At 67.0% G+C, this 55,988-nt stretch carries 54 protein-coding genes (2 of these 54 only partly in view); 20 read left to right on the forward strand and 34 right to left on the reverse strand.

The genetic code is table 11. The annotated features are described in order from the left end of the window. The 5 genes in view from thiD to SPDO_RS08995 are tightly spaced (at most 44 nt apart) and all read right to left on the reverse strand, a layout consistent with a single transcriptional unit that may run on beyond the window. Positions 1 to 523, reverse strand: the 5' portion of a protein-coding gene (gene thiD / locus SPDO_RS08975) for a bifunctional hydroxymethylpyrimidine kinase/phosphomethylpyrimidine kinase (RefSeq protein WP_245829337.1). 716 nt of this gene lie to the left of the window's left edge; only the first 523 of its 1,239 coding nucleotides appear in the window; its start codon is at positions 521 to 523; its stop codon lies off the left edge, out of view. A 44-nt stretch (positions 524 to 567) separates the two neighbouring features. Next, entirely contained in the window at positions 568 to 792 is a 225-nt protein-coding gene (locus tag SPDO_RS08980; protein WP_088367159.1) for a DUF1272 domain-containing protein, read from the reverse strand. A gap of 10 nt (positions 793 to 802) precedes the next feature. After that, a complete protein-coding gene (locus SPDO_RS08985; RefSeq protein ID WP_245829339.1) occupies positions 803 to 1,249 on the reverse strand; it encodes an acyl-CoA thioesterase in 447 nt (148 codons plus the stop codon). 30 nt (positions 1,250 to 1,279) lie between these two features. After that, a complete protein-coding gene (locus tag SPDO_RS08990) occupies positions 1,280 to 2,056 on the reverse strand; it encodes a sulfite exporter TauE/SafE family protein (RefSeq protein ID WP_211280055.1) in 777 nt (258 codons plus the stop codon). A gap of 36 nt (positions 2,057 to 2,092) precedes the next feature. Next, entirely contained in the window at positions 2,093 to 3,301 is a 1,209-nt protein-coding gene (locus SPDO_RS08995; protein WP_088367161.1) for an LL-diaminopimelate aminotransferase, read from the reverse strand. A gap of 169 nt (positions 3,302 to 3,470) precedes the next feature. On the opposite strand from SPDO_RS08995, the gene SPDO_RS09000 reads away from it, so the two are divergent. Further along, positions 3,471 to 5,189 (forward strand): PHA/PHB synthase family protein, encoded by a 1,719-nt coding sequence (locus SPDO_RS09000; protein WP_088367162.1) that lies wholly within the window; start codon positions 3,471 to 3,473, stop codon positions 5,187 to 5,189. A 96-nt stretch (positions 5,190 to 5,285) separates the two neighbouring features. Beyond that, on the forward strand, positions 5,286 to 5,939 hold the full coding sequence (locus SPDO_RS09005; protein WP_088367163.1) for a phasin family protein: 654 nt from the start codon (positions 5,286 to 5,288) through the stop codon (positions 5,937 to 5,939). Between the two features lie 442 nt (positions 5,940 to 6,381). Here SPDO_RS09005 and pnp read toward each other — a convergent pair whose 3' ends face one another. The 5 genes from pnp to SPDO_RS09030 form a co-directional block, all read right to left on the reverse strand. Continuing rightward, on the reverse strand, positions 6,382 to 8,742 hold the full coding sequence (gene pnp / locus SPDO_RS09010; protein WP_088367164.1) for a polyribonucleotide nucleotidyltransferase: 2,361 nt from the start codon (positions 8,740 to 8,742) through the stop codon (positions 6,382 to 6,384). Positions 8,743 to 8,899: 157 nt separating this feature from the next. Further along, positions 8,900 to 9,169 carry a 30S ribosomal protein S15 gene (gene rpsO / locus SPDO_RS09015; protein ID WP_046409695.1) on the reverse strand — a complete coding sequence of 90 codons (270 nt, stop codon included), beginning with the start codon at positions 9,167 to 9,169 and terminating at the stop codon, positions 8,900 to 8,902. Between the two features lie 20 nt (positions 9,170 to 9,189). Then, positions 9,190 to 10,083 (reverse strand): tRNA pseudouridine(55) synthase TruB, encoded by an 894-nt coding sequence (truB, locus tag SPDO_RS09020; protein ID WP_245829341.1) that lies wholly within the window; start codon positions 10,081 to 10,083, stop codon positions 9,190 to 9,192. After that, positions 10,080 to 10,766: a site-2 protease family protein gene (locus tag SPDO_RS09025; RefSeq protein ID WP_245829343.1), complete on the reverse strand. Its 687-nt coding sequence runs from the start codon at positions 10,764 to 10,766 to the stop codon at positions 10,080 to 10,082. The genes truB and SPDO_RS09025 overlap by 4 nt, the downstream gene beginning before the upstream one ends. Before the next feature lie 346 nt (positions 10,767 to 11,112). After that, a complete protein-coding gene (locus SPDO_RS09030; RefSeq protein ID WP_088367166.1) occupies positions 11,113 to 11,706 on the reverse strand; it encodes a thymidine kinase in 594 nt (197 codons plus the stop codon). A 106-nt stretch (positions 11,707 to 11,812) separates the two neighbouring features. On the opposite strand from SPDO_RS09030, the gene SPDO_RS09035 reads away from it, so the two are divergent. Further along, positions 11,813 to 12,277, forward strand: coding sequence for a DUF4126 domain-containing protein (locus SPDO_RS09035; RefSeq protein WP_245829344.1), 465 nt, complete (start codon positions 11,813 to 11,815; stop codon positions 12,275 to 12,277). 86 nt (positions 12,278 to 12,363) lie between these two features. Here the strand turns inward: SPDO_RS09035 and rbfA are convergent, their stop codons facing one another. The 3 genes from rbfA to SPDO_RS09050 all read right to left on the reverse strand — a co-directional run bounded on the left by rbfA (position 12,364) and on the right by SPDO_RS09050 (position 16,452). Beyond that, on the reverse strand, positions 12,364 to 12,753 hold the full coding sequence (gene rbfA, locus SPDO_RS09040; protein ID WP_088367167.1) for a 30S ribosome-binding factor RbfA: 390 nt from the start codon (positions 12,751 to 12,753) through the stop codon (positions 12,364 to 12,366). 121 nt (positions 12,754 to 12,874) lie between these two features. Continuing rightward, complete coding sequence (gene infB, locus SPDO_RS09045) at positions 12,875 to 15,709, reverse strand: translation initiation factor IF-2 (protein ID WP_088367168.1); 2,835 nt, start codon at positions 15,707 to 15,709, stop codon at positions 12,875 to 12,877. Further along, positions 15,706 to 16,452 carry a DUF448 domain-containing protein gene (locus SPDO_RS09050; RefSeq protein ID WP_088367467.1) on the reverse strand — a complete coding sequence of 249 codons (747 nt, stop codon included), beginning with the start codon at positions 16,450 to 16,452 and terminating at the stop codon, positions 15,706 to 15,708. Before SPDO_RS09050 ends, infB begins: the two co-directional genes overlap by 4 nt. Before the next feature lie 13 nt (positions 16,453 to 16,465). Here SPDO_RS09050 and SPDO_RS09055 point away from each other — a divergent pair, with 13 nt between their 5' ends. After that, complete coding sequence (locus tag SPDO_RS09055) at positions 16,466 to 16,816, forward strand: GIY-YIG nuclease family protein (RefSeq protein WP_245829345.1); 351 nt, start codon at positions 16,466 to 16,468, stop codon at positions 16,814 to 16,816. A gap of 217 nt (positions 16,817 to 17,033) precedes the next feature. On the opposite strand, the gene SPDO_RS09060 is transcribed toward SPDO_RS09055, so the two are convergent. From SPDO_RS09060 to rimP, 3 genes are read right to left on the reverse strand one after another with little or no spacing between them, the layout of a single operon-like run. Next, entirely contained in the window at positions 17,034 to 17,273 is a 240-nt protein-coding gene (locus SPDO_RS09060; RefSeq protein WP_088367169.1) for a tautomerase family protein, read from the reverse strand. Continuing rightward, complete coding sequence (gene nusA / locus SPDO_RS09065; protein ID WP_088367170.1) at positions 17,273 to 18,889, reverse strand: transcription termination factor NusA; 1,617 nt, start codon at positions 18,887 to 18,889, stop codon at positions 17,273 to 17,275. The genes SPDO_RS09060 and nusA overlap by 1 nt, the downstream gene beginning before the upstream one ends. After that, the gene (gene rimP, locus SPDO_RS09070) at positions 18,889 to 19,437 is read right to left on the reverse strand and encodes a ribosome maturation protein RimP (protein ID WP_088367171.1); all 549 of its coding nucleotides are present in this window, start codon (positions 19,435 to 19,437) and stop codon (positions 18,889 to 18,891) included. Before rimP ends, nusA begins: the two co-directional genes overlap by 1 nt. Before the next feature lie 230 nt (positions 19,438 to 19,667). Here rimP and SPDO_RS16690 point away from each other — a divergent pair, with 230 nt between their 5' ends. Beyond that, on the forward strand, positions 19,668 to 19,811 hold the full coding sequence (locus SPDO_RS16690) for a lmo0937 family membrane protein (RefSeq protein ID WP_143559623.1): 144 nt from the start codon (positions 19,668 to 19,670) through the stop codon (positions 19,809 to 19,811). A gap of 46 nt (positions 19,812 to 19,857) precedes the next feature. On the opposite strand, the gene SPDO_RS09075 is transcribed toward SPDO_RS16690, so the two are convergent. The 4 genes from SPDO_RS09075 to SPDO_RS09090 form a co-directional block, all read right to left on the reverse strand. After that, positions 19,858 to 20,256 carry an SRPBCC family protein gene (locus tag SPDO_RS09075; protein ID WP_088367172.1) on the reverse strand — a complete coding sequence of 133 codons (399 nt, stop codon included), beginning with the start codon at positions 20,254 to 20,256 and terminating at the stop codon, positions 19,858 to 19,860. Then, on the reverse strand, positions 20,256 to 21,608 hold the full coding sequence (locus SPDO_RS09080) for a dihydrolipoamide acetyltransferase family protein (protein WP_088367173.1): 1,353 nt from the start codon (positions 21,606 to 21,608) through the stop codon (positions 20,256 to 20,258). The genes SPDO_RS09075 and SPDO_RS09080 overlap by 1 nt, the downstream gene beginning before the upstream one ends. 100 nt (positions 21,609 to 21,708) lie before the next feature. Then, positions 21,709 to 22,713 (reverse strand): alpha-ketoacid dehydrogenase subunit beta, encoded by a 1,005-nt coding sequence (locus tag SPDO_RS09085; RefSeq protein WP_088367469.1) that lies wholly within the window; start codon positions 22,711 to 22,713, stop codon positions 21,709 to 21,711. Between the two features lie 259 nt (positions 22,714 to 22,972). Beyond that, complete coding sequence (locus SPDO_RS09090; RefSeq protein WP_211280056.1) at positions 22,973 to 24,256, reverse strand: 3-methyl-2-oxobutanoate dehydrogenase (2-methylpropanoyl-transferring) subunit alpha; 1,284 nt, start codon at positions 24,254 to 24,256, stop codon at positions 22,973 to 22,975. Positions 24,257 to 24,511: 255 nt separating this feature from the next. On the opposite strand from SPDO_RS09090, the gene SPDO_RS09095 reads away from it, so the two are divergent. The 5 genes from SPDO_RS09095 (at position 24,512) to SPDO_RS09115 (ending at position 33,176) form a co-directional block, all read left to right on the forward strand. Then, positions 24,512 to 25,261: an ImuA family protein gene (locus tag SPDO_RS09095; protein WP_245829346.1), complete on the forward strand. Its 750-nt coding sequence runs from the start codon at positions 24,512 to 24,514 to the stop codon at positions 25,259 to 25,261. Continuing rightward, positions 25,173 to 27,581, forward strand: a complete 2,409-nt coding sequence (locus SPDO_RS09100) for a DUF6504 family protein (protein WP_245829348.1) — start codon at positions 25,173 to 25,175, stop codon at positions 27,579 to 27,581. The genes SPDO_RS09095 and SPDO_RS09100 overlap by 89 nt, the downstream gene beginning before the upstream one ends. Before the next feature lie 15 nt (positions 27,582 to 27,596). Next, positions 27,597 to 30,929 carry an error-prone DNA polymerase gene (locus SPDO_RS09105; protein ID WP_088367175.1) on the forward strand — a complete coding sequence of 1,111 codons (3,333 nt, stop codon included), beginning with the start codon at positions 27,597 to 27,599 and terminating at the stop codon, positions 30,927 to 30,929. Positions 30,930 to 30,999: 70 nt separating this feature from the next. Beyond that, positions 31,000 to 32,310 (forward strand): cytochrome P450, encoded by a 1,311-nt coding sequence (locus tag SPDO_RS09110; protein ID WP_088367176.1) that lies wholly within the window; start codon positions 31,000 to 31,002, stop codon positions 32,308 to 32,310. Then, positions 32,307 to 33,176, forward strand: coding sequence for a PaaI family thioesterase (locus SPDO_RS09115; protein ID WP_088367177.1), 870 nt, complete (start codon positions 32,307 to 32,309; stop codon positions 33,174 to 33,176). Before SPDO_RS09110 ends, SPDO_RS09115 begins: the two co-directional genes overlap by 4 nt. 54 nt (positions 33,177 to 33,230) lie before the next feature. Here the strand turns inward: SPDO_RS09115 and SPDO_RS09120 are convergent, their stop codons facing one another. Continuing rightward, entirely contained in the window at positions 33,231 to 34,235 is a 1,005-nt protein-coding gene (locus tag SPDO_RS09120; protein ID WP_088367178.1) for a fumarylacetoacetate hydrolase family protein, read from the reverse strand. Between the two features lie 152 nt (positions 34,236 to 34,387). Here SPDO_RS09120 and SPDO_RS09125 point away from each other — a divergent pair, with 152 nt between their 5' ends. Further along, on the forward strand, positions 34,388 to 35,542 hold the full coding sequence (locus tag SPDO_RS09125) for an acyl-CoA dehydrogenase family protein (RefSeq protein WP_088367179.1): 1,155 nt from the start codon (positions 34,388 to 34,390) through the stop codon (positions 35,540 to 35,542). Positions 35,543 to 35,636: 94 nt separating this feature from the next. On the opposite strand, the gene SPDO_RS09130 is transcribed toward SPDO_RS09125, so the two are convergent. After that, positions 35,637 to 37,172, reverse strand: coding sequence for a methyl-accepting chemotaxis protein (locus SPDO_RS09130; RefSeq protein ID WP_088367180.1), 1,536 nt, complete (start codon positions 37,170 to 37,172; stop codon positions 35,637 to 35,639). After that, positions 37,172 to 37,471: a hypothetical protein gene (locus SPDO_RS09135; protein ID WP_088367181.1), complete on the reverse strand. Its 300-nt coding sequence runs from the start codon at positions 37,469 to 37,471 to the stop codon at positions 37,172 to 37,174. The genes SPDO_RS09130 and SPDO_RS09135 overlap by 1 nt, the downstream gene beginning before the upstream one ends. 258 nt (positions 37,472 to 37,729) lie before the next feature. On the opposite strand from SPDO_RS09135, the gene SPDO_RS09140 reads away from it, so the two are divergent. Continuing rightward, positions 37,730 to 39,121, forward strand: a complete 1,392-nt coding sequence (locus SPDO_RS09140) for a DEAD/DEAH box helicase (protein ID WP_088367182.1) — start codon at positions 37,730 to 37,732, stop codon at positions 39,119 to 39,121. A gap of 199 nt (positions 39,122 to 39,320) precedes the next feature. Next, a complete protein-coding gene (locus tag SPDO_RS09145; protein ID WP_088367472.1) occupies positions 39,321 to 39,581 on the forward strand; it encodes a hypothetical protein in 261 nt (86 codons plus the stop codon). Between the two features lie 58 nt (positions 39,582 to 39,639). Here the strand turns inward: SPDO_RS09145 and SPDO_RS09150 are convergent, their stop codons facing one another. Beyond that, positions 39,640 to 40,305: a nitroreductase gene (locus tag SPDO_RS09150; protein ID WP_088367183.1), complete on the reverse strand. Its 666-nt coding sequence runs from the start codon at positions 40,303 to 40,305 to the stop codon at positions 39,640 to 39,642. An 81-nt stretch (positions 40,306 to 40,386) separates the two neighbouring features. Between SPDO_RS09150 and SPDO_RS09155 the strand changes: the two genes are divergently transcribed. The 3 genes from SPDO_RS09155 (at position 40,387) to SPDO_RS09165 (ending at position 43,212) form a co-directional block, all read left to right on the forward strand. Next, the gene (locus SPDO_RS09155) at positions 40,387 to 41,592 is read left to right on the forward strand and encodes an acetyl-CoA C-acetyltransferase (protein ID WP_088367184.1); all 1,206 of its coding nucleotides are present in this window, start codon (positions 40,387 to 40,389) and stop codon (positions 41,590 to 41,592) included. A 153-nt stretch (positions 41,593 to 41,745) separates the two neighbouring features. After that, complete coding sequence (locus tag SPDO_RS09160; RefSeq protein WP_088367185.1) at positions 41,746 to 42,528, forward strand: SDR family NAD(P)-dependent oxidoreductase; 783 nt, start codon at positions 41,746 to 41,748, stop codon at positions 42,526 to 42,528. Positions 42,529 to 42,768: 240 nt separating this feature from the next. After that, on the forward strand, positions 42,769 to 43,212 hold the full coding sequence (locus SPDO_RS09165) for an acyl-CoA thioesterase (RefSeq protein ID WP_088367186.1): 444 nt from the start codon (positions 42,769 to 42,771) through the stop codon (positions 43,210 to 43,212). A 142-nt stretch (positions 43,213 to 43,354) separates the two neighbouring features. Here SPDO_RS09165 and SPDO_RS09170 read toward each other — a convergent pair whose 3' ends face one another. Next, positions 43,355 to 43,627, reverse strand: coding sequence for a CsbD family protein (locus SPDO_RS09170; protein ID WP_088367187.1), 273 nt, complete (start codon positions 43,625 to 43,627; stop codon positions 43,355 to 43,357). A 110-nt stretch (positions 43,628 to 43,737) separates the two neighbouring features. After that, positions 43,738 to 44,520, reverse strand: a complete 783-nt coding sequence (locus SPDO_RS09175) for a crotonase/enoyl-CoA hydratase family protein (protein WP_088367188.1) — start codon at positions 44,518 to 44,520, stop codon at positions 43,738 to 43,740. 102 nt (positions 44,521 to 44,622) lie between these two features. Between SPDO_RS09175 and SPDO_RS09180 the strand changes: the two genes are divergently transcribed. Both SPDO_RS09180 and SPDO_RS09185 read left to right on the forward strand, forming a co-directional pair. Further along, entirely contained in the window at positions 44,623 to 45,060 is a 438-nt protein-coding gene (locus SPDO_RS09180; RefSeq protein ID WP_088367189.1) for a PaaI family thioesterase, read from the forward strand. After that, positions 45,057 to 45,437, forward strand: a complete 381-nt coding sequence (locus SPDO_RS09185) for a PaaI family thioesterase (RefSeq protein WP_088367190.1) — start codon at positions 45,057 to 45,059, stop codon at positions 45,435 to 45,437. The genes SPDO_RS09180 and SPDO_RS09185 overlap by 4 nt, the downstream gene beginning before the upstream one ends. On the opposite strand, the gene SPDO_RS09190 is transcribed toward SPDO_RS09185, so the two are convergent. The 6 genes from SPDO_RS09190 to cobS all read right to left on the reverse strand — a co-directional run bounded on the left by SPDO_RS09190 (position 45,421) and on the right by cobS (position 51,948). Beyond that, positions 45,421 to 46,575: a PQQ-dependent sugar dehydrogenase gene (locus SPDO_RS09190; RefSeq protein ID WP_245829390.1), complete on the reverse strand. Its 1,155-nt coding sequence runs from the start codon at positions 46,573 to 46,575 to the stop codon at positions 45,421 to 45,423. The two genes, SPDO_RS09185 and SPDO_RS09190, sit on opposite strands and share 17 nt — an antisense overlap. Before the next feature lie 76 nt (positions 46,576 to 46,651). Next, entirely contained in the window at positions 46,652 to 47,107 is a 456-nt protein-coding gene (locus SPDO_RS09195; protein ID WP_211280035.1) for a VOC family protein, read from the reverse strand. Beyond that, on the reverse strand, positions 47,104 to 48,039 hold the full coding sequence (locus SPDO_RS09200; RefSeq protein ID WP_088367192.1) for an NAD-dependent epimerase/dehydratase family protein: 936 nt from the start codon (positions 48,037 to 48,039) through the stop codon (positions 47,104 to 47,106). The genes SPDO_RS09195 and SPDO_RS09200 overlap by 4 nt, the downstream gene beginning before the upstream one ends. Before the next feature lie 15 nt (positions 48,040 to 48,054). Beyond that, entirely contained in the window at positions 48,055 to 49,878 is a 1,824-nt protein-coding gene (gene cobT / locus SPDO_RS09205) for a cobaltochelatase subunit CobT (RefSeq protein ID WP_088367193.1), read from the reverse strand. Between the two features lie 64 nt (positions 49,879 to 49,942). Beyond that, positions 49,943 to 50,935: a hypothetical protein gene (locus tag SPDO_RS09210; protein ID WP_143559625.1), complete on the reverse strand. Its 993-nt coding sequence runs from the start codon at positions 50,933 to 50,935 to the stop codon at positions 49,943 to 49,945. An 8-nt stretch (positions 50,936 to 50,943) separates the two neighbouring features. Then, positions 50,944 to 51,948 (reverse strand): cobaltochelatase subunit CobS, encoded by a 1,005-nt coding sequence (cobS, locus tag SPDO_RS09215; protein ID WP_088367195.1) that lies wholly within the window; start codon positions 51,946 to 51,948, stop codon positions 50,944 to 50,946. Between the two features lie 193 nt (positions 51,949 to 52,141). On the opposite strand from cobS, the gene SPDO_RS09220 reads away from it, so the two are divergent. Both SPDO_RS09220 and SPDO_RS09225 read left to right on the forward strand, forming a co-directional pair. After that, a complete protein-coding gene (locus SPDO_RS09220; protein WP_088367196.1) occupies positions 52,142 to 52,630 on the forward strand; it encodes a VOC family protein in 489 nt (162 codons plus the stop codon). A gap of 19 nt (positions 52,631 to 52,649) precedes the next feature. Further along, complete coding sequence (locus SPDO_RS09225) at positions 52,650 to 53,099, forward strand: SRPBCC family protein (RefSeq protein ID WP_088367197.1); 450 nt, start codon at positions 52,650 to 52,652, stop codon at positions 53,097 to 53,099. 47 nt (positions 53,100 to 53,146) lie between these two features. Here the strand turns inward: SPDO_RS09225 and SPDO_RS09230 are convergent, their stop codons facing one another. Then, positions 53,147 to 53,446 (reverse strand): hypothetical protein, encoded by a 300-nt coding sequence (locus SPDO_RS09230; RefSeq protein WP_088367198.1) that lies wholly within the window; start codon positions 53,444 to 53,446, stop codon positions 53,147 to 53,149. Next, positions 53,446 to 55,988 carry the 3' portion of a M16 family metallopeptidase gene (locus tag SPDO_RS09235; RefSeq protein WP_088367199.1) on the reverse strand. It continues 265 nt past the right edge of the window, so 2,543 of the gene's 2,808 nt are visible here — the last part of the coding sequence; its start codon lies off the right edge, out of view — the gene reads right to left on this strand; it ends in the stop codon at positions 53,446 to 53,448. Before SPDO_RS09235 ends, SPDO_RS09230 begins: the two co-directional genes overlap by 1 nt.

Raw genomic sequence — 55,988 nt, forward strand, 5'->3', positions numbered from 1 at the left:
GACCCGCCGCCAAAGCCTCATGCTGCGTACCAACGGCTCGCCCGGTCAGCGCGGCCAGTTCGGGCGCATTCGGCGTGATCAGCGTCGCCACCCGCATCAGCCGCCCGAACGCCGCAATCGTCGCCGGATCGGCCAGCACCGATCCCGAGGTGGCGATCATCACGGGATCGAACACGATCGGCATCCCCGCGCGGCCGAGCGGCTCCAGCACGTCAGCCACCGCATCGGCCGTGTCCGCCGATCCGATCATGCCGATCTTCACCGCATCGACACCGAGGTCGTCGAGGCAGGAGCGCATCTGCGCCACCACCATCTCGGCCGGCACCGGATGCACCGCCTGCACGCCCAGCGTATTCTGCGCCGTCAGCGCGGTAACCGCCGTCATGGCATGGCCGCCCAGCATCGTGACGGTGCGGATATCGGCCTGGATGCCCGCCCCGCCGCCCGAATCGGAGCCGGCAACGATCAGGATGCGGCTGGTGCGCGCGGCGTTTGCGGCTGTGGAGGTCAGAGGGTCAGGCACACCCGCGGCATGCCCGTCCCCGCCGCCGCCCGCAAGCGCGCGGCTCAGCCGCGAAAGTAGCGCGTGGTCGAGGCCGGGTTCTTCGCCAGCGCCGCGCCGACCCGTGCGGGCCGATCGAGCAACTCGCCGCCGCAATTGGGGCAGCGCTCGTCCATCGCATCGGCGCAATCGGCGCAAAAGGTGCACTCGAACGAGCAGATGAACGCGCCGCCCTCGTCGGCCGGCAGGTCGGTGCCGCAGCGTTCGCAATCGGGGCGCATCTCAAGCATGGCGGCGCCCTTACGCCACGCGATCGGGCTGCGCCACCATCAGCGCCTCCAGGAACGCGCGCACGTCGCCCTCGATCGGCACGGGGCGGCCGGTCGGCAGGTGGACGTTGACGCTCACCAGCTCGATTACGTTGCACAATTCGCCCTGCTGGTTGGCGATCTCGAAGCGTTTGGTGAGGCTCGAGCCACCGATCCGCTCGATCCGCACCGAACACTCCACCATATCGCCCAGCATCAGCGGCTTCAGGTAATCGACATTGGCGCGGCGGACGTGAAACTCCATCTCGCGCCACGTATCGCCCAGCGCGTCGGCAATGCCCGTCCATTCCCAGAACTCGGTCACCGCGACATCGGCATATTCCAGATAGCGCGAGTTGAAGACGACGCGCTGGCCGTCGATCTCCGCATAACGGACCTTGAACGCGGTGGAAAAGGCAAAGCCGGGGCGGGGCATCATATTGTGGTCCTGCATCGTGGGGCCACGCCCCTAGAGGATCAGCTTGATCCCCACCACCGCCAGCGTCGCCGCGAGGATCGGCGTCAGCACGCGGTCGGTCACGCGGGAGGCGATGAGACTGCCGATGACGATGCCCGGCACCGATCCCGCCAGCAGCGACAAGAGCAGCATGCCATCCACCGATCCCAGCCACCAATGTCCGATGCCGGCGATCAGCGTCAGCGGCACGGCATGCGCGATGTCCGATCCCACCAGACGACTGACCGGAGCACTGGGGTACAAGAGCAGCAGCGCCGTCATGCCCAGCGCGCCGGCGCCGACCGATGTCAGCGACACCAGCACGCCCAGCATCACGCCCAGCGCCACCGTCAGCAGCCGAAGCGTGCCGGGCGACATGCGGCTGAACGCCGGGCCGATCGCCGCCACGATCCGCGCGCGAAAGAAGGTCGCCAGCGCGGTCGCGACCAGCGCGAGTCCCAGCACCATCGCGATGGTAGCGCCGCTATCCTTGCCACGCTCCACGCTCTGGCTGAGCAGCAGCAGCGTCAGCGCCGCCGCGGGCAGGCTACCGGCCGCCAGCCGCCGCACGATCTGCCAGTCCACCGTGCCGCGCAGGCCATGCACCGCGCTACCCACCGTCTTGGTGGCGGAGGCATAGATCAGGTCGGTGCCGACCGCCGTCGCCGGATGGAAGCCGAACGCCAGCACCAGCAGCGGCGTCATCAGCGATCCGCCGCCCACCCCCGTCAGTCCCACGAGCATGCCCACCAGCAACCCGGCAAGCGAATACAGCGGGTTATAGGCGATCATGGATGTTCCCCGCCCGGCGGCGCGCGCCCTGGCTCAACCGGCGTTCCGCGCGGGCACGTTGACCCCCATGCTGGCGAGATATTTCTTCACGTTGCGCGCCGCCTGGCGCAGCCGCTGTTCGTTCTCGACCATGGCGATGCGCACGAAGCCCTCGCCGTTCTCGCCGTAGCCGACGCCCGGCGCCACCGCGACCTTGGCGTGGGTGAGCAATTGCTTGGAAAATTCCAGACTGCCGAGATGCGCCAGCGCGGGCGGCAGCGGCGCCCAGGCGAACATGCTCGCCTTCGGGCTGGGGATCTCCCAGCCGGCGCGCGCGAAGCTTTCCACCATCACGTCGCGACGCTTGTGATAGAGCTTGCGGTTCTGCTCCACGATGTCCTGCGGGCCGTTGAGCGCGGCGCAGGCGGCCGCCTGGATCGGGGTAAAGGCGCCGTAATCGAGGTACGACTTCACCCGCGTCATGGCGGCGATCAGCGTCTTGTTGCCGACCGCGAAGCCGATCCGCCAGCCCGCCATCGAATAGGTCTTCGACAGCGAGGTGAATTCGATCGCCACGTCCTTGGCGCCCTTCACCTGCATGATCGAGGGCGTCGGATTGCCGTCGTAATACAGCTCCGAATAGGCAAGGTCGGAGATGATCCACACCTTGTTCTCGCGCGCCCAGGCGACCAGCCGCTCGTAGAAAGCAAGGTCCACCGCCTCCGCCGTCGGATTGGACGGATAGTTGACGACGAGGATGCTCGGCCGCGGCACGGTGAACGCCATCGCGCGCTCAAGGCTCTCGAAATAGCGTTCGTCGGGCGTCGTCGGCACCGCGCGGATCGTCGCGCCGGCGATGATGAAGCCGAATGTGTGGATCGGATAGCTGGGGTTGGGCGCCAGGATCACGTCACCCGGCGCGGTGATCGCGGTGGCGAGGCTGGCCAGCCCCTCCTTCGACCCCATCGTCACGACGACTTCCGTTTCGGGATCGACGTCGACGCCGAAGCGGCGGCCATAATAATTCGCCTGCGCGCGGCGCAGGCCGGGGATGCCCTTCGACGCGGAATAGCCGTGCGCGTCGGGCTTCTGTGCCACCTCGACCAGCTTCGCGATGACGTGCGGCGGGGGCGGCAGATCGGGATTGCCCATGCCCAGGTCGATGATGTCCTCGCCGCCCGCACGCGCCGCCGCCCGCATCGCGTTGACTTCGGCGATGACGTAAGGGGGCAGGCGCTTCATGCGGTAGAATTCGTCGGACATGGCATCCTCGGGTGAATGACGAGGGCACGGCATAGACCCTGCGCGGCGGGAGCGGAAGCGGGCGGGACGATGGCGCGTCGATAGCTCGGCTTTGCACGCGCCCATCCTGTCATGCCGGTTGGTGGTTTGGCGCAAGCACCGCTATGCTCGACCTTGGAGAGAGTAGAGCATGACCGACCAGAGCCAGCCACCCCATCCTCAAGCCACGCCGCCAAGCCTGGCCGACCTGCAGCATTGGACGTGGGTGATCGGCCGCGCGCAGCAGATGATGCTGGAACAGGGCATCGCCGCAATGGATGCGGTGCCGGACAATCCGGCGGTCGCGCCGGTGCGCGATTTCTGGGCGCAGGGGCTGGCGATGTGGCAGCAGTTTCTGACCCCCGCCGCCGACGCCGCTCCCGCTTCGGCAAACGCCAAACCGAAGGACAAGAGGTTCGCCGCCGCGGCATGGGCGGAAAACCCGCTGTTCGCCTGGATCCGCCAGTCCTACGAAACGATGGCGGAGCAGATGCTGCGCGGCGTCGACCAGATCGAGGGGCTGGACGACAAGCAGCGCGCGCAATTGCGCTTCGCCACCCGCGGCTTCGTGGACGCGATGAGCCCGACCAACTTCCCCCTCACCAACCCCGAGGTGATCGAAAAGACGCTGGAGACGCGCGGCGAGAATCTGCTGAAGGGCATGCAGCACATGCTCGCCGACATCGGGCGCGGACAGCTGACGCACACCCCTGCCGACGCCTTCGAGATCGGGCGCAACCTGGCGACCACGCCGGGCAAGGTGATTCACCGCACGCCCTTGTACGAGCTGATCCACTACACCCCGACGACCGCGGAGGTGCTCGCCACCCCGCTCATCATCTTTCCGCCGTGGATCAACCGCTTCTACATCCTCGACCTGACACCCGAGAAGAGCTTCATCCGCTGGTGCCTGGAACAGGGGATCAGCGTATTCGTGGTCTCCTGGAAATCGGCCGACGCGAGCATGAAGGACATCGCCTGGGACGATTACGTCGCGGCGCAGATCGATGCGGTGGCGGTGGTGCGCGCGCTGCTCGACGTGCCCTCGGTACATACGATCGGCTATTGCGTGGCGGGCACCACCCTGGCCGCGACGCTGGCGCTGCTCGCCGCCACGGGGGAGGCCGACGCGATCGCCAGCGCGACCTTCTTCACCGCGCAGGTCGATTTCGCGCGCGCGGGCGACCTCACGCACTTCATCAGCGAGGAGCAGCTCCAGTTCCTCGCCACCCTGTCGCCCGACGGCTATCTCGACGGGCGCTACATGGCGGCGACGTTCAACCTGCTGCGCGGGCGCGACCTGATCTGGAATTACGTCACCAACAATTACCTGCTCGGGCGTGATTATGCGCCGTTCGACCTGCTGCATTGGAATGGTGACACCACCAACCTGCCCGCGACGTGGCACCGCAGCTATCTGACCGACCTGTATCGCGACAATCGCCTGGTCACGCCCGGCGCGCTGTCGATCAACGGCACCCCGCTCGACCTGACCGCGGTAAAGACCCCCACCTTCGTCCAGGCGGGGCGCGAAGACCACATCGCCCCGGCCGACAGCGTGTGGGAGATCACCCGCCACTTCCAGGGGCCGATACGCTTCGTGTTGGCCGGGTCGGGGCATATCGCCGGCGTGGTGAACCCGCCGGCGGCGGGCAAATACCAATATTGGACCAACGACGCGCCAGCCGACACGCTCGACGCATTCGTCGCCGGCGCCACGGAGACCAAGGGGAGCTGGTGGCCCTATTGGCTCGGCTGGCTGCGCGATCACGGCGCCGAGACGGTGCCGGTTGAGGGCGCGCGGGTGCCCGGCGGCGGATCGCTGCCGGCGATCGAGGATGCACCGGGCCGCTACGTGCGCGAGCGATGAAGTAACAACTGCGACGATTTGTTGCGCTGCACAAAAGTGGCTTGCGAATGCAGGTTAGACTCTCTATTTTGCAACGCAGCATAGGGAGACGTGCGTATGTCCGTTACATCGGAACCGACGACGAGCCTTGCCGCGATCGCCGACGAACTGGCGGGTGCGGACGGGCCCAGCCCCGTGCCGCCGGTGCTGAAGGCGCCGGCTCGCAAGAACAAACCGGCACCCACGGCCAAGGCGGCCACGATCGTATCGCAAGAGTCCGCCACCGTTGAACCTGCCGCCGAACCGGCGGACCGCAGCGCGAAGGAAACCAGCATGGACGAGACGATCCAGTCGACCACCACCACGACCAAGACGATGTTCGCCGAGGCGAGCGAGCGCGCCAAGGCGCAGATGGAAAAGAGCGCCAAGGCGTTTGAGGACATGAACGCTTTCGGCAAGGGCAACGTCGAGGCGATCGTCGAATCGTCGAAGATCGCGGCGCGCGGCTTCGAGCAGATGGGCCAGGATGCGGCGAGCTACATGAAGAGCTCGTATGAGAGCGCGACCGGCATGTTCCGCTCGATGGCGGCGATCAAGTCGCCGACCGAGCTGTTCCAGCTGCAGAGCGACTTCGCGCGCTCCTCGTTCGACGCCTTCGTGGCGCAGAGCTCGCGCTCGACCGAGTCCGCGCTGAAGCTCGCCGGCGAGATCGCGCAGCCGATCTCGAACCGTGTCGCCATCGCGGTAGAGAAGGTAAAGGTCGCCGCCTAAGCGCCCTTTCCTTTCGGGTATTTCGTCACCCCGGACCTGATCGGGCTCCCGCTTTCCGCCGCGACGGTGGAGAGATAGCGGGATCCCGGCTCAGGCCCGGGGTGACGTGCGTTTGGGACCCAGCCATATCCACATTCCGTTCGCCCTGAGTGTGTCGCGAGCGCTGGCGCCTGCGGGCCCGTGCCTCGACAAGCTCAGCACCAACGGTGGGCACGCTTGCGTGACCGGAGCAGGACCGCGCCTCGCCCTCTCCCGTTCACCCTGAGCCTGTCGAAGGGCGTGTCACGAGCACTAGCGTTTGAGGCACGTGTCTCGACAAGCTCAGCACGAACGGCGTGCGAGACGCTCAAATCGCCACCCTCCCCGTTCGCCCCCACACACAGCAAAAAGGGCCCCGGCATCGCTGCCGGGGCCCTTTTCATGTCACCCGAAGGCGAGCCGCTTAGTCGCGGTCGCGGTCGTTCGTCAGGAACGCCGGGGCGAACTCGGGCGCGGGGCCGTCATCGTTGCCACCGCCGTTGCCGCCTTCCGAACGCTCGCGGCGCGGGCCACGGTCACGGCGCGGGCCGCGATCGCCGCCACGGTCGCCGCCGCGATCACCACCACGGCCGCCACGGTCGCCGCCGCCATCGCGACGCGGACCGCGGTCACCACGCTCGCCACGCTCACGCGGTTCGCGCGGCGGACGGGTGTCCTCCAGCTCGGCGCCGGTCTCCTGGTCGACGACGCGCATCGACAGGCGCACCTTGCCGCGCGGATCGATCTCGAGAACCTTGACCTTCACTTCCTGGCCTTCGGACACGACGTCGCCCGGCTTCTCGACGCGCTCGTTCTTCATTTCGGAGACGTGGACGAGGCCGTCCTTGCCACCCATGAAATTCACGAACGCGCCGAAGTCGACGATGTTGACGACCTTGCCGGTGTAGATCTTGCCGACCTCGGCCTCTTCGACGATGCCCTTGATCCAGTTGATCGCGGCTTCGATCTGGCTGTGATCCGACGAGCTGATCTTCACCACGCCCTCGTCGTCGATGTCGACCTTCGCACCGGTGGTGGCGACGATCTCGCGGATCACCTTGCCGCCGGTGCCGATGATGTCGCGGATCTTGGACTTGTCGACCTGCATCGTCTCGATGCGCGGTGCGTGCGCGCTGAGCTCGGTGCGGGTCTCGCCCAGCGCCTTGTTCATCTCGCCCAGGATGTGCGCCCGGCCTTCCTTGGCCTGGTGCAGCGCGGCCTCGAAGATCTCGCGGGTGATGCCGGCGATCTTGATGTCCATCTGCATCGTGGTGATGCCCTCGGACGTGCCGGCCACCTTGAAGTCCATGTCGCCCAGGTGATCCTCGTCACCCAGGATGTCGGACAGGATCGCGAAATCCTTGCCTTCCAGGATCAGGCCCATGGCGATGCCGGAGACCGGACGCTTGATCGGCACGCCGGCATCCATCAGCGCCAGCGAACCGCCGCACACCGACGCCATCGACGACGAGCCGTTGGACTCGGTGATGTCGCTGGTCAGGCGGATCGTGTAGGGGAAGTCTTCCTTGGTCGGCAGCACCGGGTGCAGCGCACGCCACGCCAGCTTGCCATGGCCAACCTCGCGGCGGCCCGGCGCGCCGAAGCGGCCCACTTCACCGACCGAATAGGGCGGGAAGTTATAGTGCAGCATGAAGTGCTGGTACGACAGGCCGTTCAGACCGTCGATCATCTGCTCCGCATCGCGGGTGCCGAGCGTCGCGGTCGCGATCGTCTGCGTCTCGCCGCGCGTGAACAGCGCCGAGCCATGCGCACGCGGCAGGAAGTGCGTTTCCGCCTCGATCGGGCGGATCTGCGTGGTGGTGCGGCCGTCGATGCGCTTGCCGTCCTTCAGGATCGCCTGACGGACGATGTTCGCCTCCAGCTTCTTCACCAGCTTCAGCGTGCCGAGATACTGGGCGGGGTCGCTTTCCTTCAGGTCTGCGAACGCTTCGCGGGCCTTGGCGCGCGCCTCGTTCAGCGCGTTCTGGCGCTGCTGCTTGTCGGTCAGCTTGTAGGCGGCGGCAATGTCCTTGCCGATCGCCTTGTCGAGCTTCTTCATGGTCGCCGACTTGTCGTCGACCTGCGCCAGCTCCCAAGGCTCCTTGGCGGCCTGCTCGGCGAGCTTCACGATCGCCTTGACGACCTCACGGCAGGCATCGTGCGCGAACAGCACGGCGCCCAGCATGATCTCTTCCGACAGCTCCTGCGCTTCGGATTCGACCATCATCACCGCGTCGTAGGTGGCGGCGACGACCAGGTCGAGCTGCCCCTCTTCGACCTGCTTGTCGGTCGGGTTCAGCACGTACTCGCCGTCGACATAGCCGACGCGCGCGGCGCCGATCGGGCCCATGAAGGGCACGCCCGAAATCGTCAGCGCGGCCGACGCGGCGACCATCGCCAGGATGTCGGGCTCGTTCTCGCCGTCATAGCTCAGCACCTGAGCGATGGCGTTGATCTCGTTGTAGAAGCCTTCGGGGAACAGCGGGCGGATCGGGCGATCGATCAGACGCGAAACCAGCGTCTCCTTTTCGGTCGCACCGCGCTCACGCTTGAAGAAGCCACCCGGGATACGACCGGCGGCGGAGAACTTTTCCTGATAGTGCACGGTGAGCGGGAAGAAATCCTGCCCTTCCTTCACCGTCTTGGCCGCAGTGACGGCGCACAGCACCACCGTTTCGCCGAGCGTCGCGATGACCGCGCCGTCGGCCTGGCGGGCAACCTTGCCCGTCTCGAGCGTCAGGGTCTTGCCGCCCCACTCGATGCTTACCGTTTTCTTGTCGAACATTTCGTTTCCTTCACTCCGGCCGCCCTATGCAGCCGGGGCCTGCTTGAGCCAGTCTTGGCTCGTGCCGATCGGGCCTTATTGCCCTGCGGCGTTGCACGCTCGCGTCACACGCGAAGCGCATATGCGAGAAGGGCGCCGCAAGGGCGCCCTTCCGTCATTACTTGCGAAGACCGAGCTTCGCGATGAGGGCGAGGTAGCGATCCCCGTCCTTCTTGCGGAGATAGTCGAGAAGCGAACGACGCTTGTTGACCATCATCAGCAGGCCGCGACGCGAATGGTTGTCCTTGGCGTGGCCCTTGAAATGCTCGGTCAGGTTCCGGATCCGCTCGGTCAGGATCGCGACCTGGACTTCCGGCGAACCGGTGTCGCCTTCGGCGCGGGCGTGATCCTTGATGAGTTCCTGGCGGCGTTCCGCAGTGATCGACATGTGTTTTCCTTCGACATCTTCTACAGGTTGAAGCCGCGGACGACACGACCCTCGCGGGCCTGGACCTCGATCAGCGCCACCGGCACATCGTGCAGGCAGGCGAAATACTGGCCATCGTCGGCAGCGGTCCCGGCCAGAACGCGCCCCTGGCGGAGCGCCCCTGCCTGGTCGGGAGTGAGGGATAGAGCCGGGATGTCGTCCAGCCCCGCCCTCAACGGCAGGAGTAGGTGTTCAAGGGTGCGCGCCTTAGCGGCTTCGCCCAATTTGTCCAGCGATATCGCTTGGGACAGGTCGAACGGACCTGCCTTGGTACGCCTGAGATAGGTGACATGGCCCACCGTTCCAAGGGCGAGCGCAATGTCGCGCGCGAGGGAACGGATATAGGTGCCCTTGGAGACATGCGCGGTCAGCGTCGCCTCCTCCAGCGCGCCCGCCTCAGCCGCAGCGTTTACATCCAGCGAAAACACGGTCACCGCACGCGTCTTGAGAACCACTTCCTCGCCCGCGCGCGCCAGATCATAGGCGCGCTGCCCGTCGACCTTCAGCGCGGAAAAGGCCGGCGGCATCTGTTCGATCGGTCCGGTAAAGTCCGCCAGCACCGCCGCCAGCGCGTCGTGTGTCGGGCGCACATCACTGGTCGCGATCACCTTGCCCTCTGCGTCCAGCGTATCGGTCTGCTCGCCGAAGCGGATGGTAAAATCATACACCTTGTCGCTGTCGAGCATCCGCCCGGCGAGCTTGGTCGCCTCGCCCAGCGCGATCGGCAGCACGCCCGACGCCAGCGGGTCCAGCGTGCCGCCATGGCCGATCTTGGCCTTGCCATAGCCGCCGTCGCGCAGCGCCCGCTTCACCGCGCTCACCCCCTGCGTCGACCCAAGCCCCAGCGGCTTGTCGAGGATCAGCCAGCCGTTCACGCAAACACCTGCGCTAAGGCGAGATACTGGCGCACAAGCCAATCGGCCGGCGGCCCGACCAGTTGCGCGACGATGCTGGCGCTCGGCCAGATCATTGGCACCACCACCAACAGGATGATGATCAGCGGAAAGCCGAACCGCGCAAGCTTCGCCCATTGCGCCGCCAACGGTCGCGGCAGGATCCCCTGCACTACATGCCCGCCATCGAACGGCGGGATCGGCAGGAGGTTGAAGACGGCAAGGAAGATGTTGATCAGCAGGAAGTTGACGAGGTTCGCCAGCACGAACCCCGCGACACCCTGCGGCGGCGCCTCCATCTGGCCGAAGGTGACGCCAATGGCGATCGCCGCCACCGCCGCCAGCGCGAAGTTCATCCCCGGCCCGGCGAGCGCCACCGCCACCATGCCCCAGCGCGGATTGCGCAGCCGGCGATGGTCGACCGGCACCGGCTTCGCCCAGCCGAACACCGGCGCCTTGGCAAGCGCAAGCCCGAGCGGCAGCACGACCGTGCCGATCGGATCGACATGGCGGAACGGATTGAACGACAGACGGTTGAGCTGCGCCGCGGTGGGATCGCCCAAGGCGCGCGCCATCAGGCCATGCGCTACCTCGTGAAACACGATCGCGATGATCAGCGGAATGATCCACACCGCCGCGGCGTAGATGGGATTGTCGGGTGTCATGATGCCGGCGAGATAGGGGGACGAACGGGGTAGCGCCAGCGGCTGTGGCGATACCTACCGTCATGCCGGCCTTGTGCCGGCATCCACTGTTCCGCACGCGCAGGCGCTGGCGGTGCGCGGATCGCTAGGTGTGGGGGTATGCGGCCCGATGGGTGCGGCTCGGTCCTGTAATCATGCTTCGTTTCCAACCGTCATCCCGGACTTGATCCGGGAACCATCTATCCGCGCAAGCTGCCGGCAGGATCATGAAGGCCAGCGCTCGCCGCACCTTGGATCTCGGCGTAAAGCCGGAGTGACGTAGAGGATTTATAGCGACCTCGCCCGGCAAACCGGCAAGCGCATCACCTCACACCGGCACGCCCCCACCCGCCAACGCCGCCACGAAATGCCGCCGGCACAGCGCGACATAGCGATCGTTCCCGCCGATCTCGGTCTGCGCCCCCACCGCGATCGGCTGGCCCGCATCGTCCACCCGCAGGTTCATCGTCGCCTTGCGCCCGCACGCGCACACCGATTTGATCTCCACCAGCGAATCCGCCAGCGCCAGCAGCCGCGCCGATCCCTCGAACAGCGCGCCGCGAAAATCGGTGCGTAGGCCATAAGCCAGCACCGGAATCCCATCGCTGTCGGCCAGCCGCGCCAGCTGGTCGACCTGCGCCGCCGTGAGGAACTGCGCCTCGTCCACCAGCACGCACGCCACCGTCGCCTCGGCATGGCGATCGAGCACGCAGGCGGCGATATTGGTCTGCGCATCGAACATCGTCGCCGGCGCGGACAGGCCGATGCGTGAGGTGATCGTCCCCGTGGCGAAGCGATCGTCGATCGCCGCGGTAAACAGCATCGTCGCCATGCCGCGCTCGCGATAGTTGAAATCGGCCTGCAGCAGGTTGGTCGATTTCCCCGCATTCATGCTGGCGTAGTAGAAATAGAGCTTGGCCATACCGCGCTGTCCTCCATCGCACGGCCCGGCGCCACTGTTTTCCCGTGCGCGGGATACGAACCGCCACCCGGCGATTGTTGGACCGAACCACTGGAGGATTTCGCCGATGCTTCAATCTTATCTGATCGGCCTTGCCGCGGGTCAGCGCGGCATCGTGCCGCTCGCCGCACTGGCAACCGCAGGGCAGCGCGGCACGCTGCCCGCCGATATGCCCCTCGCCAGATTGTTCAGCAATCCGCTGATCGCCTGGGGCGCGATCGCCTTCAGCGCGGCCGAAATGGTCGGCGACAAGCAGAAGACCGCGCCCGACCGGATCGTGCCCATCGGGCTTGCGGTGCGCAGCGTCACCTCGGCCTATGCCGGCGCGGCACTCGCGCCCAAGGGGCAGCGCGTCACCGGCGCCGCCGTCGCGCTCGGCACCGCGCTGGCGGCATCATGGGTGGGCTGGAAACTGCGCTGTGCCTCCATGGCGCACTACGGCCAGACCGCGACCGGCTTCGTCGAGGACGCGCTGGTGCTCGCCACCGGCGTCGCCGCGGCAAACCCATCCCTGGTGAAGCGCGCCGCCTGACAGGCAGCGCGTTCACGCCCTGCACCGCCGGTTTTCGGATCGGCGGGGCGGCGTAAGCCGGCCGGACGCCGGCGCTGCATAAAGGTCTATTCGCCCTCGCTCAGATCGCGCGCCACGGTGGGCGAGCGCAGCAGCTTGTCGATATGGCTGCCCTCGTCGAAGCTCTCGTCGCTCAAGAACTTGAGCCGGGCGGCGTATTTCATCTTCACGCGATGCGCGACTTCGCGCTGCAGATAGGCAGTATTCGTCCGCAGCGCCTTCAGCACCGCTTCCTCGTCCTTGCCCAGCAGCGGCTTCACGAACACCGTCGCATGGCGCAGGTCGGGTGACATGCGCACTTCGGTGATGCTCACCATGTGCGTCGACAGCACGTCGTCATGCACATCGCCGCGCTGCAGGATTTCCGACAGGATATGCCGCACCTGTTCGCCAACGCGCAGCGTGCGAACGGATTTTTCGGGTTGTTCGGTATTCATCTAAAACTCCCTCTCCCGTTCCGCGGAAAGGGCTGGGAGAGGGGCAGTTACCAGATGCTGCCGCTCGTGACTGCCCCTCTCCCCGACCCTCTCCCCGGCGGCGGGGAGAGGGAGATACAGCTTACAGCGTGCGTTCGCGCAGCTCGACCTCGAACGTCTCGAGATAGTCACCGGCACGAATGTCGGTGAAGTTCTGCGTGAAGGTCACGCCGCACTCCAGGCCGGCACGCACTTCGGGGACGTCGTCCTTGAAGCGCCGCAGCGAGGCGATTTCGCCGTTGTAGATGATGACGTCGTTGCGCGTAATGCGCGCCTTGAGCGCCTTGCGGATCGCACCCTCGACCACCAGCAGACCGGCCGCCTTGCCGTGCTTGCCGGCCGAGAAGACGTCGCGGATTTCCGCACGGCCGACGACCGTTTCGAACGCCTCGGGGCCAAGCTCGCCTGCCATGCCGGCGCGGATCTCGTCCACCAGGTCGTAGATGACGTCGTAATATTTCAACGCCACCTGGTGCCGATCGGCGATCTCGCGCGCCTTGGCATTGGCGCGCACGTGGAAGCCGATGATCGGCGCCCCCGATGCGGCCGCCGCATTGACGTCGCTTTCCGTGATGCCGCCGACGCCCGAGTGCAGGATCCGCGCACGGATGTCGTCGGTCGAGATCTTGTTGATCGCGGCGACGATCGCCTCGACGGTGCCCTGCGTATCGGCCTTGACCACCAGCGGATATTCGATCGCCTTGTTCGCCGCCAGCGCGGAGAACATGCTCTCGAGGCTCGCCGGCGCCGCGGTGGTGCGCTTCTGGAGCAGCACGCCCTGGCGGTATTCGGCCACCTCGCGCGCCCGGCTCTCGTTCTCGACCACCTGCAGCTGATCGCCCGCCGACGGCGTGCCCGAGATGCCGAGCACCTCGACCGGCATCGACGGATCGGCCTTCTTGAGCTGACGCCCCTTGTCGTCGACCAGCGCACGCACCTTGCCGCTTTCCGCGCCAACGACGAACACGTCGCCGACCTTCAGCGTGCCGCGCGTGACCAGCACGGTGGCGACCGGGCCGCGGCCCTTGTCCAGCTTCGCCTCGATCACGCTGCCCTCGGCATCGCGGTCGGGGTTGGCCTTCAGCTCCATCAGCTCGGCCTGCAGCTGGATCTTCTCGATCAGCTCGTCGAGCCCTGTCTTCTTCAGCGCAGACACCTCGACGTCCTGCGTCTCGCCGCCCATCGCCTCGACCTGCACGTCATGCTCCAGCAGGCGCTCGCGCACGCGCTGGGCATTGGCATCGTGCTTGTCGATCTTGTTGATCGCCACGATCATCGGCTTGCCGGCCGCCTTGGTGTGATTGATCGCCTCGATCGTCTGCGGCATCAGCCCGTCGTCGGCCGCCACCACCAGCACCACGATGTCCGTGACGTCGGCACCGCGCGCACGCATGGCGGTGAACGCCTCGTGGCCCGGCGTGTCGAGGAAGGTGATCTTCGACTTGTCCTTCAGCGTGACCTGATAGGCGCCGATATGCTGTGTGATGCCACCGGCCTCGCCGCGCACCACGTCGGTGCCGCGCAGCGCGTCGAGCAGGCTGGTCTTGCCATGGTCGACGTGGCCCATGATGGTGACGACCGGCGGACGTGGGCGCAGATCGGCATCGGCATCAGGCGCGGTGTCGAGCACCAGGTCGATGTCGCTGTCACTGACGCGCACCACATTGTGGCCGAACTCGGTGACCAGCAGCTCGGCCGTATCCTGGTCGATCGTCTGCGTCATGGTGACGGGCGAGCCCATCTTGAACAGCGCCTTGACCAGGTCGGCGCCGCGCTCCGCCATGCGGTTCGCCAGCTCCTGCACGGTGATCGCTTCGGGCACCTGCACGTCGCGGACCTGCTTGGCCTGCGGCTCGCGCGGGCCGGTCCAGCCACGCTTTTCCTTTTCGCGTGCACGCTTCAGCGCGGCGAGCGAGCGGGCGCGCGCGCCATCCTCGTTCAGCGCGCGGGTAACGGTCAGCTTGCCGCCACGACGCTCGTCGCCCTTGCGGTCACGCTGCTGCGGACGCGCGGGTGCGGCGTTGTTGCGCGGGGTCGCCTGGCCCGACGGCATGTTGCGCTGCTGCGAAGCGGGCGCGGATGCCGCGGTGGTCGCCGCGGGCTTGGGCTCGGGCTTCGGCTCGGGCTTGGGCTGCGGCTTGGGAATCTCGGGACGGGCGACCGGCGAGAAGCGACGCGGTGCCGGCAGCGACGGATCGCGTGCCAGTTCCACCACCGGCGGCGCCGGCGGGGCGGCGCGCTTGGCCGGCGCAGCGGGTGCGGCGGGCGGCGGCGGCGGCGGGGCCGCAACCGGTGCCGGCTCGGGCGCAGCGGCCGGCGCTTCGGCGGCAGGTGCCTCGGGCTCCGGCGCAGGCGGCGTCGCCGGCGCCACCGGACGGAACATGATCGGCGCGCCGGTCGGCACGGTCAGCTGCGGCGCAGCAGGCGCGGGCTCGGGCGTCGGCTCCGGGGCGGGTGCTTCGGCTGCCACGGGCTCGGCCGCGGCCGGCTCGGGTGCTGCGGCAGCAGCAGCCGCGCGCTCTTCGGCGCGACGCTTTTCGTCCTCGGCGGCGCGCGCACGCTCCGCCTCTTCGCGGCGACGCAGATCTTCCAGCGCCTGCATGCGCTGTTCCTCGGCCTCACGGGCGAGTCGCGCCACGCGCTCCTGCGGCGTCTCGTTGGACGGCGCGCGCTGGGGCGGGGGCGGCGGTGCGGCGGGGGCCGGCGCTGCTGCTGCGGGCTCGGGTGCAGCCGGCGCGGCCTGCTCGGGCGCCTCGCCCGGCTTGCGGAACGTGCGCGCCTTCTTTGTTTCCACGATCACCGTATTGGAGCGGCCGTGGCTGAAGCTCTGCTTCACCTTGCCGGTCTCGACCGTGCGCCGCACTCCCAAAGGCGCGCGCATGCCAAGTTTCGGCTTTTCGTTGTCGGTCTCGCTCACTCAAATTCCTCGTGTGTCGTCACGGCCGGTTCGTGCCCGGAAAGGTCGGGCGCCGATGCGCCTTGCGCGGCCGTTGCGCAAGGTGCGGCAATCAGATCGTCCGTCAAAGCATCGCCTTGACGGGCTTCTGCAGGGTCGGGGCCGATAAAGCGGCGCCAGCGATCGAGCGCGTCGCTCAACCTGCCGGCCGCCATGCGGTCGGTGACGCCGATATGTACCACGTTTTCGCGGCCCAGCGCCATCGACAATATGGGGCGAGGTATCGGCAGAACCAAGCCCCCCAGATCAGATCCTTCGCGGTCGGAGCCGACGCGCCACGCCTGCGCCAGCTTGCGCCGCCCATCCTCCGCGGCGTCGGCCGCATGGTACAGCGCGTGGAGCTTGCCCGCGCGCGCCGCCTCGCCGATCCGGTCGGAACCGGTCAGCACGGTGCCGGACCGCGCCTCCAGCCCCAGCCGGTCGAGCGCGTTGCGCTCCAGCGCAGCCGCGATCAGTTGCACCAGATCGTCAGGCACCGTGAAGTCGCCCGTCTTGAACGCCCGCGCCAGCGCCCCGCGCAGCTTCCCCTTGGCCTGTGCCGCAGCGAGCGCCGCCGCGTCCACTCCAATCCACGCCCCGCGCCCCGGCGCCTTGGCACGCACATCGGGCAGCACACGCCCGTCGGGCGCCAGCACGAGCCGGACAAGCCCGTCTCGCGGCGCCTCCTCACGCGAGAGGATACAGGTGCGGGTGGGATCAGCCACGAGCGCCTCCGTCATGCAGAGCTTGTCCCGGCATCAATCCACCGCCAGTCTCGCCGGCATGAGGGAGCGACAACCGTGCGTTTATATCCTGGCAAGCGGACGGAATGGCACGCTGTACATTGGTGTGACGTCCAATCTCATCGGCCGGCTGATCCAGCATCGCGACGGCACATTCGCCGGCTTCACCGGTCGCTACGGCGTACAACGACTCGTGTGGTACGACGTGGCCGACACTATGGAAGCCGCGATTGCCACTGAGAAGCGACTCAAGAAGTGGCCGCGTCAGTACAAGCTCAACGTGATCGAACGCGAAAACCCGTTCTGGGAAGACCTGGCAATCAGCCTGAGCCTGCCGCCCCTTTAACCACGTCGTCATGCCGGCCTTGTGCCGGCATCCACTCTTCCGCGAGTCCCACGATGGTTGAGTACGCGGGCCGGTGGATGCCGGCACGAGGCCGGCATGACGGACAGAAACCATCGCAGCACCGGACGCACGTATACCGGTACCCACGCGCACCGAGCCACTCCCCGCCACCCGGCGAGAGCACCCAAACCCGACCTGCCGAAGCGCCGCTAGCCGATCATTGCGAGGAACCCGCATGCGCGTCTCCCTCGCTTGTCGCCGCCTTGGGCGCGTCCCGATCGACGATCAGGACGCCGCCGGCGCCGTAATTTTCGGTGGAAACTTCCTCGATCACGACCTGCACCGCAGCCGGGTTCTTGCCCAGCCGCGAGACGAGTGAGGCCGTGACGTCGGCCACGATCCCCGCCTTCTGCTCCTTGGTCGCGGAGCCTGCCATTCTGATCGAGACGAAGGGCATCAGGCCTCGGACGCCTCCTCGGCGACGTCGGCCACCGGCTGCTCGTCATCGGCGAACCAATGCGCGCGCGCGGCCATGATGATCTCGTTGCCCTGCTCCTCGGTCAGGCCATAGCTGCCCAGCACGCCGCCCTTGTGCTCGGGGCGCTTGGGCGCGTCCTCGTTGCGGCGGCGCGGCTCGGCGCGCTTCTTCTCGATCAGCTCGTCCGTCGCGAGATCGGCGATGTCGTCGAGCGTCTTCAAGCCGGCCTTGCCCAGCGTCACCAGCATTTCCTCGGTCAGGTGCGGCAGCTCGGCCACCGCATCCTCCACGCCGAGCGCCTGGCGGGCCTCGCGGTTCGCCTGTTCGCGGCGCTCGATCGCCTCGGCAGCGCGGCTCTGCAGCTCCTGCGCGAGATCCTCGTCGAAGCCTTCGATTGCGGCGAGCTCGTCAAGCTCGACGTAGGCCACTTCCTCCAGCTCGGTGAAGCCCTCTGCAACCAGCAGCTGCGCCAGCGTCTCGTCGACGTCCAGCTCGTTCTGGAACGTCTCGGTCCGCGTGACGAACTCCTGCTGACGCTTCTCCGACGAATCGGTCTCCGTCATGATGTCGATCGCCTTGGCGGTCAGCTGCGAGGCGAGGCGCACATTCTGGCCGCGACGGCCGATCGCCAACGACAGCATGTCATCGGGAACGACCACCTCGATCCGCTCTTCCTCCTCGTCGATCAGCACGCGGCTGACGTTGGCGGGCTGCAGCGCGTTGACGACGAAGGTCGCAATGTCGGGCGACCAGGGGATGATGTCGATCTTCTCGCCCTGCATTTCCTGCACGACGGCCTGCACGCGGCTGCCCTTCATGCCGACGCACGCGCCGACCGGGTCGATCGACGAATCGTGGCTGATGACGCCGATCTTGGCGCGGCTGCCCGGATCGCGCGCGGCGGCCTTGATCTCGATGATGCCGTCGTAGATCTCGGGCACTTCCTGCGCGAACAGCTTCTTCATGAAGTCGGGATGCGCGCGGGACAGGAAGATCTGCGGCCCGCGATTCTCGCGCACCACCTTCAGGATCAGGCTGCGGATACGGTCGTTCACGCGCACAACCTCGCGCGGGATCTGCGCGTCGCGGCGGATCACGCCCTCGGCGCGGCCCAGATCGACGACGATGTGGCCGAACTCTACCCGCTTCACGACGCCGGTGATGATCTCGCCGGCGCGATCCTTGAACTCTTCATACTGGCGCTCGCGCTCGGCATCGCGGACCTTCTGAAAGATGGTCTGCTTGGCGGCCTGCGCCTGGATGCGGCCGAATTCGATCGGCGGCAGCGGATCGACCAGATAGTCGCCGACCACGGCGCCCTTCTGCAGCTTCTGCGCGCCGGCGACGTCGACCTGCTTGTAGAGGTCGTCCACTTCCTCGACCACTTCGACGACGCGCCACAGGCGCAGATCGCCGTTGTTCGGATCGAGCTTCGCGCGGATGTCCATTTCCTGGCCGTAGCGGGTACGCGCCGCACGCTGGATCGCATCCTCCATCGCCTCGATGACGATGCCCTTGTCGATCATCTTTTCCGATGCGACGCTGTTGGCGATCGCGATCAGCTCCGCGCGATTGGCGGTGACGCCGGTGGCCATTACTCGGTTTCCTCTGCTTCGATCTCTTCGTCGGCGCCCTCGGCGGAGAGCGGGACGGTGGCTGCAATCAATTTGTCGGTGAGCACCAGCTTCGCATCGACGATGCGCGCGAACGGCACGCTGGCGACGCTGCCGGTGCGGTTGCGGATCGCAACCTCGTCGCCCGTGACGCTTTCGATCTCGCCGCGGAACTGCTTCTGCCCGTCGAGCGGCGCGTCCAGCGTCAGCTTGGCCTCGTGCCCGGCCCAGTCGGTGTAATCCGACAGGCGCGTCAGTGGGCGGTCGATGCCGGGGCTCGACACTTCGAGGCGGTACGCGCCCTCGATGGGATCGCGGCCCTCCTCCTCCAGCTTGTCGAGCACGTCGGAGATGCGGCGCGACAGGTCGGCGCAATCGTCGATCGTCAGCTGCCGCGTGTCGGGGCGCTCCGCCATCACCTGAAGCGTGCGATCGTCGCCCTTGCCGAACAGCGCCACGCGCACGAGCTCGAACCCGAGCGCTTCGGCTTCGGCTTCGATCAGTCGGTCAAGCGCGGCAACATCCGCCATCGGATCTCCATACACACAGGTTCTTGCCGCCGCGGAGCCAGCCCCGCGACCCCTTGCATCTGGCGATGTAAGAGAAAGCACGCGTGATATAGAGCAGGAGCAGGCCGCGCACAATCCCCCGCCGTCGCCCGGTGATTTGTTACAGGGTGAATTGTTACGGAATGTTGCTCACGCATGGAACGCGCAGCGCCTCACCCTCGTTGGAGATGAAAACCAAGGGAGCGAAGACCATGTTGTGGACCATTGCCGTCATTTTGCTGATCCTGTGGCTGCTGGGCTTCAGCCTGCACATCGCGGGCGGCCTGATCCACATCCTGCTGGTTATCGCGGTCATCGTCGGGCTGGTGCAGCTGTTCTCCGGCCGCCGCGTCTAGGCGCCTGCCGCCGCCCCGGCGAAAGGTCCGGGGTGGCGCCCGCAGGCTAGCCCCGTTCCGCCAGCGCCTTCAGCCTGGCGAGGTCGCTCCTGATCCAGCGACGGTCGCGCGCAAAGGTCTCGTCGTCCATACCGGGCTGACGAAACAGCGTCAGTTGCACCTCGGCGCCGTCGCCGTTGGCGATCACCCGCAGCGGCACGTGCACCGCATCCGCGCCGTCGGGGATCACGCGATGGTCCATGACGCCGAATGCGTTGTTGGCCGTGAAGAACACGCGGATGTCCCCCTCGGCGCCCTTGCCGACCCACGAGTCGCCGTCCTGCCGCAGCGCGAATTCGCTCAGCCCCGACGCCCAGCGCTGGAAATCGGCCGGGCGCCAGAACGCCTCATAGACGTCGCGCCACGGCCGATCGATCGTGACCGACAGGACGATCGCCGGCAGCATCAGTCAGCGAACAACAACACAGGCGTCTCGAGCAGCTTCTTCACCGCCTGGACGTAGCTTGCCGCATCCCAGCCGTCGACCACGCGATGGTCGCAGCTGATCGACAGGTTCATCAGCTTCGCCCGCACGATGTCGTCGCCGCGGAAGACGGGACGCTCGACGATCTTGTTCGGTCCGATGATCGCCACTTCGGGCCGGTTGATCACCGGCGTCGTCGCGATGCCGCCCAGCGGGCCGAGCGAGGTAACGGTGATCGTCCCGCCGCCCAGCTCCTCGGGCTTCAGTTTCTGCGTGCGCGCCGCTTCGGCCAAGCGCCCGATCTCGCTGGCGAGCTGCCAGACGTTCTTGTCCTGCGCGTCGCGGATCACCGGCACGGTCAGCCCGGCATCGGTCTGCGCCGCCATGCCGAGGTGCACCCGGCCCGACCGCGTCACCACGCCCGCCTCGTCGTCGTAACGCGCGTTCAGCATCGGGAAGTCGGGCAGCGTGCGGCAGATCGCGACGATCAGGAACGGCAGCATGGTCAGCTTCGGCCGCTGCCCGCGATTGTCGTTCAGGTCGGCGCGCATTTCCTCCAGCGCGGTCACGTCGATTTCGTCGACATAGGTGAAGTGCGGGATGTTGCGCTTCGACGCCGCCATGTTCTCGGCGATACGGCGGCGCATCCCGATCACCTTGACCTGCTCGTCGTCACGCGCGCGGCTGGCGTGCGGCGCGTGATAGCCCTGCCCGCCGGCGTAGCGCAGATAGGCGTCGAGGTCGGCGTGGCGGATACGGTCGCCTTCCGACACCTTCACCTGGGACAGGTCGACGCCCAGATCCTTCGCGCGCGCCCGCACTGCCGGGGAGGCGAGGATCGGGGTTGTTGAGGCGCTGGCCCCTTCCCCGTTCGGGCTGAGCTTGTCGAAGCCCGTGCCACCAGCGATATCGTTCTTGGCACGCCCTTCGACAGGCTCAGGGCGAACGGCGGTGGGGGCAGGAGCGGCTTCCGTCACTTCCTCGACCCCCGGATTCTCCGCCTCGAACGCCTCGGCCTCGTCCACGCCGCCCAGCTTGTCCTCGACCTCGGCGGCGTCATCAGCCGCCGCGGCCGGCGTCGCCGCCGCATCGGCATCGGTCTCGATCACCACCAGCATCGCGCCGATCGCGATCTGGTCGCCCACCTCTCCGGCCAGCTCAACGACGGTACCCGACACCGGCGATTCCATCTCCACGGTCGCCTTGTCGGTCATCATGTCTGCGATATTCTGGTCTTCCTCGACCCGGTCGCCGACCGCGACGTGCCAGCCGACGATCTCCGCCTCGGCAATGCCTTCGCCGATGTCCGGCAGCTTGAAGGTAAAACGCGCCATTGTTCTTGCTTCCGTTCGTGCTGAGCGAAGTCGAGACACTGATCTCGTAAAACCCCGTCCCTCGACTTCGCTCGGGACGAACGGGGCGGGTGGCCGCAGCCTAGTCTTTCAGGATCTTCTTCAGCGCCATGCCGATGCGCACCGGGCCGGGGAAATACGCCCATTCCAGGCTGTGCGGATAGGGCGTGTCGAAACCCGTCACGCGCTCCACCGGCGCCTCCAGGTGATAGAAGCACCGCTCCTGCACCAGTGCCGACAGCTCCGCGCCGAACCCGCCAGTGCGCGTCGCCTCGTGCACGATCAGGCAGCGCCCGGTCTTCTTCACGCTCTCCTCGATCGTCTCGATGTCGAGCGGCACCAGGCTGCGCAGGTCGATGATCTCGGCGTCGACGCCGAAATCCTCGACCACTTGCGCGCAGACGTGCACCATCGTGCCATAGGCCAGCATCGTCACCGCCTCGCCCTCGCGCACCACCGCGGCCTTGCCGAGCGGGATCTTGTAATAGCCGGTCGGCACCTCGCCGCCCGGATGCTTGGACCAGTTCGCCGCCGGGCGGTCCCAATGGCCGTTGAACGGGCCGTTGTAGATGCGCTTGGGCTCGAAGAAGATCGTCGGATCATTGTCCTCGATCGCGGCGATCAGCAGCCCCTTGGCATCGTACGGCGTCGACGGGATCACCGTCTTCAGCCCGGACACGTGGGTGAAGATGCCTTCCGGGCTCTGCGAATGCGTCTGCCCGCCGAAGATACCGCCGCCAAACGGCGAGCGCACGGTGATCGGTGCGGTGAATTCGCCGTCCGAGCGATAACGCAGCCGCGCCGCCTCGCTCACCAGCTGGTCGAGCGCGGGATAGATGTAATCGGCAAACTGGATCTCGGGCACGGGGCGCAGGCCATAGGCGCCCATGCCCACCGCCACGCCGATGATGCCGCATTCGGTGATCGGCGTGTCGAATACGCGCGTCTTGCCGTATTTCGCCTGCAGGCCGGCGGTGGCGCGAAACACGCCGCCGAAATAGCCCACGTCCTCGCCCATCACCACGACGCCCGCGTCGCGTTCCATCATCACGTCCATGGCGGAATTGATCGCCTGGATCATGTTCATGCGCGTGGTGGCGTCGGCCTGCTGCTCTTCAATCACGTCGGTCATTTGGCTTTCCTGCCCTCGCCACTCCGCAGGAGGGGAGAGGGATACCGGCGCTTGGCGGCAACGCCGCCTAGCAAAGGTTGGGAGAGGGGTGGGCGCCGGGTCGCGGCGCGCGAGCCGTCGGCTCGCTCAACCCCTCTCCCAGCTACGACTAGGCAGCGAGCTGCCAGGTCTGCGCAACCCTCTCCCCTGTCCAGGGGAGAGGGCGAGGCGAGGCTCACTTGCGATCCCACGGCCGCCCACTCTCGGTTTCCTCGTCGATCATCTGCTGGCGCTGCTCGCGCAGATGCCAGGGCATCTCCTCGAACACGCCGTCGAACAGCGTATCGAGCGGCTGGTGCAGGCCGTGGCCCAGGATGCCGTTCTTCTCGGCTTCCTTTTGCGCGGCCTTCACCGCGTCGGCGACTTCCTTGTCCATCGCCGCCTGTCGCTCCTCGTCCCATTCGCCGATCGCGATCAGGTGATCCTTCAGCCGCCGGATCGGGTCGCCCAGCGGCCAGGCCGTCGGCTCGCCGGCGCTGCGATATTGCGACGGGTCGTCGGAGGTGGAGTGCCCTTCGGCACGATAGGTGAAATGCTCGATCAGCGTCGGGCCCTGGTTGGTCCGCGCACGCTCCGCCGCCCATTGGGTGGCAGCATAGACCGCCAGCGCGTCATTGCCGTCGACGCGCAGGCCAGCGATGCCATAGCCGACCGCGCGCGCGGCAAAGGTCGTCGCCTCCGCACCTGCAAAGCCGGAGAAGCTCGAAATCGCCCACTGATTGTTGACGACGTTGAAGATCACCGGCGCGCGATAGACGGTGGCGAAGGTCAGCGCGGAGTGGAAATCGCCCTCCGCCGTCGATCCCTCGCCGCACCAGGTCGCGGCGATGCGCGTATCGCCCTTCGATGCCGACGCCATCGCCCAGCCCACCGCCTGCGGATATTGCGTGGTCAAATTGCCGGAGATCGAGAAGAACCCGAACCGCTTCTCCGAATACATGATCGGCAGCTGCTTGCCCTGCAGCTTGTCGCCCGTGTTCGAATAGATCTGGTTCATCATGTCGACCAGCGGGCAGCCGCGCGCGATCAACAGGCCCTGCTGGCGATACGACGGGAAGCACATGTCGTCGGCGTCGAGCGCATAGGCTTGCGGCACCGCCACCGCCTCCTCGCCCAGCGACTTCATGTAGAAGCTGGTCTTGCCCTGCCGCTGCGCGCGGAACATGCGCTCGTCGAACGCGCGCACCGTCGCCATGTGGCGCAGCATGCGCCGCAGCGTCTCGGGCGACAGCTTGGGATCCCACGGGCCAACGGCCTGGTTGTTCTCGTCCAGCACCCGCACCATCGTGTACACGAGGTCGGTGTACGCACGCGGCTCCTCCGCCGTGTCGGGGCGGCGCGCGGCGCCGGCGGCGGGGATCTCGACATCCGCGAAATCGACGGTGTCGCCGGGGCGGAATTTCGGCTCGGGCACATGCAGCGCGAGCGGGGGCAAATTGCTGCGAACGGCGTCCGCCATGATCTCTCCGGTTAGAAACGCGTCGGCAAAACGCTGGAGCGCGTCTTCGGCCGCCTTGTTATAAAATTTCAAGGCACCGCGCTAGTGGTGGTTTCACCTGAGACGATCTGGGCATCTGGCCAAAATTCTCCACAGGCAGGCCGGTCGGCTACCGGTCGTGGCCAAACACGTCTCGCCGCTTCTGCCGAGTCGGCCGATTGACTCCGCCGGAAATCGGAACAAAATGGGAACACATAGCTTCATCGAGTCGTGCCCGTGTCCTCTCCTGCCATCATTGCCGAGCTGCGTGAAACGCTTCGTGCCATCGAAGGCGACGGATATCGGCGCCGCGAGACGTTGCCCTTTGGCATCCCGCCGGTCGATTCGCGACTGGCCGATGGCGGCCTCCGGCTGGACGCATTGCACGAGGTCGCCGCCGGCACCGCGCAGCTAAGCGACGATGCCGCCGCCACCTTGTTCATGGCGGGCATCGCGGCGCGTGCCTGGGGGCCGGTGCTCTGGGTGGTGCGCCGCCGCGACCTGTTCGCCCCCGGCCTCTACCAGGCCGGCCTGTCCCCCGAACGCGTGCTATATGCCGAGGCGCGCGACGATGCCGAGCTACTCGCGCTGATGGAGGAAGGGCTGCGCCATCGCGGCCTCGGCGCAGTGATCGGCGAGGTAAAGCGCGCCGGCATGGCCGCGACCCGCCGGCTGCAACTGGCGGCGGAGGGCGGGCGCACCATCGCGCTGCTGATGCGCCGCCACCCGCGCGAGGATGCCGATCCGCTGGGCCAGCCGTCCGCCGCGCTGACCCGCTGGCGCATCACCTCCGCCCCATCCGCCCCCGTGCGCCACGGCATCGGCCGGGCGCGCTGGACCGTCGCGCTGGAGCGCCAGCGCGGCGGCGAACCTTTCACCAATTTGATGGAGGCCTGCGATGACACGGGTCGTCTCGCTTTACCTGCCGCACTGGGCGATCGATCGCGTGCGCCGGGCCGAGCGGCGCCGCGCACCGCCGCGGCCTGAACCGGGCACTCCGGCAGAACCCGGGCTCGACCTCGCGCCGCTCGTCGCCGCGGTGGCCGAGGAACAGGTGCTGCAATGCGACGCGCCCAAGAACACCGGCTGGCGCCCCGGCGCCCGCTGGGCACGCTCGGACGCGGCCGCGCCTGCGGACAAGCCCCCCGTGGATAAACCATGGTCGCAATCGACGCGCGCCGATGTCGCGCGCCGGATCGAGGCGATGCCCGCGCACCAGCGCCCGCCGATGCGCGAGATGGGCCGCCGCAGCGAAGCCGCCGACAATCCATTCAAGGCGATGCGCCCGGACGAAGGCGCGCGCCCTGTGCCAACGGCGCTCCCGGTGCGTCCCGATCCGGAGGACGTGCCCGGCAAACGCTGGCGCGGCTTCGACAATCTCGATCCCAACGCCGACGACCGCGCCGCCGCCGCGCTCGCGCGCTGGCGGGCGATGCCCGCGGTCCGCTATCCCGGCGAGGGCCCTCGCCCCGACAAGCATGCGCGCTGCGGCTCCAACGACGCCGGCGCGCAAGTGCCGGGGGTCGCTGCGTTTTTCAACACCGGCCGCACGCTCGGCAGCACCGTGGCACGGGTGTGCACCCCCGCCGCCGGTCGCCCCGAACCGGTCGAAGGGCGCGCCTCCAACGCCACGCCTCGGGCACGCACTTCGACAAGCTCGGTGCGAACGGGAAATGGACACCCCGCCTCCCCGGAAGCGGCACGCCGCCCCTCCTCCTCGTTCGTGTCGAGCGACGTCGAGACACGGGCCACACGCCACTGCGATCAAGGCCGGTCCCTCGACGTCGCTCGGAACGAACGGAAGTCAGAGGCTCCACCTCTCGTCACCGTTCACAAGACCGGCAGCCGCGTCGAGATCGCTGCCGCCTCGCCCGAGGCGCAGGCGCTCGGCCTTGCCCCCGGTACCGCGCTCACTCAGGCGCGCGCCGCCGTGCCCGATCTGGACGTGCGCGATGCCGATCCGGAGGGTGACCGCGCCGATCTCCAGCGCCTCGCCACCGAACTCGCGCGCCGCTGGTGCCCGGTTGTCGCGATCTCTGGCCCGGACGGGTTGTTCCTCGACATCACCGGCACCGCGCACCTCCACGGTGGAGAGGTGGCGTTCGTCCGTCGCCTGCGCCGCCTGCTCGCCCGGCTTGGCATCGCCGCGCAGGTGGCGATCGCCGACACCGCCGGCGCCGCCTGGGCCCTTGCGCGGCAGCGCGCGCCCGCCGCGATCGTGCCCCCGGGTGCGCATGTCGCCGAACTCACCCCACTGTCGATCGCCGCGCTCCGGTTGGACGCGCCCGCGCGCGACCTGCTCGCCCGGCTGGGCGTGGACACGATCGGCGACCTGATGGCGATGCCGCGCGCGCCGCTGGTTCGTCGCTTCGGCCGGACCATCGCGCACCGCCTCGACCAGGCGACCGGCGCCGCGCCCGAGCCGCTCGATCCCGTGGTACCGGTGCAGCCGATCGCCGTCACCCGCCGCTTCGCCGAGCCGATCGCCACGGCGGACGCGATCGGCCATTGGCTCGCCGGTCTCGTCGACGACCTTGCCGTCGAACTCGCCACTGCCGGCCTCGGCGCCCGCGCGCTCGCCTTTGTGGCGGCGCGCGTCGATTCGACCGATCAGGTGATCCGCATCGGCCTCGCCCGCGCCAGCCGCGATCCCGCGCACCTGCTGCGCCTGATCGCCCGCCGGATCGAGGAGATCGAGGTCGGCTATGGCCTCGACGCGCTGACATTGCACCTCGTGCGCGCCGATCCGCTCGGCCCCGAAACGCTCGGCGCGGCGCTCGCTGAACAGCAGGCGCCCGATCTCGCCCCGCTGGTCGATACGCTCGCCAATCGCATCGGCCCCGCCCGCCTGTGGCGCCACCGGCCGGTCGAAAGCGACGTGCCCGAACGCTCGGTCGTGCCGGGCGCACCACTCGATGCCGCTGCCGCCGCGAGCATGCGTCTGAAGCGCGACGACGTGCGCCTGCTCGACACGCGCGCCTCAGACCATCCCTGGCACCAGCGCTGGCCCCGCCCCGCGCGCCTGCTCCGCCGCCCCGAACCGCTCGACCAGATCATGGCCAAGATGCCCGATCACGCGCCCTTTCGCTTCGCCTGGCGAGGGTGCCTGCACATGGTCGCCCGGTCGGACGGGCCCGAGCGCGTCACCGGCGAATGGTGGCGCCGCCCCGGCGAGCGCGACGCCGTGCGCGATTATTTCCGGGTCGAGGATACGGAAGGACGCCGCTTCTGGCTTTTTCGCCGCGGCGACGGCCAACGCGCCGAAACGGGCGACCACCGCTGGTACATCCATGGCACCTTTGCGTGATCCGCCCGGTGCCGCGTGACGTACAGCGAGCTTCAGGTGACGACCCACTTCTCGTTCCTGCGCGGCGCGTCGTCGTGCGAGGAACTGTTCGCCACCGCGGCGCTGATGGGGATGCCTGCGCTCGGCGTGGTGGACCGCAATTCGGTCGCCGGCGTCGTGCGTGCGCTTTATGCGTGCGAGCAGCTGGAAAAGAAGGACGGCCTTTTTATCCGCTCGATCCCCGGCTGCCGGCTCGATCTGGTCAGCGGCGACTCGCTGCTCGTCTGGCCGGAGGATCGCGCCGGCTGGACCCGGCTGACCCGCCTGCTGACGCTCGGCAAGTCGCGTGCGGAGGCAAAGGCCGGGGAGAAGGGGCAGTGCTTTCTCCATTGGGAGGATGTCGCCGCGCATGCCGGCGGCCTCGTCGCGGCGCTGGTGCCAGGGCGGGACGGGGCGGCACCGACCGCGCTGGCCGCCACCGCCGATATCTTCGGCACTCGCGGGCACGTCTGCCTGACGCCGTGGCGCAGGCCGGGCGAGCGCCGCCGGCTGCATGAGACCGCCGCCGCCGCCGAAGCCCACGGCCTCGCCCCGCTCGCCACCGGCGACGTGCTGTACCACAGCCCCGATCGCCGCATGCTGCAGGACGTGGTCACCGCGATCCGCGAGAAGTGCACGATCGACGACCTGGGCTTCCGCCGCGAACGCCATGCCGACCGCCATCTCCAGCCACCGGACGAAATGGCGCGGCGCTTCGCCGATCTGCCGCAGGCACTCACCGCGGTGGAGGCGATCGTGGAGCGCTGCACGTTCAGCCTCACCGACCTAGATTACCAATATCCCGACGAGATCATCATGTCCGGCCGCAGTGCGCAGGACGGGCTGGAACGCCTGTCGCGCAACGCGCTGGCGCAGCGGTTCGACGACGATCCGCCCGAAGCCTACACCCGCCAGCTCGACCATGAACTGCGGCTCGTCGCGAAGATGGGCTATGCGCCCTATTTCCTCACCGTGAATTCGATCGTCAGCTACGCACGGTCGATCGACATCCTGTGCCAGGGGCGCGGCTCGGCTGCCAATTCGGTGATCTGCTTCGTGCTGGGCATCACCTCGATCGACCCGATCAAGCACCAACTCCTCTTTGAGCGCTTCGTGTCGGAGGAGCGCCGTGAACCGCCCGACATCGACATCGATTTCGAGCATGAGCGGCGCGAGGAAGTGATCCAGTGGATCTACGAAACCTATGGCCGCGACCATGCCGCGCTGACCGCGGTGGTCAGCCGTTTCCGCACCCGCGGCGCGATCCGCGAGGTGGGCAAGGTGCTCGGCCTGCCAGAGGACATGACGAGCGCGCTGGCGGGGCAGGTATGGGGCTGGTCCAACGAGGGCGTCCCCGACAGCCATGTCGAGGCGCTGAACCTCGATGCCGGCGAGCCGCGCCTCGCGCTCGCGTTGGAACTCGCCAAGGAACTGATCGGCACGCCGCGCCACCTGTCGCAGCATCCCGGCGGCTTCGTGCTGACGCGCGATCCGCTCCACGATCTCGTCCCGATCGAGCCCGCCGCGATGGAGGCGCGCCACGTCATCGAATGGGAAAAGGAGGATATCGAGCATCTCGGTTTCATGAAGGTCGACATTCTCGGGCTCGGCATGCTCGGCTGCATGCGCCGCGCGTTCGACCTGCTGGCCGAGCACAAGGGCGTCGCAATGACGATGGCGAGCGATGCATTGCAGGACGACGACGAGCCGACGTTCGAGATGATCCGCGAGGCGGACACGCTGGGCGTGTTCCAGATCGAGAGCCGTGCGCAGATGAGCATGCTGCCGCGGATGAAGCCGACCGAATTCTACGATCTCGCCATCCAGGTCGCGATCGTCCGCCCGGGCCCCATTCAGGGCGACATGGTGCATCCCTATTTGAAGCGTCGCGCGCTATCCAAGGCGGATCAGGCCAAGATCGAATACCCCAGCCCGCTGCTCAAGGACGTGCTCCAGAAGACGCTGGGCGTGCCGCTGTTCCAGGAACAGGCGATGCAGGTCGCGATCCTGGGTGCCGGGTTCAGCCCGGGGGAGGCGGACCGGCTGCGCCGCGCGATGGCGACGTTCAAGATGACCGGTGGTGTCGGCGAGTTCCGCGACAAGCTGATCAACGGCATGCTGGGGAACGGCATCGCGCTCGATTTCGCCGAGCGGCTGGTGAAGCAGATCGAGGGGTTCGGCAGTTACGGCTTTCCCGAAAGCCACGCGGCCAGTTTCGCCAAGATCGCTTACGCCTCCTCCTGGATGAAATGCCATCACCCGGACGTGTTCTGCGCCGCGCTGCTCAACGCCCAGCCGATGGGCTTCTACGCCCCCGCGCAGATCGTCCGCGACGCCCGCGCGCACGGCGTTGAGGTGTTGCCCGTCTGCGTCATGCGCAGCGAATGGGACACGACGCTGTTTGAAGCGAAGCCCTACAAACCTCTTCCCTTCGGCGAGGCGCGCCTCCTTCCACCCTATACAAGCCTCCACCCGCTCCGCCTCGGCCTGCGCATCGTGCACGGCCTGTCCGCCGCCGATGCCGGCAAGATCCTCGCCGCCCGCGCGATCCGCCCCTTCACCTCGGTGGAGGACGTATGGCGCCGCTCTGGCGTGCCGCTGGCGTCGCTGGAAAAGCTCGCCAAGGCGGATGCCTTTGCCGGCATGGGGCTCGATCGGCGTCAGGCGCTCTGGGCAATCCGCGGGCTGGGCGATTCGCCGCTGCCGCTGCTCGCCGCGATTGAGACAAAGGAGGAGCCCGTCCACCTGCGCGCGCTCACTGCGGGGCGCGAGGTGGTGGAGGATTATCGCGCCACCCAGCTGACGCTGCGCCAGCACCCGCTCACCTTTCTGCGCGGCCGCCTGTCCGAGCGGCGCTGCGTTCCCTGCGGCGAACTCAAGAATACGCCAGAAGGCCGCATGGTCGATGTCGCGGGCATCATCCTCGTCCGCCAGCGGCCCGGCAGCGCCAAGGGCGTCTTGTTCATCACCATCGAGGACGAGACCGGCGTCGCCAACGGCATCCTGTGGCCCGACCGGTTCGAGGCGCAGCGCCGCACCGTCATGTCCTCCGCAATGGTCAGCATCCGCGGTCGCGTGCAGAAGGAAGGCATCGTGATTCACGTCGTCGCTGATTACATCACCGACCTGACAGGGATGCTGCGCGAGGTCGGCGAGATCGACCTGCCCCGCCTGGTCGCGCGCGGCGACGGCGCGACCCACCCCGGCGCGCCCGATCGCGGCGATCCGGATTGGAAGGCCAAGGGCCGCATCGATTATCACTACCGCGACCGCCCCGACATCAACCGGCCGGAGGACGTGATTCCGATCCGCAGCCACGACTTCCATTGATCTTGCTGAAACACTCGGCTTAGGTTCCGCCCGAGCCGGCCCTGATCGGCAGCATGAGAGGAAAGATCGCATGGCCACCGCCGCCCGCAGCCCCGAACCACGCATCGGCCTGACCCCGCACGTTCCCTCGCCCGAGAACAAGGCTGCATTCGATGCCGCGATCGTCGATCCGGACAGCTATGCGCATGAGGAGCGCTACCATGCGATCTTCAACTATCTGCGTGAGGAAGCGCCGGTCTATTGGTGCGAGCCCGATGGGTATCGCCCCTTCTGGACGGTGGCGCGCCACGCCGACATCCGCCGGGTGGAGCTCGACACCGACACCTTCATCAACGACCCGCGCCTGACGCTCGCCACGATCGCCGATGAAGAGCGGATCATGGCGATGACCGGCGGCAACAAGCTGACGCGCAACTTGGTCAGCATGGACAATCCCGACCACAAGCATTTCCGCGCCATGACGCAGGGCTATTTCTCGCCCAAGCACATGAAGCAGCTGGAAGAGGATATCCGCAGCCTCGCCCGCGAAAGCGTGGAGCATATGGCCGCGCTCGGCAGCGAATGCGATTTCGCCAGCGAGGTCGCGATCTGGTTCCCCTTGCGCGTCATCATGCTGACGCTCGGCGCGCCGCGCGAGGACGAAGCGTTCCTGATGAAGATCACACAGGAGGTCTTCGGCGCGCAGGATTTCGACCACATGCGTCCCGAGGAAATGGGCGGCCTGTTCGCCACGATCACCGAATTCAACGCCTGGTGCGATCGCATCACCGCCGACCGCAAGGCGAACCCGCGTGAGGACGTGTCCACCATCATCGCCAATGCGACGCTCACTGACGGCTCGCCGATGGGGAACATGGAGGCGATGAGCTACTACCTCATCATCGCCGCAGCCGGGCACGACACGACCAGTTCGTCGTCGTCGGCGGGCCTGCTGGAGCTGATCCGCAACCCGGAAGAGATGCGCAAGCTGCGCGACGATCCCTCGCTGCTCCCCAATGCGGTGGAGGAGATGATCCGCTGGGCGAGCCCGGTGAAGCATTTCTTCCGCACGGCGGCCAAGGATGCGGAGGTTGGCGGTGTACCGATCAAGGCGGGCGACGGCCTCGTCATGGCCTATCCCTCCGCCAATCGCGACAGCGCGGTCTTCGACGATCCCTTCGCCTTTCGCATTGACCGCGCCAACGTGCGCCAGCATCTGGCCTTCGGCTATGGCCCGCACCTGTGCCTCGGCCAGCACCTCGCCAAGCTGGAGATGCGTATCCTGTTCGAAGAACTGCTCGCCCGTTTCGACGATTTCGCGCTCGCCGGCGATCCCGAATGGACACGCGCCAGCTTTGTCAGCGGCATGAAGCACCTGCCGATACGGTACCGCGCCAAGTGAGCCGACACGATCCGGAGAAACTCTACCCTGGCTTCCCGGGCACCGAGCCGAGCGAGCATATCCGCACCATCCCGGCCTGCGCCGCGCTCGGCATGTCGCAGCGCGCGACGATCGGCGCGCCGGTCGCGACCTCGCTCGATGCGGCGCTGCCGGCGGTCTGCGACACGCACGGCCGCGTCTCTCGGGGCGCGGCGCTGGTGCTGGCCGATCAGGCGACCGCCGGCGGCGTCTTCACCACGCTGCCGCATCCCACGCCGATGATGACGCTGGATCTGCGCGTCGACTGGTTCGGGCCGCTGCCTGCCGCGCCGATAAGCTGCACCATCGACGAGGTGACGCGCGAAGGCGATCTGGCGCTCTCGCGCGGGCATCTGACCAGTGGAGGCAAACCCGTCGGCGCGACCGTCGCGCGCTACCTGGTCGGCTCGATGCCCGGCGGCACGCCCGGCCGCATGGACGGGCGCAGCGAAATGCTACCGCCGTCGACGGCTGCGAATTTTGCCGCTTATCTCGGCGCCGTGCCGACCATTGACGGCATGACCATGCGGCCGCGGTCGGAGCATGTCGGCGCGCCGCTCCCCGCCTATCACGGCGGTGTCATTGCCGGGCTGCTCGAACAAGCCGGCGTCGCAGCGATCGATCCCGCCTTCCGCCCGCTCGATATCGAGATCCGCTTTCTGGCACCCGCGCTCGCAACCTTGCCGCTGGTCGCCCGCGTCGTGCCGCGCCGCACCGGTCGCCGCGCCATCACGCTCGATATCGACGCGCATCAGGGCGACCCGAGCCGCCCTGTCGCCATTGCCCGCATGCTCGCGATCACCGACGCGGCGGGCGATCCCATCCGGCACGCGCTACCCCGCGAATAGCCCGCTTGTCGGCAGGCCAGGCCGATCGCCATCGGCCCGACCTGCTACAACCGATCAGCCGCCGACCGTCTGCTCGATCACACCGAAGATCGGGTGGTGCCGGTCGTCCTCCGCCCAGATGCGCACGGTATCGCCCTTCTTCAGGAACGGCGTCACCGGCTTCCCGCCCGCGATCGTCTCGATCGTGCGCACCTCGGCGATGCACGAATAGCCGACACCGCCTTGCGCAATCGCCTTGCCCGGCCCACCGTCTGCGTCGCGGTTCGACACCGTGCCCGACCCCACGATCGTGCCCGCACCCAGCGCGCGGGTCTTGGCCGCATGCGCCACCAACGTACCGAAGTCGAACGTCATGTCCTCGCCCGCCTCCGCGCGGCCAAACGGCTCGCCATTCAGGTCGACCATCAGCTTGCGATGCAGCTTGCCGTCCTGCCACCAGTCGCCCAGCGCGTCGGGCGTCACGAACACCGGCGAGAAGGCAGAGGCCGGCTTCGACTGGAAGAAGCCGAAGCCCTTGCCCAGTTCGCCGGGAATGAGGTTCCGCAACGACACGTCGTTGGTCAGGCCGACCAGCCGGATCGCCGCCAATGCCTCCTCGCGGCTGGCGCCCATCGGCACGTCGCCGGTGACGACCACCACCTCGGCCTCCAGGTCGCAGCCCCAACTCTCGTCCGCGAGCGGGATCGAGTCGCGCGGGCCAAGGAAACCGTCCGATCCGCCCTGATACATCAGCGGATCGTGCCAGAACGTTTCGGGCATTTCCGCCCCGCGCGCCTGCCGCACCAGCGCGACATGGTTCACATAGGCCGAGCCATCCGCCCACTGATAGGCGCGCGGCAGCGGCGAGGCGGCATCGCGCTCGTGAAAGCGCTCGCGCGGGATCACTTCATGGTCGAGGTCGGTGGCCAGGTTCTGCAGATCAGGCAGCAGCCGATCCCAATCGTCCAGCGCCGCCTGCAGCGTCGGCGCGATGTGCGTCGCATCGGCGCACCACGCGAGATCGGTCGACACCACGACAAGCTTGCCGTCACGGCCATGCTTCAGGCTCGCAAGTTTCATCCGTTACCTCTCTTTCACCACCGGCATAAGCCCGCGCTGCGCGCAAAGTCGAGGGCCGAGCAGACCGCAAACGCACCATAACAAAAGTTACTTGACCCCTTGATGCGGTGTGGCGACAAGCGTGCATTGGCTTTCCAACCGAGGTTACTTCCATGTCGCTCGACCAGATCGCGGGCCGTTTCGCGTACAATGAGGATCACGAGGCGTTCCGCCAGACGGTGCGCAGCTTCCTGGCCAAGGACGGGGTGCCGCACGCCGACCAGTGGGAAAAGGACCGGCTCGTTCCCAAGAGCTTCTGGCAGAAGGCCGGCGCGGTCGGCATGCTGTGCCCGACGGTGCCAGAGGAATATGGCGGCCTTGGCCTCGACTTCGGCTACAATGCGATCGTCGACGAGGAGATGGCCTATTCGGGCGTGCCCGCCGGCTTCTCGCTGCAGTCGGATATCGTCGCCGGCTACATGGAGCATTACGGCTCGGAGGAGCAGAAAAAGGAATGGCTGCCCAAGATGGTGTCGGGCGACGTCATCACCGCGATCGCGATGACCGAACCGGGCACGGGCAGCGACCTTCAGTCGATCCGCACGACCGCGAAGAAGGACGGCAACCATTATGTCATCAACGGGTCGAAGACGTACATCACCAACGGCCAGAACACCGATCTGACGCTGGTCGTCGCCAAGACCGATCCCGACGCCCAGCCCGCCTATAAGGGCATGTCGATCATCCTGGTCGAAAGTGATCGCGAGGGGTTCAGTAAGGGTCGCAAGCTCGACAAGATCGGCCAGGACGCGGCGGACACGTCCGAGCTGTTCTTCGAGGACGTGCGCGTGCCGATCACCAATTGCCTCGGCGAAGAGGGCATGGGCTTCATCTACCTGATGAGCCAGCTGCCGCAGGAGCGCCTGTCGATCGCGGTGTCGACCCATGCTTCGGCGCAGAAGGCGTTCGACGATACGGTCGCCTTCGTGAAGGAGCGCAAGGCGTTCAAGGGCACCGTGTTCGACTTCCAGAATACCAAGTTCGTGCTCGCCGACCTGAAGGCAAAGCTGCAGATCGGCTGGGCACACCTCGATTGGGCGATCGCGCGGCACCTGAAGGGCGAACTGACCAACGAGGAAGGCGCCGCGGCGAAGCTGTGGCACACCGACCTTCAGTGGGAGGTCATGGACAAGTGCCTCCAGCTGCACGGCGGCGCCGGCTATATGAACGAATATCCGATCGCGAAGATGTGGCGCGGTGCCCGCGTCAGCCGGATCTACGGCGGCACCAACGAGATCATGAAGGAAGTGATCAGCCGCAAGCTGTGACCGCGCGGGCGCGGCTGGCGCCCGTTTCCTTCACCTCGGAAAGGCGGATGTGGCCCATCCGCCTTTTCTGTTTGGGGTGATGCGCCTCCTGTCCTCAGGCCGCCTTGCTGCCGCCCCGCAACTGATCCACGAACCCATCGGTGCTGCGCCGCAGGGTTCGCGCGTGGTCGGACAATGTGCCGGCCGCGGCGCGCACCTGCTCCGCCAACGTATTCGTCTCGTTCGCCACCGTCGCCACCCGGGCGATCCGCTGTTCGATCATGTCCACCCCGCGCGCAGCCTCGTGCGCGGTACGCTCGATATCGGCCGCCACTGCACGCTGCCCGGCCACCGCGCCCTTGATGTCACCCGCCGCGTTGGCGACGCGCGAGGCAGCGTCAGCGGCACCGACGATATTGGCCTCGGCGGCACCCACCGCATCGCGCACGCTTTCGATCAGCGCCACGATCTTGTCGCTGGCGCGCGCGGTGCCGCCCGCCAGCTGCTTCACCTCGCCGGCCACCACGGCAAAGCCGCGCCCCGCGTCGCCGGCGCGCGCCGCCTCGATCGAGGCATTGAGCGCCAGCAGGTTGGTGCGGGTCGCGATCTCGTGAATTTCGCCCACCAGCCCACCGATGTCCCCGGCGCGCTCGGCCAGGTCCTGCACCTTGCCTTTGCCGGCGTCGGCATCACGCTGCACCGTACCGGTCAGCGCCGCCTGCGCGCTTGCGCTGTCGGCGATGTCGCCGATCGAGTCGGTCAGGCGTCGTACCGCCTCCGCCACGCCTTGGGTCGCGCCCGCCGCCTGCGCCGCGCCTGCGGCCACTTCGTTGGACTGGCGCCCGGCGTCCGACGCGATCCGGGTCAACGTCGCCGCCGAACCTTCCAGCGCCGCCGCGGCGCCCTCGATCGCAATCGCCACCGTGGCGACCGATGCTTCGAAATCGTCTGCCAGCGCCATCAGGGCGCCCCGGCGCTCGTCCGACAAGCGCGCCTCCGCCCGCTTACGCCGCTCGCGCTCGCTGGCGGACCGCGCCTCCGCCTCCTGCACCGCGGCAAGTGACGCAACCGCCGTGTCATGCTCGGCCTGCGCCACCGCGGTCAGGCGCTCGCTTTCGGCCCGTGCCGCATCCTGCGCCACGATCAGACTGCGCAGCCGCACCCCAAGATAAGCCAGCGCCGCACATTGCATCACCACCGCAACACCATGAAACAACACGCGGCCCAGCGTGCCGCCATTGTCGAACACCCAGGCGGGCACGAGATACGACAGCAGCAGGTGGTGCACCAGGATCAGCACCGAGGCGACCACCAGCGGCCGCCAGTCGCACATCAACGCCAGCGCGGACAGCGCGACGAAGAAGTACATGTGCGCATCCATCTGCCAGGCATCTTCGGCCATCATGAACACGTTGAGTGCCGGCATCACCGCCGCAAGAATGCCGAAGCTCAGCCGCGTCGCCAGCGCTTCGGGCGCGCGCAGCGCAAGGAACACCGGCACGACGGTGACAGCCGCCGCCGCGGCGGTTGCCGCAACGGTGTTGGGCATGTCCAGCACCTTGCCCCAGGCGAACAGCAGGGGGACGCCCAGGCAACTCACGATCGCCAGCAGGCGAACCGCACGCACGTGCAGCGCATCAATGGAGGACATCAGCGCACCTCTCCGCACCAGGATCGCGGGGCCGCAAGCGTCAGCACGCCCGCCCGCAGCAAGGGCCAGAACAAGGCCGCGCGCTGCCCGCGAACGACCAGCCCATCCCCCGGGCCGCGCGCCAGCAGCATCGCGTCGCCATTGCGCGCGAGCCGCGCGACCGGGGCGCCGCTCCGCAGCGGCAGCAGAAGCATTTCGCCCTTGGCGGGCGGCGCAAACGCCAGCAGGCCGATAGAGGCCGTGCCGATGGCAAGCTGCGCGGCAAGCAAGGTGTTGATGGCAAAGGAGGATCGATTCACATGGTCCAGTTAGAACCGAACCGTTGAGGCGGAGTAAAGGACGGGCGCGGACGCGATGACGCAGATCGTGCGGGAACTTGACTTGGCGACGGTTCGCCCGCATCTAGCGCAGTATCGAGACGTCGGCAGCGTGATCGGGCCTTGCGGCCCCGGCTCCGTCTCGGTCGATCGAACCGGCTTCCCATATCACGCGGGGTGTCAATTTCCCCGCCTCCCGTGCGCCGATTGGCTTGCGGGCCGCTACCTATAGGTATTTCCATGTCATTTTCCGACCTTGGCCTCGCCGAGCCGCTTGTCCGCGCGCTTGAAGCAAAGGGCTATGAAACCCCCACTCCGATTCAACGCGACTCGATCCCCACGGTGCTGACCGGCCGCGACCTGCTCGGCATCGCCCAGACCGGCACCGGCAAGACCGCCGCCTTCGTGCTGCCGTCGATCCAGCGCCTGCTGGGCAGCGAAAAGCGCGTACTGCCGACGCATGTGCGCATGCTGGTGCTGGCGCCGACGCGCGAGCTTGCCAGCCAGATCGCCGACAATGCGAAGCTGTATGCGCGCAATTCGCGCCTTACCGTCGCTACCGTGTTCGGCGGCACCAGCATCAACAAGAACCGTCAGGATCTCTCGCGCGGGATCGACATCCTGGTCGCCACGCCGGGCCGCTTGCTTGACCTGGTGGAGCAGGGCTTCTGCAATCTGACGATGCTCGAGATCCTCGTGCTCGACGAAGCCGACCAGATGATGGACCTCGGCTTCATCCATGCGCTGAAGAAGATTGTGCGCATGGTCCCGCGCCGTCGCCAGACCTTGTTCTTCTCGGCCACCATGCCGACCTCGATCCGCGACTTGGCCAATCAGTTCCTCACCGATCCGCAGACCGTATCCGTCGTGCCAGCCTCGACCACGGCCGAGCGCGTCGAGCAGCAGGTCGTGCTGGTCAACCAGACCGAGAAGCAGGCGCTGCTCACCATCCTGATCCAGGAAGAGGGCATTGACCGCGCGCTGGTCTTCACCCGCACCAAGCATGGCGCCGATCGGGTGGTGAAGCTGCTCGCCGGTAACGGCATCGCCGCCAACGCCATCCACGGCAACAAGAGCCAGCCGCAGCGCGAGCGCGCGCTCGCCGCGTTCAAGAGCGGTGAGGTGCCGATCCTGGTCGCCACCGACATCGCGGCGCGCGGCATCGACATTTCGGGCGTCAGCCACGTGTTCAATTTTGAGTTGCCCAACGTGCCCGAGCAATACGTCCACCGCATCGGCCGCACCGCGCGCGCGGGCGCCAGCGGTATCGCCATCTCCTTCTGCGCCGACGATGAGCGGCCGTACCTGAAGGACATCGAAAAGCTGACGCGTCAGAAGGTGCCGCAGCGCGCCCTGCCGACCGATTTCCTGAAGCGCGCCGATGCGCTGAAGGCCGCGCGCGTAAAGGCGATCGGCGCCGATCCCGCCCCGCGCGAGGATCGCCCGCGCCAGCAGCGTGGTCCCGCACGGCCGAAGGCGACGCATGCCCCCACTGCGACGCGCGATTATGCGAACGCCAGCCGTCGTGGTGGCGGTGGCGGTGGCGGTGCCCGTCCGGGTGGCGGTGGTCGCGGCCGTGGCGGTCGTGGTCGCGGCGGCGGTGGCGGCGCCCGCGCGACCGCACAGGGCTGACACCAGAAGTCTTCCGTTCGCTCCGAGCCTGCCGAAGAGCGTGTCTCCAGCGATAGCGCTGGCGGCACATGTTTCGACAGGCTCAGCACGTTCGGCGTCAGGGGGCCCCGCGTGTCCCGGGCGCGGCACCGCCTCGCGTCGCCTCTGCAACCGCACGCGGCCCTGATCAGTTGCTCCTCTTCAAAGAGGAGACATGACCATGGATATCGCAACCGGCCCCTTGGTGGAGCGCATCGCCCGCGTGCTTGCCGGCGAGCGGCTGAGCGCCAACGGCCACGGCGATCAGGAATCGGCCGGCAGCGCCGTGGACGCCGCCTGGCCCGATTACCGCGACGCGGCGATCGCGGTGCTGCACACCTTGCGCGCGCCCAGCGCCGCCATGGCAGCGGCCGGCGACCCCGCGGTGTGGGAACGCATGGTGCTCGCCGCCCTCAAGGAAGCGCAGCCCACCGCCGCCTGAGTACGGAAAGCTGCCGCCAACCCGCAGCAATCGGCGGGGCAGCGGCGCTATCCAGCTATCAGGCGAGCACCGTCAGCCATTCCTCTTCCGGCGCGCGCGGCGCGCGTGTCCGGTTGGCCGGCTCGTCCTTGTCCTCATAGCCGATCGCCACCCCGCAAAAGAGCATGCGTTCGGATGGCGTGCCGAGAAACGCCTCCACCGTGTCGGGATACACCGCCCAGCATTCCTGCGGGCAGGTCGCCAGGCCCTTTTCCACCGCCAGCAGCATCAGGTTCTGCAGGTACATGCCAAGGTCGGCCCATTGCGGCGGCCCCATGCGGCGATCCACCGTCACGAAGAAAGCGGCGGGTGCACCGAAGAACTGGAAGTTGCGCGCAAACCACTGCGCCCGCGCCCGCTTGTCCTCGCGCGGGATGCCGAGGTGCCCGTACATGATCTCGCCGATCTGGAACGTGCGCGCCTTGGTCGCGTCCGTCATCTCGCGCGGATAGATGTCGTAGCCGGGTTTTTCGGTCTCGCGCCGCTCCAGCTTGCCGCGCATGATCTCCTTTAGCTCGTCCATCTTCGCGCCCGCGACGATGTCGATGTGCCATGGCTGGATGTTGCCGCCGGTCGCGGCGCGGGCAGAGGTCAGTGCCAGGTCCTTCAGCACTTCCATCGGCACTTCCTTGTCGAGGAACCCGCGGACGGAGCGCCGCTCCTTCACTGCTTCGGTTACATTCATTCGCCTCTCCACCTCTTGCCGTGCGCGTCAAATCGCGCCACATGGGCGGTCGGGATAACATCTGTTATGGAGAGTCGGAAGATGGCCGAGGCGTATATCGTCGAAGCAGTTCGGACGGCTGGTGGTCGCCGCGGGGGTAAGCTCGCGGGTGTCCATCCAGTTGATCTGGCGGCACAGGTGCTGGATGCGGTGATCGAGCGATCGGGGATCCCCGGCGACGCGGTCGAGGACGTCATCATGGGCTGCGTCAGCCAGGGTGGCGAGCAGGCCGGCCAGGTCGGCCGCAATGCGGTGCTCGCGTCCAAGATGCTCGCGCAGTCGACCCCGGCGGTGACGATCGACCGTCAGTGCGGCTCGTCGCAGCAGTCGATCCAGTTCGCGGCGCAGGCGGTGATGTCTGGCACGCAGGACGTGGTGATCGCGGCGGGCATCGAAAGCATGAGCCGCGTACCGATGGGCTCGACCTACAAATTGTTCTACGACGCCGGTCTCGGCAAGAACAAGTCGCCGGGTCTAGAGGAGAAGTTCCCGGGCATCAACTTTAACCAGTTCGCTGGTGCGGAGATGATCGCCAAGAAGTACGGCTTCTCGCGCGAAAAGCTCGACGATTATTCGCTGAACTCGCACCGCAAGGCGGTTGCGGCCACGCAGGGTGGCAAGTTCAAGGATGAGATCGTGCCGGTCGAGGTGGAAACGCCCGAGGGCAAGGAACAGCACACCACCGACGAGGGTATCCGCTACGATGCGTCGGCCGAGGGCATGGCTGGCGTCAAGAAGCTGTCCGAAGACGGCGTGCTGACCGCCGCCTCGTCCAGCCAGATCTGCGATGGCGCCAGCGCGGTGCTGATCGTCAGCGAGGAAGCGCTGAAGAAGTATAACCTCAAGCCACTGGCGAAGATCGTGAACCTGACGGTCACCGCCGGCGACCCGGTCGTGATGCTCGAAGAGCCGCTGTTCGCGACCGACAAGGCGCTGAAGAAGGCCGGCCTGTCGATCGACGACATTGATCTGTACGAAGTGAACGAAGCGTTCGCCTCGGTGCCGGTCGCCTGGCTGGAGCATACCAAGGCGAACCCGGAAAAGCTCAACGTGAACGGCGGCGCGATCGCGCTCGGCCACCCGCTCGGCGCCTCGGGCACGAAGCTGATGGCAACGCTGGTGCACGAACTGAAGCGTCGCGGCGGCCGTTACGGCCTGCAGACGATGTGCGAGGGCGGCGGCGTGGCCAACGTCACGATCATCGAAAACTGCGACTGGCAGGGCGACGTCGCGCAAGCGGCGGAGTAACACCTCGCGTCCACTCAACCGTCACCCCGGCCTCCGTGCCGAGGTGACGGTGGTGCTTGGCCCAATATCATCGATGAAGGCGCTACCTAGCGCCAGAGTTAACCGTGGATTCCGGGACCAGCCCGGCATGACGATCGGGAGGGGACCCTACACATGAAACTCGACAACACCGTATCCGCCGTCATCACCGGCGGCGCGTCCGGCCTCGGCGCGGCCACCGCGCGCCGGCTTGCGGCCAAGGGCGTGAAGGTCGCCATCTTCGATCTTCAGGAAGAAAAGGGCGAGGCGCTCGCCAAGGAACTCGGCGGCGTGTTCTGCAAGGTGAACGTAACGGACGAGGCATCAGTCGACGCAGGTTTCGCCAAGGCGCGCGAGGCGATCGGCCAGGAGCGTATCCTGGTGAATTGCGCGGGCACCGGCAATGCGATCAAGACTGCCAGCCGCAGCAAGGAAGACGGCTCGATCAAGCACTTCCCGCTCGATGCGTTCAACTGGATCATCCAGATCAACCTCGTCGGCACGTTTCGCTGCATTGCGAAGTCGGCCGCCGGCATGATGACGCTTGACCCGACCGAAGACGGTGATCGCGGCGCCATCGTCAACACCGCGAGCGTGGCGGCAGAGGACGGCCAGATCGGCCAGGCGGCTTATTCCGCATCGAAGGGCGGCGTCGTCGGCATGACCCTGCCGATCGCGCGCGACCTGATGAACGAGGGCATTCGCTGCAACACGATCCTGCCGGGCATCTTCAACACGCCGCTGTTGCAGGGCGCGCCGCAGAACGTGAAGGACGCGCTGTCCGCCTCGGTGCCGTTCCCCAAGCGCCTCGGCGAGCCGGACGAATATGCCGCACTCGCTGAGCTGATGATCGAGAACGGCTATTTCAACGGCGAGGACGTCCGCCTCGACGGCGCAATCCGCATGGCGCCTCGGTGAGCCGCAGCGCGGACATGCGCATGCTGCGCATGATCTCGCGCAAGGCCGGCCAGCGCGGCGCCTGGCGCCGCGTCTGACATCACGGGACTTGCTCCCGTGACGGGCCATCAAAAAGATCATCGTCACTTAGCGTCGTCACACCGGGCTCATCTCGGCGTCCACTGGATTCGCAACCGCTGATACCGGAAACGTGCGGCTCGGTGGATGCCGCGACAGGTCCGGCATGACGAGGAGTCACCCATGTCCCGCCCCACCCCTTGGCGCCTGCTGCGCGAATCCTATCCCCGCCACGACGTGAAGCAGACTCGCTTCCAGGATCTCGACACCATGGGGCACCTCAACAACGTCGCCTTCGCCGCGCTGTTCGAGGACGCGCGCGTGCGCCTGAACCAGCATCTTGGCCGCGTGAGCCGCGGCATGATGGCCGAAGGGTCGTTCCGCGCCGTGGTCGCACGCAACGAGATCAACTATCTGGCGGAAGGAAGCTTCCCTGAGGACGTTGAGATCAGCATCGGCATCGGTCGGGTCGGTAATCGCAGCTTCGAAATGCTGAGCGCCGCCTTCCAGTCGGGCCGGTGTATCGCCACCTGCGACACGACGATCGTTATGACCGATCCCAAAGGCGAGAGCCTGCCCGCCAATTTCGTTGAGCGGCTAAAGGCTGTGCAGATCAAGGGCGCGTAGCCAGCACAATCAGGACGGCGCCGTCCTTGCGCTGCGCCTGACGCGACTTAGACGCAAAGGTGCCGCGAACATCCGGATTGAGTGTTCGCGGCACCTCTTATCCCGTTCTTACGGCCGGTATGACGTTCCGGCTGCGACGGGCTCAGCCCCTGCCGCGCAGCGTACCGAGTGTGGCGAGGCCAAGCACGCCGACCAGCGCGGCGGTCGCCCAGGGGCGCTGCTTGGCGAAGCTCTTAGCCTGGCCGACCACCTGCGGCTGGCCGTCAACGCCCGGCGCCATCGCCTTCTGCACCGACCCCTTGAGCTGGTCGATCACGCCGCTGGCCTGCATCGAGCGATCGTTGGTCGCCGCGCCGGCGGTTTCCTTTACCTTGCCGGTAACCGTGTTGACGTCGGCGGTCAGTGCGTCTGCCATGGTAAACTCCCGTTGCTGTTTGTTCGGGGAGGACAACCGTCAGCGACGCATTTTGTGCCGCAGCGGCCGGATATATCCCAGCCGCCGCGTCATTTCGCGGTGTCAGCGCGTCAGTCGACGAACACCGGCGCGCGCTTCTCCATGTTCGCCTTCACGGCCTCCACCTGATTGGGCGAGCGCATCAGCTTGATCTGTTCGTCGCTCTCGCCCTGCAGCATGGTGGCGGTGTCGCCGTCCACCATCAGGTTGATGAGCCGCTTCGACGCTTTCACCGCATCGGGATTACGCCCGGCGATCTCGCACGCCAGGTCGAACGCCGCGGCGCGCGGATCGTCCGCAAGCCGGGTGATGAAGCCATAGCGCTCACCCTCGGCGCCGGTGAATTCCCGCGCGCTATAGGTCAGGTCGCGCAACACGTCGTCGCGCGCCAGCGTCCGCCACAGCGCGAGGCCCGCCATATCGGGCACCAGCCCCCAATAGGTCTCACGGATCGACAGGCGCACATCCGGACGGGCGATGCGCACGCAGGCGCCCGACATGATCTGGAAGCCGCCGCCGAGCGCGACGCCGTGCACCGCTGCGATCACCGGCATCGGCAGCGTGCGCCAGCCCCAGGCGACGTTCTGAGCCGTATTCGCCATTCCATGGCTGCGCTTGCCCAGATCGTTGCCCGATCCGCCCGCCGCCATCGATGCCATGTCGAGCCCGGCGCAGAACGCCCGCCCCTCGCCCGACAGCACCACGACGCGCACGTCGGTCATGCCGGCAAGCTTCTCGATCGCGGCATTAATCCCGGCGAACATCGCAGGGTCGAGCGCGTTCATCTTGTCCGCCCGGTTCAGCCGCACGTCGGCAATGCCGTCATTCACCGTAATCGTAACGCGCTCTTCCATGTCTCTCTCCCGCATAAATGATACGATCGACTTAGATGAGCCGATCGCGCGCATCAATGCCGCGATATTGCACGCTAGGTTCGCCGGTGTCACACGGCGGGGATGAAGATCGAAGAGGCTCTAGGCGACATACCGGGCATGAAGGACGTGCGCTTCGGCGGGCATGGCGGCCGGCTCGGCATCGCCTATCGCGCGCACGGCCCCGACTGGTGCGAACTGACGTTGCCCTATCAGGAAGACATCATCGGTGACGAGGATACGGGCGTTATCGCCTCCGGACCGATCTTCGCGCTGATGGACATCGCCACCAGCCTCGCCACCATGCGCAAGCTCGGCCGGTTCGTGCCGCATGCGACGCTCGACCTGCGGGTCGATTACCTGCGCCCCGCCAAGCCCGGTCACACCGTGATCGGCCATGGCGAATGCTACGCGATCAAACGTTCGATCAGCTTCGTGCGCGGGCAGGCGCATGATGGCGATCCGACCGATCCCATTGCGCATGTCTCGGGCACCTTCATGTTCCTGGGGGACGGCGCATGAAGCTGCCGCCCTATGCCGATCTGCTGGGCGCCAGCCTCCAGTGGGAAGACGGCTTACCGATCCTTGCCATGCCGTTCGGCCCCGACGTGCTCGGCCGCCCCGGCTTCGTGCAGGGCGGCGCGATCACCGGGCTGATCGAGGTTGCCGCACTCGCCGCGCTGCGTCACCAGCTCGCCGGCGAAGGCGGCGGCCGGGTAAAGCCGATCAACGTCACGATCGATTTCATGCGCGGCGGGCGCGAGCGCGTCACCTATGCGGCGGGCACCGTGACCCGGCTTGGCAACCGGATCGCCAACGTGGAGGCGATCGCCTGGCAGGAAAGCCGTGACAAGCCGATCGCCTCCGCGCGGATGAACTACCTTATTGTGCGGGGGTGAGCCGGATCATTCGCCCCTGCGACCCACGCTGTCCGTCTTCCAGCACGTAGATCGATCCGTCGGGCGCCTGCTCCACCTCGCGGATGCGCGCACCCATGTCCCACTGGTCGCCCTTTCGCGCATCCGTGCCGTTCAGGTCGACGCGGACCAGCGCCTGCGACGACAGGCCGCCGATGAAGGCATCGCCCTTCCACTGCGGGAACATGTCGCCTGAATAGATCATCAGCCCGCCCGGCGAGATCACCGGCGTCCAGAACACCTTGGGTGCTTCGAAGCCGTCGCCGGGGCTGTGATCGGGGATCGGGCGACCGTCATAATGATCGCCATTCGACACCTTCGGATAGCCGTAGTTGCGGCCGGGGAGCACCAGGTTCAGCTCGTCGCCGCCCTTCGGCCCCATCTCCTGCTCCCACAGATTGCCCGCTGAATCGAACGCGATGCCCAGCAGGTTGCGGTGGCCGTAGCTCCACACCGCGGGATGGAAACCCTTCGCGGCGAGCGGATTGCCGGGCGCCGGTTTTCCATCCAGCGTCAGGCGCAGCACCTTGCCGAGCGTCGCCTTGGGATCCTGCGCGGGGTCGAACTTCTGCCGCTCGCCGTTGGTGAAGAACAGATACCGTCCATCGGGCGAGAAGGCGATCCGGCCCGAATAATGGCCGTTCCCCTCCACCAGCGGTGTGGCGCGGAACAGCACTTCGATCTGGCGCAGCTTCTCCGAACCGGCCGCCGCGTCGTCGAGGACGCCGCGCGCCAGCACCACGCCCTTGCCGCCGTCCCCTGCGGCCGACCAGCTCAGATACACGCGCTTCGACCGCGCGAAATCGGGCGCCAGCACCACGTCCATCAACCCGCCCTGCCCGGCGGAATCGACCGGCAAGGTCGCCAGCGTCAAGCGGCTCTTGCCGTCCGCGGCCACGAGCAGCAGCTGCCCGGCCTTCTCCGTCACCAGCATGCGGCCGTCCGGCAGGAACGTCATCGCCCAGGGGCTGTCGAAATCCGCAACGACCGTCTCGGCAAACGGCTTGCCGCCGTTCGTCATGGCGGCCGGCTCGGTGCCGGCGGGCGCGGTGGCGGCCTGCGGGTCGGCGGAACAGGCGCTGGCGGCGAGCAGGCCGGCGGCGAATAGACTGCGAGCGATCACGGGAACTCCTGGGTTCGTAGATGTTGCTTTTCAATCCAGCGATGGCGAGCCAAGTTCCGCCGTCAACAAATCATCACAAAGCACGCGCTGACGCTGTCGCGGGCCGGTCCGCATCATTCTTCCACAATCCGGGCGTCGCCAGTTCGAGCACGTGTCCGTCGGGATCGTTGAAATACAGGCTCCGGCCGCCCGCCGGCCAGGTGACTTCCTGCGTCACCGCCACGCCATGCGCCCGCAACTGCGAACGCCAGCGCTCATAATCGGCGGCTCCGATGCCGAATGCCATATGGAGCGGCCCGTGTCCGTCATGCCCCGGGATCGTCCCGCGCGGCGTCGCCACATCCTCCACTGAAAGGCCGCGCGCGAAGACAAGCAGCACGCTGCCATGCCCCGCGTCAAAGGCGGTCAGCCGATCGCTTTCGATCATTGCCGACAGGCCCAGCACATCGCGGAAGAACGCCACCGATCGCGCCATGTCGTCGACGTACAAGGCGGTCTCGAGCACCCCGGCGATGCGCGGCCCGCTCACCGGCATATTCCCAAGCGGCGCGCATAATCGCGCACCCCGTCGATCAGCGAACGATGATGGTACATGCCCAGTCCTTTCAGCCGCTCCACATCGAGCACCAGCCGCGGCACGTCCACCGGGCGCGCCGGCCGAAACAACAACGGCACCCGCGCGCCCAAGGCTTCCTCGACCGTCGCCACCACCTCCAGCAGCGAATGGCCGATCCCGCTGCCGATGTTCAGCGTGGTGCCCGCCACATCGTTCACCAGCAGCGCGGCCACGCTCTCCACGCAATCATCGATATAGATATAGTCGCGCACCACCGTGCCGTCGCCCCACACCTCCAGCGCCCCTCCGTCGCGCAGCTTGCCCAGAATGACCGAAACGAGCCCCTGCGCGCCCGTCAACGACTGGTGCATGCCATAGGGGTTGGAGGGCCGCAGCGTCAGCAAGCGCAATCCACGCGTGCGCGCCAGGAACTGGAGATGCAGCTCGGTTTCGAGCTTCGCCTGCCCATAAAAGCCGATCGGTGCGCACGGATCGTCTTCCGTCGCATAATCGCGGCTGGTGGCGCCATAAACGGTGCCGCCGGACGAAAAGAACACCAGCCGCACGCCGCGATCCGCCAGCCGCGCCGCCAGCCGCCGCGTCGGCGCGATGATCGCATCCTGCTCGGCCTGGTAATGCGCCTCCGTGCTCGACGGCAGCATGGAGGAGGCGAGCTGCACCACCGTGTCGATCGCGTGATCCGCGATCAGTGCCATGATGCCATCGGTGTCGGTCAACGGCAGGTCGACCCAGCGACCGTTCGATGCGCCACGCGTGCCATGCCCGGTCAGCAGCACGCGATGGCCACCCCGTTCCAGCCGCGCCGCGAGATTGGTGCCGATAAACCCGCCCCCGCCCAGCAGCAGGAACGTCCGTGGCGCGGCTGCGGACGCTGGAGCGTTCACCCGGGCACCCGCTCGCTACGCGGCGTCGAACAAGGCGGCGAGCTGCTCGATGATCGTGCCGCCCAACTGCTCGGCATCCATGATCGTCACCGCGCGGCTGTAATAGCGCGTCACGTCGTGCCCGATGCCGATCGCGATCAGCTCCACCGGCGATTTGCGCTCGATCCAGTCGATCACCTGCCGCAAATGCCGCTCAAGGTACGATCCGCTGTTCACCGACAGGGTCGAATCGTCCACCGGCGCGCCGTCGGAGATCACCATCAGGATACGCCGCTCTTCGGGTCGTGCGATCAGCCGGTTGTGCGCCCAAAGCAGCGCCTCGCCGTCGATATTCTCCTTCAGCAGCCCCTCGCGCATCATCAGGCCCAGCGAGTTCCGCGCCCGCCGCCACGGCTCGTCCGCCATCTTGTAGACGATGTGGCGCACGTCGTTGAGGCGGCCCGGCTGCGGCGGGCGGCCGGCGGCCAGCCACGTCTCGCGGCTCTGCCCACCCTTCCACGCGCGGGTGGTGAAGCCCAGGATCTCCGTCTTCACGCCGCACCGCTCCAGCGTGCGCGCGAGGATATCGGCGCTGATCGCCGCGATCGAAATCGGCCGCCCGCGCATCGAGCCCGAATTGTCGATCAGCAGCGTCACCACCGTGTCCTTGAACTCGGTGTCCTTCTCCGCCTTGTACGACAGCGACTGCATGGGATTGATGACGACCCGCGCCAGCCGCGCGGCGTCCAGCAGCCCTTCTTCCTGGTCGAAATCCCACGAGCGGTTCTGCTGCGCCATCAGCCGCCGCTGCAATCGATTGGCCAGTCGCGAAACGACCGCCTGCAGCGGAACGAGCTGCTGGTCGAGATAGCCGCGCAGGCGCGCCAGTTCGTCGGCGTCGCACAATTCGGTGGCAGCGATCACCTCGTCGAACTGGTTGGTCCACGCCTTGTATTCGAATTGCGGCGACCAGTCGGTGTTCGGGCGATTGGGACGCACCGGCTGCATGCCCTCTTCGCCATCGTCGCCGGGCTCGCCATCGAGATCGTCGAAGCTTTCCTCGCCCTGCTCCTGGCCCTCGCCCTCGCTATCGTCCGCTTCGCGCTGCTCGCCGCGCTGCTCGGATTCGGCCTGGCCTTCGCCGTCCTGGCTTTCGCCCTCCTCGCCCTCGTCCTGCTGCTCGCTGTCGGTGCCCTCGTCCTCGCTGCCCCCCTCGTCGGCCTCCTCCGGGACCTGATCGCTCTCGATCAGCTCCAGATCCTCGAGCAGCTTCCTGGCGAGCGACTGAAACGCGCGCTGATCGTCCAGCGCCAGCGCCAGGCTCGACAGGTCCGAGCGCTCCTCGATCCACTCGCGCACCAGTGTCAGGCCGGGCTGCGCCGCCGCCGGCGCCTGCTCCCCCGTCAGCGCTTCGCGCACCAGCAGCCCGAGCGCAGTAGACAACGGCACCTCGTCGCGCGTGCGGGCGCGGGTGATCGGATCGGCACGCAGCTTTACGTCGAGCGCGCGCGCCAGATTGTCGGTAATCCCGCGATAGCCCCGGCTGCCGATCGCCTCGACCCGCGCGCCTTCCACCGCATCGAACACCGCGCGCGCCAGCGCCTCCTGCGGCGCGCCGCGCTGGTGCATCGCCGTGTCGTGATGCTTCAGCCGCAGGGCAAAGCCATCGGCAAAGCCGCGCGCTTCCGCCACCTGATCGGCCGGCAGGCTGCGCGCGGGCATTGGCACTTTCAGATGCTTGCCCGATTGCGTCGGCGCATCGGCGGTAAAGGCAAGCTCCACCTCCTGCTCCTCCGACAGCGCACGCGACGTGCCGCCAAGGACGTTCTTGAACCGATCGAGCGGCGTTTCGCTGGCCATTATTTACTGCCTCGTCGATCAGAGCTAACCATTATCAACAGACCGCCACTTGAGAGCGCCTCGATCAAGCCTTCTGCGCCATGCCAACTCGCTGTTCTATCGGTGGGTCCAACACCAGAGCTTCGGCGATGGCTGGCGGGATTGGCGCTGGACCAGCAATCAACCTCGTCGGCGCATAAGCGGCGATGTCTTCGCCAAGCAAGGCCGAATAGCCCTCGATTGCAGCGGCAAACACCTGCGTCTCAAGCAAGCGTACAAGCTTGGGTGACAACCTAGCCTGCCACGACTGCGCGCCGGCAAGTGCCGCCAGCGCTACATGCTCGGGAACGTCGCGCCGTACTTCGCTGAGCGGTCCGTTAAGGAGGATAAGTGATTGCGGCTTGATGGATAACAGCGCTCCTCCATGCTCGATAATGGTTCCGTTTTGGCCGCCATAGACGAATCGCGGCATCCACCCGGCACCATTCACCACATCAGAAAGCATCTTTAGCTGTGGAACGCTTAGAAATGCTGCAATGCGGGCCGCTGTCGCCGCAGCCTGATCGAACATCGTGTGAAAGTTGAGGAACAAGACGTTCTCAGTGCCGAAGTCACTCTTCAGATATCGGAACAGCGGCGTGCGATCGACAAAGTACGTACTTACTGCCGCTTGCCCGAAAAATGGATAATAAAAGTTAGCTCGCTCACCCTTGCTCACATGACCCTTCAGATCATGCAAGTAATGTGAATAAGCCTGATCAACCGGGTGACGAAGAGATATGATGAACTTGACGCTTCCATCCCGCGGAAGATGCGCGGCCTTCTCCTTCAGCTTACCATCCAGACGCGAATATCCCGGACTGAAATCAAGATAATAAGCACCAGCCCGATGCGGACCGTACATATTCTCTAGCAATTCGGGACTGCCGCGCTCAAGCCAATGAACCTCCTTTTCGCGGGAGGCCTGGATGAAGGGCCGATTGGCTGCGTCTGCCAAGCTACTGAACAGGTAAGACGTGCCTCCTCGCGGCAGTCCAGGGCTGATCAGCCACTGCACGCAAGGCATGGGATCAGTCACCGCTCCACTCAGCCCCTGCCCACCACGCTTTCGGGCAGGTCCTTGCCGAACACGCGCTGGTAATATTCCGCCACCAGCGGCCGCTCCGCCTCGTCGCATTTGTTGAGGAACGACAGGCGGAAGGCGAAGCCCACGTCCTTGAAGATCAGCGTGTTCTGCGCCCAGGTGATCACCGTGCGCGGGCTCATCACGGTGGAGATATCGCCGTTAATGAAGCCCTTGCGCGTCAGGTCGGCCACGCGAACCATGTCCTCGACCTGCTTCTTGCCCTCCGGCTTGTCATACTCGCCCGACTTGGCGAGCACGATGTTCGCCTCGGTCGCGGCGGGCAGATAGTTCAGCGTGACCACGATGTTCCAGCGGTCCATCTGGCCCTGGTTGATCTGCTGCGTGCCATGATAGAGCCCGCTGGTATCGCCGAGGCCCACCGTATTGGCCGTGGCGAACAGGCGGAAGTGCGGGTTCGGGCGGATCACGCGATTCTGGTCGAGCAGCGTTAACTTGCCCTCCGTCTCCAGCACGCGCTGGATCACGAACATGACGTCAGGGCGCCCGGCGTCATATTCGTCGAAGACGAGCGCGGTCGGCGTCTGCAGCGCCCACGGCAGCAGCCCCTCGCGAAATTCGGTGATCTGCTGCCCGTCCTTCAGCACGATCGCGTCGCGGCCGATAAGATCGATGCGGCTGATGTGCGCGTCGAGGTTGATGCGGATGCACGGCCATTTCAGCCGCGCCGCGACCTGTTCGATATGCGTCGACTTGCCCGTGCCGTGATAGCCCTGCACCATCACGCGGCGATTGTGCGCAAAACCTGCCAGCACCGCCATGGTCGTGTCCGGATCGAACACATAAGCGGGGTCGAGATCGGGCACCCGCTCGTCCGCCTCGCTGAACGCGGGGCATTGCATGTCGCTGTCGATGCCGAACATCTCGCGCACGCTGACCATCTTGTCGGGCGCGTCGAGGATCGTCGTCTCGCGGCTGTCGGGAAGCGTGTTGGGAATGTCGGTCATGCGCGCCTCGGAAGTAACACGACTGCCTTAGGCGGCTTGGCGGCGGTTATTCAACCTTTTGCTTTCGCCGGCAGGTGGAGGAGGCTGATGAAGCGTGCCGCCCGATTGCGGTCGCCGGCAATCCACATGCTGTCTTCATCGAGGGCTGCTGGTTGTGGCATAAGCGTCCGATCGCTCCTGCTGGAGATACCCGATGCCTAACGACAAGCTGGTGACCTGCGTCTGGTTCGATCGCGGTCAGGCGCGCGAGGCCGCCACCTTCTACGCCGGCCTGTTCCCGGACAGCCACGTCGGCCAGGCGCTCGATACCGCGACTGACAACCCCTCCATGCCGGCGGGCGAGGAATTGACGGTGGAATTCACCGTGCTCGGCCGACCCTTTCTGGGGCTGAACGGCGGGCCGAACTTCACGCCCAACGAAGCCGTCAGCTTCATGGTGCTCACCGACGATCAGGCCGAGACCGATCGATACTGGAATGCCATCGTCGACAATGGCGGGGCGGAGAGCGCCTGCGGCTGGTGCAAGGATCGCTGGGGCTTCTCGTGGCAGATCACGCCCCGCGCCCTGATGGCGGCGATGGCCGATCCCGACCGCGCCGCCGCCAAACGCGCGATGGAGGCGATGATGACCATGACCAGGATCGACATCGCCACGATCGAGCGCGCCCGCGCCGGCGCTTAGGCCGAAAAGGACTGAGATTATGTTCGAGCTGAAGATCGAACGCGTCATCGATGCGCCCGTCGCCATCGTCTGGCAGGCGTGGACCCTTCATTATGCCGAATGGTTCGTACCGCGCCCGTGGACGCTCGAGGTGATCGAGAATGATCTGCGCACCGGCGGGCGCAGCGCGTTGATGATGCGCGGCCCCGATGGCGAGGAAAATTCTTCGGAGGGCGTCTATCTGGAGGTTGTCCCGCAGCAGCGGATCGTCTCAACCGACGCGCTCAAAGCAGGCTGGGTACCGGCCGAGCCGTTCCTGGTGCGGATCGACGAATTCGCCGAGCATGCAGGGCAAACGCGCTACACCGCGCGGGCGCGCCACTGGAGCGCCGAAGCACGCGATCAGCATGCTGCCATGGGCTTCGAACCCGGCTGGAACGCCGCCACCGATCAGCTCGAAGAGGTGGTCGCCCGCTTGAAACGTGGCTGATCGGCAAAAGCCCCTCCCCCGCAAAGGAGGAGGGGAAATCGAACGGATCAGCCGACCCGCGTGCCGGTCAGCGGGAAGCTGCCGAACGCGCCAGCGCCGACGGTGCCGTTCACCGTGTCGCCGTCGATCGTCACGTTCATGTCCAGCGTCATCGGCATCGGCACGGTCATCTGCTGCTTCCAGGTCAGCGTGTTGCCGTTCACCTCGCCCGACACGTCGGCCGATCCCATGGCGCCCGAATTGGTGCCGGTGAAGGTGTTGCCGTCGCTCTTCACGGTCAGCGTCGACTTCTGGTCGCCCAGCGGCGATTTCACCGTGACGTCGTAGGTGCCGTCCACTCCAGCCATCATTCACTCTCCTCGGGTGCGTCCGTCACGGACGCGGCCGGCAACACCTCGACCGGCAGTCCCAGCGTGTCAAGCTGAGGGCGCACCGTCTTGGCGTCGCCGATCACCACCCAGATGAAGCGGTTCGGATCGATGACGCTACGGATCGCGCCGTTCAGCTCGTCACGCGTCATCGCGCGATAGCGCTGCGTGATGGTGGCATAATAATCGTCGGGCCGACGATACAGGTCGTTGGCCTGCATCGCCGCCAGCACCGCGCCCGACGTCTCGAAGTCACCCGCCAGCGAGCGAGTCGCCCCCGTGATCGTCCGCTGGAACTCCGCCTCGGTCATCGGCTTGCTACCCACGAACGCGCCGATCTCGCTCTTCATCGCAGCGATCGAGGGACCGGTCTTGTCGGCCTGCACCGGCGCGCTCAGCTGATAGGGTGCGGCCTCCACGTGGCGCGCAAAGCCGCCATAGGCGCCATAGGACCAATGCTTGTCCTCGCGCAGGTCCATGTTGATCCGACCGAGAAAGTCGCCGCCCAGCGCATCGTTGGCGGTCACCACCGGCAGCAGGTCCTGCGTGCCGCGCAGCCCCGTCCGCTGCACGCCGGTGATGCGCGATTGCGGCGAGTTGGGCCGATCGACCAGCACGATGCGCGCCGTCGGCATCATGCGATCCTCGCGGAACACCTTGGTCCCCGCCGCGCCCTGCGCCGTCCAGCCGGCCAGCGCCCGGTCGAGCCCCGCCTTCACCTCCGCCATCGGGCGATCGGAAACCACGAACACCTTGGCCTTGTCCGGCCGCAGCCAGGCGCGGTGATAGGCGATCAGGTCCGCGCGGGTCAGCGCCGCCACTGCCGCCGCATCGCCGCTGCCCTGGTTCTTGGCATAGGGATGCGCCGGGCCGTACAGGATCGGCGGCACGATGCGCTGCTCGATGCCTTCAGGATCGGTCTGCTCCTGCGCGATCTGCGTCAGCAACTGCGCCCGCACCCGCGACAGCTCGCTTTCGGGAAAGGTCGGCGCGCGCAGCAGGTCCGCCCAGATGTCGAGCGCCGCCGTCAGGTTCGCGCTCGGCGCCCGAAAGCTGACGGTGGTGCGATCCGCCGACGAGCCGGTAAAGATGTCGAGCCCCAGCCGCTCCTTCGCCTCGGCAAGCTGGATCGAGTTGTATCGCGCCGTGCCCTCGTCGAGCATTGCCAGCATCATGCCCTGCGTGCCCAGCTTGCCGGAAACATCGGCCGCCGCGCCCGCATCGAAGCTCGCCACCATCTGCGTGATCGGCACAGTGTCACGCTGCGCGTACACCAGCTCCATCCCATTCGCGAGGCGCGCGCGCTGCACGGCCGGAAAGGACAAGCCGCTCACCTCGCCGACCGGCGGCATCGGCGCGCGCGTGCCCTTCACCGGCGTTTCCGGCGCCTTGGTCTGCGCGGCCGGCGGCGGCACCTGTGCCTCCTCGTATGCGTCGCGCGCGCCCGGCACGACCGTCAGGCTATAGGCCGGGCGCGTCAGCCACTTCTGCGCCGCCGCCTTCACGCTGGCCGGGGTCTGCGCCGCCAGCGCGGCCAGCTGCTTCTTGTAGAAGCCCGGATCACCCGAATAGAGCGCCCCTTCCGCCAGCGCGACGGCCTTGCCGCCGAAGCCGCCGACCGATTCCAGCCCGCCGATCCGGCGCGAGATGGTGGTGGTCAGCGTCCGCTGCACCTCATCGGGCGTCGGGCCGTTGCGCACGAACTCGGCGACCAGCTCGTCGAGCCGGCGTGACACCGTTGCCGGGTCGACACCCGGCCGCACCACCGCATTGATCGTGAAGGTGCCGACCTGCGCGAAATCGGAATAGCTCGCGCTCACCTGAACCGCGGTCTTGTCGCCCTTCACCAGCGCATTGTCGAAGCGCGAACTCGCCAGCCCGCCAAGCACGGAGGCCGCGACCTCCAGTGCGGGCGCTGCCGGATCGTTGAGGCCCGGCACCGGCCAGCTCTTCACCACCAGCGGCGCCGCCACCTGGTCCTTCATCACCTCGCTCTTCGGCTGCGCCAGCACCGGCACGGGGGCGGGCGGCGCGACGCTTTCCGGCCCGCGCTTGATCGGCCCGAAATACTTCGCCGCCAGCCGCTTGGCGGTAGGCACATCGATGTCGCCGGCCAGCACCAGCACGGCGTTGTTCGGGCCGTAATGATCGCGAAACCAGTTCTTCACATCCTGCAGGCTGGCGCGATCCAGATCCGCCATCGAACCGATCGTGCTGTGGCCGTAAGGGTGGCCCTCGGGGAACACGCCCTCGATCATCTTGTAGCGCACAAGGCCATAAGGCTCGTTGTCGCCCTGCCGCTTCTCGTTCTGCACCACCCCGCGCTGCTCATCGAGCACCGCCTGCGAGATCGCGCCGGTCAGCCAGCCCATGCGATCGCTTTCGAGATACAGCGCCTGCTCCAGCGCGGCGGTCGGCACTGTCTCGAAATAATTGGTGCGGTCGAAATAGGTCGTGCCGTTAAGGTCGGTCGCGCCGACCTGCTTCAGCGGCTCGAAGAAGTCGCCCGGCGCATTCTCGC

The sequence above is a fragment of the Sphingomonas dokdonensis genome (assembly GCF_002197685.1).
GTDB lineage: Bacteria > Pseudomonadota > Alphaproteobacteria > Sphingomonadales > Sphingomonadaceae > Sphingomonas > Sphingomonas dokdonensis.

What these genes read in the sequence shown, in the direction of transcription:
- rpsO (WP_046409695.1), bottom strand. Translation starts at nt 9,169, where the DNA reads ATGTCGATCACTGCGGAACGCCGCCAGGAACTCATCAAGGATCACGCC.
- pnp (WP_088367164.1), bottom strand. Translation starts at nt 8,742, where the DNA reads ATGTTCGACAAGAAAACGGTAAGCATCGAGTGGGGCGGCAAGACCCTG.
- SPDO_RS08980 (WP_088367159.1), bottom strand. Translation starts at nt 792, where the DNA reads ATGCTTGAGATGCGCCCCGATTGCGAACGCTGCGGCACCGACCTGCCG.
- SPDO_RS09140 (WP_088367182.1), top strand. Translation starts at nt 37,730, where the DNA reads ATGTCATTTTCCGACCTTGGCCTCGCCGAGCCGCTTGTCCGCGCGCTT.
- SPDO_RS09165 (WP_088367186.1), top strand. Translation starts at nt 42,769, where the DNA reads ATGTCCCGCCCCACCCCTTGGCGCCTGCTGCGCGAATCCTATCCCCGC.
- SPDO_RS09000 (WP_088367162.1), top strand. Translation starts at nt 3,471, where the DNA reads ATGACCGACCAGAGCCAGCCACCCCATCCTCAAGCCACGCCGCCAAGC.
- rimP (WP_088367171.1), bottom strand. Translation starts at nt 19,437, where the DNA reads ATGGCGGATGTTGCCGCGCTTGACCGACTGATCGAAGCCGAAGCCGAA.
- SPDO_RS09060 (WP_088367169.1), bottom strand. Translation starts at nt 17,273, where the DNA reads ATGCCCTTCGTCTCGATCAGAATGGCAGGCTCCGCGACCAAGGAGCAG.
- cobT (WP_088367193.1), bottom strand. Translation starts at nt 49,878, where the DNA reads ATGGCCAGCGAAACGCCGCTCGATCGGTTCAAGAACGTCCTTGGCGGC.
- SPDO_RS09110 (WP_088367176.1), top strand. Translation starts at nt 31,000, where the DNA reads ATGGCCACCGCCGCCCGCAGCCCCGAACCACGCATCGGCCTGACCCCG.
- SPDO_RS09080 (WP_088367173.1), bottom strand. Translation starts at nt 21,608, where the DNA reads ATGGCGCGTTTTACCTTCAAGCTGCCGGACATCGGCGAAGGCATTGCC.
- nusA (WP_088367170.1), bottom strand. Translation starts at nt 18,889, where the DNA reads ATGGCCACCGGCGTCACCGCCAATCGCGCGGAGCTGATCGCGATCGCC.
- SPDO_RS16690 (WP_143559623.1), top strand. Translation starts at nt 19,668, where the DNA reads ATGTTGTGGACCATTGCCGTCATTTTGCTGATCCTGTGGCTGCTGGGC.
- SPDO_RS09155 (WP_088367184.1), top strand. Translation starts at nt 40,387, where the DNA reads ATGGCCGAGGCGTATATCGTCGAAGCAGTTCGGACGGCTGGTGGTCGC.
- SPDO_RS09090 (WP_211280056.1), bottom strand. Translation starts at nt 24,256, where the DNA reads ATGGCGGACGCCGTTCGCAGCAATTTGCCCCCGCTCGCGCTGCATGTG.
- SPDO_RS09035 (WP_245829344.1), top strand. Translation starts at nt 11,813, where the DNA reads ATGCTTCAATCTTATCTGATCGGCCTTGCCGCGGGTCAGCGCGGCATC.
- SPDO_RS09175 (WP_088367188.1), bottom strand. Translation starts at nt 44,520, where the DNA reads ATGGAAGAGCGCGTTACGATTACGGTGAATGACGGCATTGCCGACGTG.
- SPDO_RS09180 (WP_088367189.1), top strand. Translation starts at nt 44,623, where the DNA reads ATGAAGATCGAAGAGGCTCTAGGCGACATACCGGGCATGAAGGACGTG.
- SPDO_RS09005 (WP_088367163.1), top strand. Translation starts at nt 5,286, where the DNA reads ATGTCCGTTACATCGGAACCGACGACGAGCCTTGCCGCGATCGCCGAC.
- rbfA (WP_088367167.1), bottom strand. Translation starts at nt 12,753, where the DNA reads ATGAATACCGAACAACCCGAAAAATCCGTTCGCACGCTGCGCGTTGGC.
- SPDO_RS09130 (WP_088367180.1), bottom strand. Translation starts at nt 37,172, where the DNA reads ATGTCCTCCATTGATGCGCTGCACGTGCGTGCGGTTCGCCTGCTGGCG.
- SPDO_RS09145 (WP_088367472.1), top strand. Translation starts at nt 39,321, where the DNA reads ATGGATATCGCAACCGGCCCCTTGGTGGAGCGCATCGCCCGCGTGCTT.
- SPDO_RS09055 (WP_245829345.1), top strand. Translation starts at nt 16,466, where the DNA reads ATGCAGAGCTTGTCCCGGCATCAATCCACCGCCAGTCTCGCCGGCATG.
- SPDO_RS09075 (WP_088367172.1), bottom strand. Translation starts at nt 20,256, where the DNA reads ATGCTGCCGGCGATCGTCCTGTCGGTCACGATCGATCGGCCGTGGCGC.
- SPDO_RS09025 (WP_245829343.1), bottom strand. Translation starts at nt 10,766, where the DNA reads ATGACACCCGACAATCCCATCTACGCCGCGGCGGTGTGGATCATTCCG.
- SPDO_RS09150 (WP_088367183.1), bottom strand. Translation starts at nt 40,305, where the DNA reads ATGAATGTAACCGAAGCAGTGAAGGAGCGGCGCTCCGTCCGCGGGTTC.
- SPDO_RS09160 (WP_088367185.1), top strand. Translation starts at nt 41,746, where the DNA reads ATGAAACTCGACAACACCGTATCCGCCGTCATCACCGGCGGCGCGTCC.
- SPDO_RS09030 (WP_088367166.1), bottom strand. Translation starts at nt 11,706, where the DNA reads ATGGCCAAGCTCTATTTCTACTACGCCAGCATGAATGCGGGGAAATCG.
- SPDO_RS09125 (WP_088367179.1), top strand. Translation starts at nt 34,388, where the DNA reads ATGTCGCTCGACCAGATCGCGGGCCGTTTCGCGTACAATGAGGATCAC.
- SPDO_RS08985 (WP_245829339.1), bottom strand. Translation starts at nt 1,249, where the DNA reads ATGATGCCCCGCCCCGGCTTTGCCTTTTCCACCGCGTTCAAGGTCCGT.
- SPDO_RS09100 (WP_245829348.1), top strand. Translation starts at nt 25,173, where the DNA reads ATGACACGGGTCGTCTCGCTTTACCTGCCGCACTGGGCGATCGATCGC.
- SPDO_RS09230 (WP_088367198.1), bottom strand. Translation starts at nt 53,446, where the DNA reads ATGGCTGGAGTGGACGGCACCTACGACGTCACGGTGAAATCGCCGCTG.
- SPDO_RS09185 (WP_088367190.1), top strand. Translation starts at nt 45,057, where the DNA reads ATGAAGCTGCCGCCCTATGCCGATCTGCTGGGCGCCAGCCTCCAGTGG.
- SPDO_RS09225 (WP_088367197.1), top strand. Translation starts at nt 52,650, where the DNA reads ATGTTCGAGCTGAAGATCGAACGCGTCATCGATGCGCCCGTCGCCATC.
- SPDO_RS09220 (WP_088367196.1), top strand. Translation starts at nt 52,142, where the DNA reads ATGCCTAACGACAAGCTGGTGACCTGCGTCTGGTTCGATCGCGGTCAG.
- SPDO_RS08995 (WP_088367161.1), bottom strand. Translation starts at nt 3,301, where the DNA reads ATGTCCGACGAATTCTACCGCATGAAGCGCCTGCCCCCTTACGTCATC.
- SPDO_RS09085 (WP_088367469.1), bottom strand. Translation starts at nt 22,713, where the DNA reads ATGAACATGATCCAGGCGATCAATTCCGCCATGGACGTGATGATGGAA.
- SPDO_RS09120 (WP_088367178.1), bottom strand. Translation starts at nt 34,235, where the DNA reads ATGAAACTTGCGAGCCTGAAGCATGGCCGTGACGGCAAGCTTGTCGTG.
- SPDO_RS09170 (WP_088367187.1), bottom strand. Translation starts at nt 43,627, where the DNA reads ATGGCAGACGCACTGACCGCCGACGTCAACACGGTTACCGGCAAGGTA.
- cobS (WP_088367195.1), bottom strand. Translation starts at nt 51,948, where the DNA reads ATGACCGACATTCCCAACACGCTTCCCGACAGCCGCGAGACGACGATC.